Below are 57671 nucleotides of genomic sequence, written 5' to 3' on the forward strand. Positions count from 1 at the left end.
TTGGTTGGGTGTATTTCATATCTGTTGAAGGAAGAAATGGGGAATTATAAGAAAGTGCTTAGCATTTCTTCAGCATCTTGATTAATTATATATCCGGAATTTTGACACAGTCCTAGCAGAACTCATGCCTAAAAAGAAAAAAGGATGAATAAACAAGAAAAAAATAACACCGCTTATGGCTAAGTTTGGTTCACATATTAAATTTTAGACTACAATATGAATGAATTTAAACGTATTTTTAAATAATATTATTATATTTGCGTATTATTTATACATAGTTCTGCTAGGACTATGTTAGTTAAATAATGTATAATATTAGGCTTCAGGATATTAGATGTTTTTAAGATACGGGAGAGGATGATGATATGGAGCTTTGTTAACTTGTTCTCTGTATTAATATTAAGCAGATTTGATGGATAGAATCCGTTTGGCTATTTGGACTTTTATACTTCTCTTATTCTCTGTTACTATATGGGGAGACGAAATCTATTTCCGGTCTTTGGGAGTAAAAGACGGATTGTCTCAGCCTTCCTCTATAGCAATATGGCAGGATCGGCTGGGGAGAATATGGCTCGGTAATAATGCTGTAAATTGTTATGATGGCATTTCTACTAAAGTAATTCGTTTGTCTGAATATTTCCCGTCTCTCGAAGATGCTAATATTCATAATTTCTGTGGAAATGATTCTACACTATATCTTTTGGCGGAAAACAATATAATCTGTATCGATTTGCAGATGAGGCAACCTTTCATGCCGGAGATTACAGCAACGGCTATTTGTTATTCGGATGATCAGCTTTATGCTGTTGAAGGGCATTCACTTTATAGATGTAATGTCCGGTCGGGAGAAAAAGAGATTTTGTTTTCCGATGAAAGATATGTTTTTACTCTCATAACTCCGATTGGCGATAATCAGTTTTGGATAGGGACGACTACCGGTGTATTGAGAGTCGATCTGACAGAAAAACGGATTATAACCACCTGTTTTCAGGAAGAGAACATAACTACTCAGTTCCTGGACTCGGAATCCCATTTGTGGCTGTCGGCTAAATCTGGTTTAGCTGCTGTTGTTTCATTAAATGGCGAAGCTGTCGTTTTTAATGATCCGGGAGGTTCTTCCATACCCTATATCCATTGCTTTACTGAGGATACTCGGGGGATAATATGGGTGGGGACTTTGGCCGGTCTTTATCGGATAGAGATGAAAACAAATGGTGTTCCGGAAATAATAGGTAACCAGCCGTATATGGCGGAAACTTCGATTACTGCTTTGTTTGCTGACCGGCAAGGAAATTTATGGATTGGACCCTATTATGGTGATATCCGGTATGGAAATATAGATTTGGATGATTTCAAATGTTTTTATAGCGACGAAAAAGTTGAGGATCGTCTGCATGGAACTGTTATCGGTTCTATGGCCGAAGATAAAGAGGGTAATTTGTATGTCGCATCCGAGGGCAGTGGTATAAACGTCTTGAACAAGAACAGGGAAGTAATCCGGCACATCACCAAGGCTACCCACCGATTGCCGGATAATAAGATTCGTGCGCTGTGGTATGATGAGCAGACCGATAACTTGTTTGTCAGTGTCTATAAAAACGGGCTTTATGTATATGACAGGAAAACAGACCGTGTCAGGCAGATCGATTTCTCGTTTATCGATCCGGCCTCTCAGTTGATAATAGAAGAAATTGTGCCTTACCGGGATATGCTGGTGTTGGCCTCTATCCAGGGTATTTTTAAACTTGACAGGGAGAATCTGCATGCCTCTTATCTGTTGGATGATTCGTTGCTGCAACAAAAGTGTTCCGGGAATATCCGTACCGTATACATTGATGACAAGGACCGGTTATGGGTGTCTTCGCTGGAAGAAGGTTTGTTTTCAGTAGATCTGAAATCACAAAAGATACTGTCTGTCTATGGGGATGGCTTGCAAAAAGGGAGCCGTATTCCCAGTGCCGTTAATTCGATTTGTGGTGATTCAAAAAATGGTTTATTCATGTCAACTCTGAATTCAGGGCTTTTATTGTATAATGAGGAAAGGAATGATTTTTCATCTTATAGGGAGCATGACCATTTTTTGCTGAGTGACGTATGTTATAGCGTAACCCGTTCGTTTTATAGGAACCTGATCGTAACAACAGACAAAGGAGTTTCTATTTTGGATATGTCGGTAAAAAAGAAACCTCTTTCTGCCTTTCATATTCCTTTAAGTAATCTGCCTACCCCACTTTCTCTCAGTGGTGATTGTGGTATTTATGTCTCACCGATGGACCGGAATGTTTATGTGGGTACCATATGTGGATTATTTTCTTTTAATGAGCAGAATTTAAATCGTCCGGGTAGGAATTACTCTTTGTTTTTCTCTTCTATCTCAGTGAATAATCAGTTGCTGACACCTGCTGATTCGGAATTTCTTCAACAGGATATCACCTTTTCCTCCAAAATAGAGTTGCCTTATAACCTGAATACAATTAGTCTTACCTTTTCGACAAGTAACTATCTGCTATCAAATTACGGGCAATATGAATATAAGATGGAAGGTCTGGATGAATTGTGGATAACGACTTCCAACAGGACGATTACTTATTCTTCCCTGCGCCCGGGCAAGTATAATCTGATTGTCCGCGAGCTGGATAATCCTCAGAATGAAGTCCAGCTGGAAATTATAATTATGTATCCGTTCTGGCTTTCGTGGCCAATGATATTGCTGTATGTTTGTGTAACAATTTCTATTATAGCCTGGCTGGTTTGGTTCAATAAAACAAAGACTCGACTGATGCTTTCCCTGGAGATGAAAAAGAGGGAGGTGGAGCAAATGGATAAATTGAACCGGGATAATCAGCAATTCCTGACTAATATTTCCAATGAGTTCAGAAAACCTCTGACTGTAATTATTGCTATATTGAATAATATTGTTGCTGATGCGGCAGTTGTAGCCGGTAAAAACCGAATCGGGAAAGTATTGAAGCAGGTCGTTTATTTGCAAGGGTTAATTACCCGGTTACAGACGTTCAACAGAGAGGAGCAGGAAGACGTTGTATTTAGTTTCGGAAATCCTGTCTATGATGCGGAATCGCCTGTGGAAGAGGTATTTGAAACAAAAGATAACACTCTTTATACGATGTTGATAATAGACAGTGACAGCGAGATAAGGGCTTCGCTGAAAGAGACATTTTCGTTTGCCTATCGTTTGATTGAAGCGGAGGATGTAAAGGAGGGTTATTTGATCGCATTGAGAGAACTCCCGGATATTATTTTGAGTGAGATCGATATGGTGGACGGTTCTGGGATAGAATTGTGCCGGATGATTAAGTCGCATGTAGATACATTACATATTCCTGTTATTCTGATGACTTACCAGCCATCTCCGGAACAACAGATTCAAAGTATTCGTTCCGGTGCTGACGATTATGTGGTCAAGCCTTTTTTTATGGATTTACTTCAGCATAGATGTAATTCTTTGGTAAGAAACAGTAAACGTATTTTGTCAAGGTATATCAAGCAGAAAGAGGAGCAGGATTACGTGCCGCTATTGGCAACTAACGTACAGGAAAAAAGACTGTTGGATACGGCTACCCATGTTTTGGAGGAACATCTGGAAGATCCGGATTTCGATATAGCTCACTGGGCTAAATGTATGGGAATGGGGAGGACCAGTTTGTTCAACCAGATTAAGATGGTTACAGGAATGACTCCGAACGATTATATTGTTTCCTTCAAAATGGACCGGGCTAAACTTTTGTTATCGGATGAGTCTTGTTATCCCATAGCGGAAGTAGCCTATCGTGTCGGGTATTCTGACCCGATTTATTTCAGCCGCACCTTCAAGAAGCATGTAGGGGTATCCCCCTTGCAATACAGGAAAAATATGCTGGTGCCGCAGAAAGAGGAAGTATCCTAAAAAAACAGAGAGCCCGCCATATGGCCAGCTCTCCTCTCTCAACTCCCTATTACTCTTTTTCTATCTCAATGTAAGTATCTCGATAGTAAGATTCAGATCTTTTGTCTTGCGGTATATAATAAATGGGCGAAGAATAGTTGTTCTCTGCTTTTACTTTAGCAAAGTTCTCTGTATTGTTCAGTTCTTCGGAATCCGGATATTTTATACGTTCAACTTGTGGTTTGATATGCGTGTAATACGGCGGGAAGTTGATCGGCTCCAACTTCGGATGGCGGGTTCTACGCAATTCTGTCCAACATTCATTGGGTGCCATCAAATTCAGATGGATATACTTCTGTTGCATGATAAACTCCATTTGATCATCCAATGTAGTTGCTTTCTGATATTCTGCTTTCAGGAAATCACCGTATGTCTGAACCGCTTCGGCAGAAGGTTTTTCCGGGAAATAGCGTGGATAATCAGCAGGGCTTGATATGGACAGAGAGTTTACATAGTACCAAAATTCTGTTGAATAAGCCATAGCATCGCTGATATGTTCACCTGCGCTTTTCCCTGTGGAAGCATAGTTTTTAGCAACAACTTCCGCCAGGAGCAACTCTGTTTCGGCCAGCGAGAACATATAGACCGGGAAATTGGCATAGTAATAAGTGGCCGGGTTATACATGGATACGCAGTTGATATCATAGTAACTCAATGTTCCAGCGGCATCGCGGTATGCAGAGTTGTTATTGATATAGGATTTATGGCGTTCCCATGTTCCTTCATCGATGTAATCCGGGCGCATGTTTTCTTCGCTGCCGGCGGCAATAGAGTCGTAAGCCGGCTGGTGGTATAGGTTGTCCATACGGATACCACGATAATCGTTGTAACGTGTCGGAGCAGCTATGGCAGGCAGACGCGGGTCATCGATTCCCGGTTCATATTTCAATCTGTTATGGTTCATTCTTTCCAGGATGACATTTGGAATAAATATCGAAGTGAAACGTTCGAACCATCCGCGGTTGATGGTACCTCCTCCCGGTAAATCCTTTGCAGGATTGGTCGGTAAAAGCCAGGTCATGTCTTTGCTGGGAAGCCCGCCCTGTATCGCCGATGCGATCTGAGCTTTGGCATAAGCTTCGTCGGCAGCAGACATGCGGATCGCAAATTTCAGTCTCAATGCATTGATATACTGTTTCCATAATTGGATATCTCCTTTAAAGGCGAGATCTTGTTTGGCAAAGGTTGCTTTTGCATCCGCAGACATTTTATCGTAATTGGCAACTATGCTTTCCGAAATCTCTTTCAATTCGTCAAGAATTGTTTTAGTAACCTCCAAAGGATCATCATATTCAGCAAACAGAACCCCTTTGTTACCCTGGATGGCATTATAATAGGGGATGCTGTTGAAGAAATCGATGTTGCGGAGCATGGTAAAGTCTTTTATTACAGTCGTCAACTGGTAATATACATAGGCATTTGTTAATACATCACCTGTATATTCTTCTTCGATTAACTGTTTGAAAATAGACCATTTGCTCATCTTGGTATACATGTTATTGAAATAATTGCGTATACCGTTGTCTGCCGAGAATCCGTTACCGGTAGTTACATCTTCAAAATCTTGATAAACACCAGCATAATTACTTGTCATAGGCCGAACGCCGACTTGGGCATAGGCTGTAATACCCCAGCCACCTAATGACCACCACCATTCTCCGTAGTCCTGTACATACACTTGCCATTCGTAAAGTGTTTGTGTGAATAGGCCGGAAGCTAGTTTGTCATCTGGAGCCTGATAAACTTCAGGGTTGTAAAAGTCTTCTTCCAGTTTGTCCTGGCAACCGGAAAATAATAGAGACGTTGCCACCAAACCTGTTAATAATATATTTTTCATAATTCCTTGCATTTAATAGTATAATTAGAAACTAATTGAAGCACCGATACCAAAACTGCGAGTAGAAGGGAAGAATGAATATTCTTCGTAAGAGTTCGTGCCGAGTGTTGATTCTGCGTCAATATTCGGAATAGCCTTATAGAGGTAGAACAGGTTACGTGCAGTAGCTGTCAGAGTTACTTTCTGCAGTTTGACTTTTTCTACGATTCGCTTCGGAATGGTATAAGAAATACCGATTTCACGGAATTTGATATAGTCATTCTTATAAACATTATCAGGTTGTAGATCGGCAGACATATCATGAATATATGTAGAATAGTATTCGTATGCACTTAAGATGATATCGTTCTTACTGCCGTCTTCTTTTACGCCATTAAGTATAAGACCATCATGATATATTCGGTTGTCTTGGGCATTGGCCGGAGCTGTCGCATTGTGTGCGCAGGGCACTTTTACGTTCTGCTCATTGATGTAATAAGCCAGACCACCATGTTTTTCGTCACGATAAGGCAGAGATTCTTTAGACAAACCGTTACCGATCAGGTAATAGTTAGACATTGATAACAATGCTCCACCGAATTTATAGTCGAAACCTAAGTTGATGTTGAAGTTCTTATAGTAGAATGACGTGTTGAAACCGCCGATGAAAGCAGGGTTGACATTGGAGTTTTTCTTGAAACCTGCATCATAATCAAGTTGATAGAAACCATTCGAACTCACAATACGATTGCCATGTTCATCTTTCTTGTAGTCATAGGTAAGTAATTCACCCATTGGTTCACCCACTTCGGCTACCACTTTATATCCTGATCCGCCACCAATGATTTTCTGTGTAATACCCGGGTATAACTTCTTTACAGTTGAATATTGATTGGCTGCCGTGAATGATATGTCCCAACGGAAATCTTTACCTACTAGCGGAGCTCCTTTCAAGAAGATTTCATAACCATAGTTATGTACGTTACCGGCATTGATCCTGATTTCGCTGTATCCGGAAGTGGATGACAATGGAACGGCCATAATTTGGTCATAGACGTTATTGGTATAGTAAGAGAAGTCGAATTCCAGTCTGTTCTGATCGAAGAAGCGCAAGTCCATACCGATTTCATATTCTCTTTTACGTTCAGGTTTCAACTTACCGGAGAAGAGAGAACTAGGAGGTGATACGACGGAAGCTTCGGTTTCAGCAATCTGTCCTAAGCTGAACAGGTTGTTTGCAAAATAGCGGGAAGCAGGACGACCGGCATCGGCCCATGCCATACGTATCTTACCGAACTGCAATTGCGGGATTGGAAGCTGGTCTTTGAAGTTCCAGTTGAATGAGATACCCGGATAGAAGTAGGAGTTATTTCCTGCCGGCAAAGTCGAGGCCCAGTCATTTCTTCCGGTAATTTCAACATAGTAGCGTTCGTCCAAAGCAAGAGTCACACCACCGTACAGACTGTACAAGAAATCAGAGCCACGTGACATACCTCTAACCTTTCCTTTGTCGCCTGCTCCTGGCCATGACCCTTCATTATTCAATGAGTACCAATCCGGATAAAGCATGTCGCCGTAGGTTGATACATTGATGCTCTTATCTTCATTGCTGCGGTAACCTCCACCGAAGAAAGCAAGTACATTCAAACGATCTTTCATGAAATTCTTGTCGAAATTCAACATGGCATCATAATTCTGTACTACATAGCGTTCTTCTTTTCTGGAATATTTTCCACCGACTACATTGGGTTCAACTTGGGTAACCCTGGCTTGTTGGTTATATTCAACATCCGTATAGTCAATACCTCCCTGTAAAACAAGGAATACATTTTTATGGAAATCGAATTTCCCCTTTAATGATGTAATCATGTGGAACTTATCATCCACATTTTTGTTTTCATGTTGGTGCCATAACAAACTCATAATGTTAGAAGCATAACTACTCATCGTGTAATCTTCCAAGTTTCGTTTGTATCCGGATTCGTCTTTATATAGTCGTTCTAGCGTTGAAAATGGTTGATCTCTGTTGACACCAAATGAAACGAGGCTTCCGATATTGGGATAACGGTTTTGGGTGACAATATTATAAATGTTCGAATTGATCTCGAAAGACGCAAATTTTGATGCGTTCATTTTCCCGGAGAAGCTGAGGATATTCTTTTTCTGTTCAAAGTTATCCAAAATACCTTGATATTTGTAATTGGTATAGGAAACACGCATATTACCCATTTCATTACCACCGGCAATGGCAACGTTGACGTTGTCAGAATAACCTTTACGGAAGAAATCCATGAAGTTATCCGGTTGTGCTTCGTAGTTGATAATATTACCGTCTATGTCCATGATCGGTTTTCCGTCGAAAGCGGGTCCGAAGTTGAAGCGGGAAGTACCCAGTCTTCTCATAGAGGTCCCATCGGGTAATTTACCTGTCAATTCATCATATACACTTGTTCCTGTACCGAATTCATTCTGAAAATCAATATAGGAAACCGGTTGTTCAACCGTATATTGGAAAGAAGCCGTTACTCCTAAACCTCTGGTATTAGCCCCTTTTTTGGTTGTGATCAATACAACGCCGTTGGCACCTTCACTACCATATAGAACGGATGCTTTCGCACCTTTCAAGATTTCCATTGATTCGATATCTTCCGGGTTGATATCATTGATACCTGCACCATAATCAAAAGAGTTCAACGGATCATAACCACGGGTTGCCATAGATGATTCCTGGTCATGAATGGGCACACCGTCTACAACGAACAACGGGCGTGTTTTGGAGGATGATTCCAAACTGGCTGCTCCACGAATCTTTATATTTATACCTCCGGTTGGACCTGCTGCACTCGATTGGATACCAACACCGGCAGCTTTACCATATAGAGATGTTAAGGGGTTTGCTGCCTTACCGGCAAGTGTGAATTCATCTCCTTTGATGGTTGTTAATGCATAACCAAGGCTTTTATGAGAACGTTTCATTCCGAGGGCGGTAACAACGACTTCATCGATGGTTTGTGAGTCTTCCACCAATTTGATATCCAGACTTTCCTGTCCTTTATAGGCGATTTCCTGTGTCGTATAACCCAGAAATGAAATTTGTATTATTTCGCCTTTTTTGACTCCATTCAGGACGAATTTTCCATCGCTGTCCGTTATGGTTCCTTTAGAGGTGCCTTTTACCGAGACTGCTGCTCCGGCTATCGGTCCAAGATCGTCTGCGACGATACCTGTAACTTTCCCTGATTGCTGATTAACTTCAGAAGTTTCTCCTATTGTCCCTTCGGATGCGAAGGCATTCCAGGCAGATCCTAATGAGGCCACCAGCAATAATGCGCTGATAGGTCTGTAGATCTTAAACATAATGATTAATTTAATTAGACATATAATTAACAAACGTTTCTTAAAACGTTGCAATGTATGCCTACAATAGGGAATAGAGTTGTTACTAACTGATATTTAACTTGTAACAAAAATACATACGTATGATTTTACATGGAGTTTGTACTAAAATAACAGGTTTGTTGTTTGTTATATTTAAGTTTCCAGGATGGAGGTGGTGAAAAATAATGGAATTTTTTTATTCTGTTAAGAGAAGATATTGGACGAAGTTATTATTAGGTATGGTACAATGCATTTATTCTTATCGAAACATTTTTTCTATTTTTAGTGGGGTCATTTATTTTTTTCATGCGTTTGTATTAAAAGGATCTGTGTAATGTTGGTCATTAAACAGACGTTATGCGGATTATTATATTTAATATGTATGAAAAGCCTCCTAAAAATATATCTATTGTAATCCCTTGCTTTAATGAGGATGCATGTCTTAATGTGTTGTATGAGGAACTGTGTCCGGTAATGGATAAATTATCTTGCCCTTATGAATTAATCTTCGTGGATGATGGAAGTACAGATCATACCCTGGAAACAATATTGTTGTTGTCTGAACAGGATTTTCATGTCCGCTGGTTGAGTTTTTCCCGGAATTTCGGGCATCAGAAAGCATTGAAAGCAGGATTGGATTATTCACGGGGTGAAGTCGTTATTACTATGGATGCAGATATGCAACATCCATCAGCGCTAATTTTTGATATGTTAGCTTGCTGGGCGGATGGATATGATATCGTGGATACGATCCGGATAGATAGTAAACAGTCTAATTGCTTCAAAACAGTTAGCTCTCGTCTTTTTTACCGTTTGATGAATTTTTTATCTGATGTAACGGTAACAGAAGGTTGTGCAGATTTCCGCCTGCTCGACAGGAAAGTAATTGAGGTATTGCGTGGCTGTCGCGAAGAATACCTGTTCTTGCGTGGGATGGTTTCATGGGTCGGTTTTCACAGGATACAGATACCTTATCAGGCTCGGATGCGTTATGCGGGGACTACGAAGTATTCTTTAAAGAAAATGATTTTGTTTGCCGTTTGCGGGATCACCTCTTTCAGTATCCGCCCGCTACGATGGGCCATTCTTTTTGCTGCTTTTTTCGCTTTACTTTCCATCACGGAAATTATTTATGTGCTATATGCTGTTTTTATTTCGGGGCAGGCTGTGACAGGCTGGGCATCTCTGGCTATACTGATTTCTGTGTTGGGGGCAGTGATATTATTAATGCTCGGTATTATAGGAGAGTATTTGGGTAAAATGTTTATGCAGTGCAAGAACCGTCCTGAATATATTGTACGGTCGGAAAATTGTTCGTCCTCTTTTAATGTGTAACCCGCTAAATATAAATACTATGAATATGCCAACAAGGATAAAAAGGTATTGCCCTCTGTTTTTTATACTGGTGATGACGTGTATCGTTTATTATCCTTTGTCAGAAAATGATTTTCTGTATTATTGGGATGATCAATGGTGTGTGATTAATCCGTATACTTCCGGGGGACTTACCTGGGAGAATATTTACCGAATTTTCACAGAGACTCATGGTGGTCAGTATTCACCCCTGAATGAAATAGGCTATGTACTTATTTATTCATTATTCGGGTACTCTCCGGTGATATTTCATTTGGCCGGTTTGGGAGTACATCTGTTGAATGTCGTATTGCTTTATTTTTTTCTTTCCGGTCTATTAACTCAATCATCCCGGCTTGCGACGATGAATAACAAACAAATCGTTTTTCTGGCTACTTTGTTATGGGCAATCCATCCGGTCAACGTAGAGCCGGTTGCCTGGATAAGCGCATCCAAAGTCCTTGTTTATACATCATTTTATTTAACGGGACTTTTATGCTACTTAAAATTTATCCGTACGGAAAAGTTAAGTTATTATGTGGCAACCCTGGCTTTAACTCTTTGTTCCTGTTTAGGGAAAGAACAGGCTGTGGTATTCCCATTATGTTTATTACTGGTCGATTTTGTAACAGATAGAGGACTGCTTCGCCTGAAAATATGGGAAGAAAAACTGCCTTTCCTGTTGCTGTCTCTTTATATGGGAACTATCCCCATGCTAGCACAAGGATTCCGGCGGGAAGAGCTGGATTATCCATTGATCGACCGAGTTGTCTTTGCGGCTTATTCCTTAATCGAATATTTGACAAAATGCTTGATACCCATTAAATTGTCTTATTTGTATCCTTTTCCGATGTTACCGGGATACGCTATGCCTTTCCGCTTCTGGTTTTATCCGGTAGTCGTCATCTTTGTCGTTTATTGCATCTATTTATTGCGACAAAGGAGGATTATTCTTTTCACTTCCTTATTTTTCCTGATACATCTGTTATTTGTACTTCATATTATCCCTATATCACGATTTGCAATAGTGGCCGATCGATATCTCTATTTACCAGGCGTTGCCAGTTGTCTTCTTATGGCCTATCTGTTTGTAACAATCATGCATTTAAAAGAAAAACGAGTTCGGAGGATGATGATTGTGAGTTTGATTATCTATTCATGTTATTTGGGCTGTTACACGAATTATTATGTCAGGCAATGGAAAAATAGCGATAGTGTGAAAAAGGAACTTCGGGAGTTGATAAACGAGCGAGAGGATATAAAAAATATGCAGGAGTTACAGCAACTCATGCGTAATCAATAAGTAATAACAATTAAAGTTGGAGGTAAGCATGAAAAAGAAAAGCTTTCTGAAAATCGGTGGAGCAATGCTCCTTTTGGCAATTGTGTTAAACATCCAATACGCCTGGAGTGGCTATGGTGTTAAGGATCATCCGCTTCATTTAGAAGTGTTGGGGCAGAGTAATGATACCGGAACGAGTGGTGATATTGAGACACATTCTCTTTGGTCACGGCTAGCATCATCATGTACAATGGATGTTGAAGGGGAACCTGGTTCTGAGGTTTCTGTTTTTGGAATAAAAGTTAAAATTAGAGCTGATGGGATTGCTCCTATAATTGTTAGTGATGCTTCAGTAAAATGTCAACGTGGAGGTAATGCACAATGTACTCCTTTCTTTTGTGCGGACTTTTGGAAACAAATGACTGAAATGTATGGTACACCTGCTACGCAGTAACTTAGGAAAGATACTGCTCTGAAAGCAAATCGGTTTTATAGAACTGATCATTTTAGAGCAGTATTTATTGGTATAAATGCTAAATAGTAAAAGTATGAAGAAAAATATATTGTATGTATTGTTGATTTTTATATCTATTGCATGTGATTTAACAAAAGAAGATAAGAAAAATACTGTGAGAGGAGATATCGTTTCTATACCGATAACGGAAATGGAAACTGATTACGGTAAATTATCCGATTTTGCAGAGGATATAAAAATGATTCCTCTTGAATTTTCGGGTGATTGTATATTGGACAAAGTTGAAAAGATTGTGATGTCTGACAGTTGTATTTTCATAATGGAAAGATATAATCAAAAGGGTATTTACGTTTTCGATCATAGTGGAAAATATTTATATAGGGTTGGAAATTGTGGACAGGGACCTGACGAATTTGTTGATTTATCTGATTTTTCGTTGAATGAAGAGCAACAACTTATTTATTTGTATGACATAATGAGAAAGAAAGTTCTTATTTTTTCTTTTGAAGGAGATTTTATAAAGGATATACAGATGAATTATTACGCAGATAAGTTTGAGTATCAAGATAACTTATTTTACCTATATAGGGAAAGTCCGGTTATGGGTGATCCTGCTTATTCTTTGGTAATCAAAGATGATAAAGGAAAAACGATTAATAAGTATTATCCGCTTATTAATAAATCTCCATATATTCATGATTGCATTTTCCGAAAACTCGATAATGAAATTCTTTTTGCAGAATACATGCGTGATTCTGTTTTTAGTGTAAGAAGTGGAGAGTTAACTCCAAAATATTTTATTGATTATAAAGATAAATCAATGAGTAAGATAGATCGTGAAAGTATTTTGAAAGGAACTCGTATGGCTCTGACAGTTTTATTGGAATGTAAGAAAATGGCAGGTATTGAGGATATATTTGAAATAAACGATAAAGTATTTATTAACAATACCAATGTAGTTGTTCCTAAGTTTACGGTTTATGACAAGAAGACACAAGAAGTCAAAACATTTAGCTATATACTGAATGATTTTTTGTTTATCGGTTTTGATCATCCTATTGGTCAATATAAAGATAATTTGATATCAATTGTTGGACAAGAAGATTTTCAAACGGCGATAGATGATGGTTTTAAATATTGGCAGAAAAAAGGTATTCTGACTGCTGAAAGAGCTAAAGAATTAAGGGCGATGATTGAGGAACGTTTTCCGGATCGGAATAATCTGGGGGAGACTAACCCGGTACTCTTTTTGATGAAAGTAAAGAAGTGATGGTTAGATAGGGTTGATAATTTATTCGTGTTATTTGGGTAATTAAAAAATATGTAGGAGTTACAGCAACTCATGCGTAATCAATAAGTAATAACAATTAAAGTTGGAGGTAAGCATGAAAAAGAAAAGCTTTCTGAAAATCGGTGGAGCAATGCTCCTTTTGGCACTTGTGTTAAACATCCAGTACGCCTGGGGTGGCGATGGCGTTAAGGATCATCCGCTTCATTTAGAAGTGTTGGCACAGAGTAATGATTCTATTAGTACTGGTGGAGACGCAGGTAAGGGAGCTGGTACTGACACTGGCGTTCTTTGGACTGAAATATCAGAAGATTGTTTCGTAATTGTCACAGGTGCAGCTGACACTGTTACTGCTTTTGGATTACAATTCAAAGTTGAAGCTGATGGGTATGGAATCTTATCTGTCAGTAATGCTTCAACAAGATGTAAACCAGGAGGAGATAAGCAATGTTCTTCATCACCTTGTGGCGAATTCTGGATAGAATATGCAAAAGCCGATGGTGCAGCTGCATCAATAAAAGAAGAGCAAAAGAGAACAGAAATTGGTGATATGGTTTCTATACCGATAACAGATATGGAAACCGATTATGGTAAATTGTCTGACTTTGCAGAGGATATAAAAATGATTCCTTTAGAATTCAAAGATGAATGTATTTTAGGAGAAATCAGAAAGGTTGTGATGTCTGACAGTTATATTTTTATCATGGAAAGAAATAATCCAAAAGGCGTTTATGTGTTTGATCATATGGGGAAATATTTGTATAAGATCGGGAACCGTGGGCAGGAACCTGAAGAATTTGTTGATTTATCCGATTTTTCATTGAACGAAGAGGAACGAGTGGTCTATTTGTATGATTTAATGCGAACGAAAGTTCTTGCTTTTTCTTATGAAGGAGATTTTATAAAAGATATACCGATGAATTATTATGCTGATAATTTTGAGTATCAAAATGGATTGTTCTATTTGTATCGGGAAAATGTGGTTCATGGTGATCCTTTATATTCTTTAGTTATCAAGGATGATAAAGGGAAAACGGTGAATAAGTATTATCCGGTTATTGAAAAACTATCAAAAACTAATTATTGTGTTTTCCGAAAACTGGATAACGAAATTCTTTTTGCAGAAGATTTGCGTGATTCTATTTTTACTATAAGAGGAGATGAGTTAACTCCAAAATATTTTATTGATTATAAAGATAAATCAATGAGTAAGGTCGACCGTGAGAGTATTCTTAAAAGAACTCGTCTTCCTCTGACAGTTCTATTAGAGTGTAAGAAAATGGCAGGGATTAAGGATATATTTGAAATAAATGACAAGGTCTTTATTAAAAATAAGCATATAGTTATTCCCAAGTTTACGGTTTACGACAAAAAGACACAAAAAGTCAAAACCTTTAGCCATATATTGAATGATTTTTTGTTTATAGGTCTTTCTCATCCAATTGGCCAATATAAAGATTATTTGATATCGGTAGGTCCGCAAGAAAGGTTGCAGGCAGCTATTAATATAGGTTTTAAGGCTTGGCAGGAAGAAGGGCTTCTGACTGCTAAAAGAGCAAAAGAATTAACAGCGATGATTGAGGAACGTTTTCCGGATCGGAATAATATCGGGGAAACTAATCCGATGCTCTTTTTATTGAAAGTAAAGAAGTAACAACTATAAAATTGAATCTATATGAAAAGAATCTATTTGTATATTGCTATTCTGATTTCCGTGGTAGCGAATATATTTTTAAATTTTGCCATGAAAAAGAATGACAATAAAGTCGTTTCACAGAATGAAATAGTTTCCGACGAGTATTTGAATGAAGAGTTGGGGAAGGCCTATTCTTATTTAAAACTGAACGGGAAAAAGTTTGAGAATGTAACAGGGACATTGGGGTATCAGGATAAAATGATAGGACGCATGGGACTGGAAACATTGATAAGAGGCTATAATGTCGTTTTCTATTTTTCGGACTTATCATGCTCCTCTTGTATTATGGAACAGCTGAATTCATTGGAAAAACTGAAAAAAATAATCGGAGGGAGGATGCTGATCATATCGCATTTGCCACGAAAAGATGTGCAAAATGAACTGCTACGATTGAAATCGGAAATATCGGTATTTTATATGGATGACAAGTATGTATCTGTGTTGGAGGAGTTCAGCAAAAATCATCCGGCGGCGATAACATGGATGATTACAGATGATTTGTTTATAGTCAGCTCTTGTGTGACTGATAGCCATACCAAACATTTTAATTCGGAATTTTATGATGCGATCGTACGATTCTTTAAGTATAAGGTAATATACTGAAAAATAAGTGGTAAAGTCATATTTTGATGAAAAAGGTCATTGCTGTTATTTTATTCATACTTTTTTGTCTTTTTATCCGGATTGCAGTAGGAGAGTTATGTATAGTACCTTCCGGTAGTATGGAACCGACACTCCTTTGCGGTGACAGGGTTTGGATAGATAAGATTACGTATGGAGCACGTTTTCCTGCTAAATGGGCGGATATTCCGGTTATCAATGTTTTCACATGGATACGCCCGTTGCGGGAAATGGACAGGAATACTCATTGGAAATATAGGCGACTTCCTGGAATGGGTTATCCGGAAGTCGGTGATATAGTGGTTTTCAACAGTCCGGAAAATATGGACCAATTATTAGTAAAGCGAATTACTCGGATAAAGAAAGAAAATGATACTTTACATATCAGACGGGAGAATTATCTGTTCCTGAGAAAACTAATTGCAGAGGAGGGAAACGATGTGAGAATGAGAAACCGTGCTGTTTGTATAAATGGCATTTGTGATTCTATTTATAGGCTTAAACGTACTTATTATTATGTTGAGGGAGATAATTCTGCCGATTCAAGGGACAGCCGATATTTCGGATATATTCCGGAAACCTTAATTGTGGGTAAATTTAATTGCGTACTGTTTTCTGTTAACAATCTGGGTACTAAAGGTAAAAAGATTAGGCTTAGACGTTTTTTTCATAAAATAACCTGATAGGTATTGATTATTTTACCTTACATTATTGTAGTCAAAGAGTTTATTTATAATAAACAACGTAGTTCTTGTAGAACTATGGAATAATAAATACAAAAATAGGGTAAAAAAGTATTATATCCCTTTATAAAGGGATGATATTCTATGAAAAAAAGAGATTTGTTACAAAAATGCAGTCTCTTAGGCCTGATTTTTTGGTCTGAATCAATAATATCTCATGCATATTTGGTCAATTTCTAATAAAAATGCATTTGTTCTACAAGAACCATGGAATAATGGTCCATTGCATAATAAATTAGGAAAAATGTTGAGAACAAAACAATGTGACTATAAAAGACTATATGAAAAATATGTAGGTCAGATGTATTCATATGGTAAGGCACTCGGTGTTGATGATGATGCGTTGTATGATCTGATTCATGATGTATTCCTACATTTTTTTGAACATCAGAATGAGATTGTTGATAATGATAATGTAAAATATTATCTTTTCCGGTGTTTAAAAAATCGAATGATTTCTGAAAAGCGAAAGGAAGTTACTATGGAAGATATCGATGAATCAGATGATTATCTGTTTTCTATAGCTGTGTCTGGACTGGATTATATAGAAGAAGAGGAGGAGCGAAAGGAAATTGCGGAACAAATTGAAAATATGTTATGCAGTCTTACGGGACGACAAAGAGAAGCCATTTATTTACGCTATATGCAAGAGTTAGAGTATGATGAAATTGCTGTATTACTGAATCTTACGACTAAGGGAACACGTAAATTAATATATCGCGCAATCGAACGTATGCGTGAGCAATATGGTCCTGTTTTATTTTATTTTTTTCTTTCCAATCATTTTTTTTCATTTTAATGGGGTCATATTTCTTCTTTGTGCGTATTTATTTAAATGAATACTCATAAAAGTAAGGAATGAGCGATAAACAAATACCAGAAATAGTACATCGATTGTTACATGACCACAGTTTTGTCATGTGGTGTATGGTACCGACCCAAGAGTTGGATATTAAATGGCATGCTTGGATAAAAGAACATTCGGAAAACCAACGGGCTATTGACGAAGCACGTTTAATATTAAGATCTGTACAGTTGAACGAGTATTCTATTCCGGATGAAAAATCAGAACAAATTTGGCTGAGGTTGCAAAACGAAATGCAGCAAAAGCGTTTTAAAAAGCGTAATCTATTTATGAGATATGCAGCGGCTTGTGCTGTTTTTGTAACAGTTAGTCTGGCAGGATACTGGTTAATGGATAGAGGTCTGTTTTCAGGAAATAATCTGATGACAGGTATCGGTATGGCTATTGACACGGTTCATACAGAGGTTACATTGATAACAAAGGATCAGAAAATTATAAATGTGGAGGACAATGCCTTGATCTCTTTCAACTCTGATGTAACGATGAAAAACTCTCAGAATGAAGGACTCATTGTAAAAAAAATTGAGACTGAAGGGATTGAAAAGAATATTGATGAGACAGTGATGAATACGTTGGTCGTACCCAAAGGGCGCCGTTCTTCATTATTATTGGCTGATGGTTCTAAAATTTGGATAAACTCAGGGAGTGTGTTGCGTTTCCCTTCCCGGTTTGATGGTGACGATCGTACTATCGAAGCGGAGGGGGAGATTTATATCGAGGTCGTAAAAAGTGGCAAACCTTTTCATGTGAAAACGGCTAATTTTACAGTCAATGTGTTGGGGACTAAATTCAATCTTTCTGTTTATGGTGACGAGCAGGCACAATCAGTGGTTTTAGTAGAAGGTAGCGTGATGGTTAACACAAAGGAAAAAGAAAATATACAATTAACTCCAAATCATAAGTTGACCCTTCAACCTGATAAACACGAAATTAATGAGGTAGATGTTTTAGACTATATCTCCTGGAAAGATGGCATACTTATTTTTAAAGGAGAAACAATGGAAAATATCCTGATGCGTTTAAGTCGTTACTATAATGTGCAAATTGAATGTGCTCCTGGTATTGCCCGGCGGACAAGTTCCGGTAAACTCGTCTTGTTTGATAACATAGAGCAGGTCATGGAAACTTTTTCAATGCTTTATAATGTTCATTATCGCTTTGAATCAAATACATTACTAATAGAATAATAACCTAAAAAGAATTGCCTATGGAATATAGAATATGAAAAACGCTTGAAATTAAAAGTCCGAACGATGGGCAAGATCGTCCGGACTTGTCAGAGATTTAAATTTTCCAATTAAAAATGAAAAACCTAAAGACATACAAATGTATGAAAAAAATCAGACATATTATTGTATTACTGCTGAGTATGGGTATAACCTGTGCTTATGCAAATAATGAGTCGTTTATTTCGATAGAACAAATACTGGAACAAAAACAGTCCACTATGCTGGACGTTCTTAAATTCATAGAGACCGAGACCGGTTATGTGTTTTTCTATTCCGATGAGATCAAAAGCGAGTTGAATAGAAAAGCGCAAACAGGAGTAGTGAAAGGTTCTATACAAGAAATTCTTAATCCGCTGTTTGAGAAGACAGAACTAACTTATCAGATAAATGGAAATCAGGTCGTGGTAAAAAGAAAAGCGATTTCTGGTCCTGCTTCTTTGCCTTCGGTTTCGCAAAAGAAGAGTATAACGGTAACTGGGGTTGTCAGCGATGCGACCGGTGAACCTTTGATTGGGGCGAATATCTGGTTGAAGAACAGTTCTGTTGGGGCTGTTACTGATATTGATGGTAAATACACGATTAAAGTTGACGGAGTTGGCGGAGTGTTGACCTTCTCTTATATGGGGATGAGGAGTGTCGATATCGCTGTAAATAATCAATCGACTATTAATGTGACATTGGAGTCGGATGATGAAGTGCTTGACGAAGTTGTGGTAGTAGGCTATGGGCGTCAAAAGAAAGAAAGTGTTGTCGGGGCTATATCTACCGTTGATGTTGCGAACCTGAAAGTACCAGGCGCTTCAATATCCAATGTTTTGGCCGGACAGTTAGCAGGTGTCGTGGCAATGAGCCGTTCGGGTGAACCCGGCAAAAACAGTGCAGCCGATTTTTATATTCGTGGCGTATCTTCTTTTAAAGGAAATTCGACTCCTTTAGTGTTGGTTGACGGTATTGAACGTGAACTGGATTTGGTTGATACAGACGATATTGCATCTTTTTCTATCTTGAAAGATGCTTCTGCTTCAGCAGTATATGGGGTACGTGGGGCAAATGGAGTCATCCTGATCACGACTAAAAAAGGAAACGTAGGAAAGCCTGTTATCAACGTACGTACTGAAGCCGGCATTACCAGTCCGACCAAAATGCCTAAAATGGTTAATTCTGCTCAATGGGCTGACTTGTATAATGATATTCAACCAGGTTATTATACGCCGGAAACGATAGAAATGTACCGCAACGGATCTGATCTGGATCTTTATCCAAATGTGAACTGGATTGATGCATTGTATAACGATCTGGCATCGAACCAGCGAGTAAACCTAAGTATTACAGGTGGTACGGAAATAGTTAAATACTATATTTCAGGATCATTTTATAATGAAAGTTCAATTTTTAAGAGTGCAGGCGATATATACGATTATAATTCATCGATTAATTATAATAAGTTTAATTTCAGGGCGAATGTTGATTTGGCTTTGACAAAGAGTACAACTTTGAATTTAAACCTTGCGAATATTTATGAGAAGTCTTTTGGTCCGGGTTTTGGCGATAATGATGATACTATTTGGCAATATACCTATTTAGTTTCTCCTAATGCTTTTCCTGTTCAGTATTCAGATGGTACAATTGCTGCGCCTTCCAGTGATTCTGGTTATAATCCTTGGAATATGCTTGTACACTCGGGCTATCGTCAACAATTCTGGAACTCTTCACAGTCGCTTGTCGGATTGACTCAGGATTTTGGGGTACTTTGGGAACCTTTGAAGGGATTGACCGGAAATTTCAAATTTTCATGGGATGCATGGAATACAACTATTCAGCGCCGTAGTAAAGAACCGACCCAATATCATGCCACAGGAAGGGATGAAGAGGGTAATCTGATTTTCGGTACTCCAATCCGTACGGGTAGTGGAGAGTTATCGTACGCAATCGGTCGTGACGGAACAATGACCACTTATATGGAGGCCTCTCTTAATTATGAACGCTTATTTAATGAAAAACACCGTTTGGGAGCACTGTTTTTATACAATCATAAAATACACACTCGCACACAGGAAGGTGATAAATTTAAATCATTGCCTTATAAGAACCAAGGTATTGCGGGACGTATGACGTATGCATTCAATGATACTTATTTTGCAGAAGTGAATGTCGGTTATAACGGTTCCGAGAACTTTGCGCGTGGGCATAGGTTCGGATTCTTTCCTGCTGGTGCGATCGGATGGATGATTTCTAATGAAAAGTGGTTTCAACCGCTGACAAAAGTGGTCGATATGCTTAAGCTGAAAGGATCATATGGTATTGTCGGAAATGATGATATCGGAGGACAACGTCGCTGGGTCTATGAATCGACAATTCTTGTAGGCAATGATGCTGGTGCTGGAAATTGGAACTATGGTTCTGCCGGAGGAAATGGAGGCGGAGGTATCCGAGTTGGTGATGTTGAGAATTTGACAGCATCATGGGAAGAGGCTCATAAACTTAATGTCGGAGCTGAATTTTCTTTATTTAATAAACTGCGTATTCAAGCAGATTATTTTTCAGAAAAGCGTACCGGCATTTTTCTGCAGCGTGCTGGTTTGCCTGCTATTGCAGGTTTATCCGTAATTCCTTATACGAATATTGGTGAAACAAAAAATCAAGGTTTTGACGGAACAATGGAATACTCACAGAAAATCGGACAAGTATTTCTGACCGGACGGGCTAATTTTACATATAATAGAAATGAATTGCTTAATAATGATGAGCCTGACTGGGAGTATAAATACCAAAACAGAATAGGAAAACCTTTTGGATCGGGTGGTGCTATGCAACCATTCGGACTTGTTGCACTTGGACTTTTTGAAAGCCAGGAAGATATTGATAATAGTCCAAAACAAACATTTGGTGAATATCGGGTCGGTGATATTAAATATCAGGATGTAAATGGTGATGGTGTAATTAACTCACAGGATCAGATAGCGATGGGATATACCAATTTACCTGAAATGATTTATGGTTTTGGTGCAACTGCTCAATGGAAGAATTGGGATGTGAATGTGTTTTTCCAGGGTGTTAATCATGTAAACTTCTTTTTAAGCGGATCAACCATAAAGACTCCTTTCGGTTCCGGAAATATGGAACGTGCCGCAATTAATGAGGATGTTTATAATAATGTATGGAGACCAGGTAATACCCCGGAACAAAATGCTGGAGCGATTTATCCCCGCCTGAGTTGGAGTGGATCGTCAGGTTCATCCAATAATGCCCAGACTTCTGACTGGTGGATGCGGGATGGCAGTTTTCTTCGTTTGAAAAACTTCGAAGTAGGATATACGATGCCGAAGAGCCTGATGAGTAAAACTTTTATTAAATCGGTTCGCTTCTATTTATCAGGAAATAACTTGCTTACATTCAGTAAATTTAAGTTATGGGACCCTGAAAAGGGGAATGGAGACGGTTCCGGCTATCCTCCGAACAGAGTAGTAACAGTTGGTTTTAATGCTAATTTTTAATCCTCTAAATAATTATGAATATGAAAATATCAATCATACAATCTTTTCAAATCATTTGTCTTCTGGTCGGAACCTCTTTTTTCGTATCTTGTGATGATTTTCTGGACAGACAGGAAGATGAAAAACTAACATTTGATAAAATCTGGGAAGCCCGTAATAATACCAGAAGTTATTGGCTTAATTCGATGAGTTTTTTGCCGAATGATGCTGATGACTTTAATTATTCCCCTTGGTTAGGTGCATCTGATGAAGGATCGATTACTTATGACCGGGACACACGCTGGATCAATTTTGGCTCTTGGAATGCCAGTAGCGTTCCTTATTATAAAATGGATTTCTATTATAAAGGTATTCGTGAATGTAATATTTTTATGCAGAATGTCGACCGTTGTTCCGATCCTATTGTGACAAAGGAAGAACTGGCGCAATGGAAAGTACAAAGTCGATTCGCACGCGCTTATTATTATTTTATGATGATGCGTATTTATGGGCCGGTCTTCTTACTGGGGGATGAATTACTGGACTTTACAGCTTCAACTGAAGATCTTTACCGGCCACGTAATACATGGGATGAATGTGTGAATTATGTAGTGAGTGAAATGGAAGCCTGTATCAATGACCCGGCAATGGCTGAAAATTATTCGGATGCAGAAAAAGGATTGGCAACCAAAGGTGCTTGTCAGGCTCTTATCGCTCGTTTAAAACTTTATTCGGCGCGTGATCTGTTTAATGGAAATAAATTATATAGTTCCGTGATAAATCCGGTGACTGATAAATTCCCGGAATTATCAGGAGTACATTTATTTCCTCAGGAATACGATGCAAATAAATGGCTGGAAGCAGCTAAGGCTGCTAAAGTTTTGATTGATAATTCACTGTATAAATTATACCGTGCCGGCGACGGTTCTGACCCGTATGCAAATTATTATGGGATAACTCAGGAACATTGGAATTCTGAATTGATCTGGTCGACCGGTTATAAAGGCCGTTATACAATGGGCGTACATACAGTTCCGACCGGAATTTCCGGAACTGCTTATGGTGGCGTTGGCCCGACTCAGCAACAGGTGGATGCATATGCTATGTCTAACGGGCGTTATCCGATTTCCGGATATAGCGGAACAAATCCAGTTATTGATACACAATCCGGATATAGTGAAGATGAATTTGAAAAGACAACATGGGAATATCCGGCTTGGGGAGGTGCCGCAGCGTATGATTTGAATGCTCCGAACATGTATAAAGATCGTGAACCACGTTTCTATGTTTCTGTATTTTTCGGTGGAAATAAGTGGCACCATGGTAGTGGTATGACTTTGATTTCTTTTGCTAAAGGGGGGAATGGAAATAAATCGCATGATTATCCGAAATCCGGATATCTGATCAATCGTTTTTATGATCATACGCTTAACTCTGCCAGTGGTCAATGGGGAAATATAGTCTTTCCGACATTCCGTCTAGCCGAGATGTATCTCAACTTTATAGAATCGGTGCTCGAGTGTAAAAAACGAAATGTCGCTTTGCCTTCGGGGTATGAAACACAAGCGATGGAGCTTTGGGGTGATCTACGTGACCGTGCCGGTTTGGCTTCGATTACTGATGTTTATCCTAATGCAACTACAGAAGAGTTGATCGAACTTTGCCGTCGTGAGCGTCGTATTGAACTCGCTTTTGAGAATCATCGTTATTTCGATACTCGTACATGGATGATTTCCAAGGAGGTTGATGGAGGACCGATATATGGTATGAATACGCAATTCCCCGGAAGTGGAGATGAGACTCCCGATGGTTTTTGGGAAAGGGTTGCTTTTGAAACACGTGTGTTTGAAGATAACCATTATCTGTATCCTTTTTCACAAAGAGAGTTGGATAGAAATAAATTGTTAACTCAGAATTATGGTTGGTAATTCTGATAATCTTAAAAGACATTGTTTATGAAGAATATATTAATAATATCATTCCTGTTTTCTTTAGGTGTGGCATTTACAGCCTGTGAAGATAATAAAGGTGAGTTTCTGAGTGATTATAGTACGATACTTTATTTCAGGAATAATGGTGAAATACTGGTTTCACTTTATAAAACAGGTGAGGATGGTGATTATCAATTGGTAATTAATAAATCAGGTTCTGATTTAGGAAGTATTACTGAAGTCGAGATCGAAGTATCGGATGATGTGTTGGCAAATTATAATGCTCAAAATGGTACTGGATATGTAAAACTGCCTGATAATTGTTATCAGATTGCAGAGGATAGAGTTGAGTTTGGAGCGGACAATTTGTATAAGCATGTAAATGTAGCGTTCAAAACTGATATTATTTTCAGTTTACCGGCAGAAGTAAAATATGCATTGCCTGTTTCTTTGAAAAACTCCAAAGATTCAATTAATGCAGAAAAAAGTCAGATGATTCTGGTTCCAACTGTATCGATCCCTTCTGTGTATTTCAGCCAAACGGGATATGTATCTAATTCTTTTACGGATGAAGGTGCTCAACAGGCTAAATTCACTTTACCGGTTACAATGCCATTAACAAATAAATGGACATTCGATTGTAAGGTTGAAGTTGACCAGGCATTATTGGATGAGTATAATAAGAAAAATGATACGAATTATTCATTGCTACCGAAAGATGCTTATATGTTGAGCGGGGATGGTGTTGTCGGATTTACACCTGATTCAAGTCTGGTAAATCTGGAAATTACGGTAGACCGTACAACACTGGAGTACGGTAATTATGTTCTGCCATTGCGACTGGCTAATTGTACACAGGAATATTTTGTTATTGATCCGGGTAAAAACGCATGTCTTTATGGTATTTCATATGTACCGGACGAAAGCAAATTGAAAAAAGTGGAATTGACAGCCGATATGCTTTCTTCAAATGCCGTTGAGCCGTCGGAAGGTTCATTGGCAAATCTGTTGGATGGAGATGTGGAAACTTACTTCCATTCTGCCTGGAGCGTTGCTGTGGAAGGTTCTCATTACCTTCAGGTTGCATTACCGGCAGAGACTACTGCGTTTAATTTCTATTATACGACACGTTCGGCAAATGGCAGTGCCGCACCGGCAAAGATCATTATTGAAGGTAGTCTGGATGGTGTATCTTTTAATAAGATAAGCACGCTGACCGACGGACTGCCGACTGGTGGTAAAGAAACTTATAATTCGAAGATTATGGTAGGAAAGCCGTTTAAGATTATTCGTTTCTCTGTTCCGGAAAATGCGACAGGAGGTAATTTCTTCGTATGGAGTGAATTTGGAATGAAGGTTTTCTAGACTTTATTTCCCAGACATAAGTCTTTTGTTATCAAAGGCGGAAGTATGGTTCATTAGATTCCATATTTCCGCTTTCTTTGTAATTGTTTTATAAAATAATCGAATATTGTAACTTGAAAAAGACTTATCCTTTCTTCTGCTTTTTATACTCCCTCGGCGACATCCCCATCATTTTACTGAACAGACGGGAGAAATAATAGGTATCTTCTATTCCTATCTTATAACAGATCTGGTTTACTTTCTATCCGAATATTTATATATACCGAATATTCTTTTTATTTTTGCCCCAGGAGGAGATGTTATAAATATGCCTGTAACCACGTTATTCAATAGTATATATGCACAATATTATGCCAAATCGTTCCGGTTTGCAAATTTGTATGTCCGGAATGATCTGGCTGCGGAAGATATTGTGACGGAATCGTTGCTCAAATTATGGGAAACGATGAAAAAAGAATCTGTGGAAAAACCACAGGCATTGTTATTGACTATTTTGAAGCATAAATCATTGGATTATTTGAAGGCGCGTGCTCACGAACAAGAGGCATTCGATGCTATGCAGGAGTGGCGCAGTCGTGAACTGGCAATTCGTATCTCGACTTTGGAGGCGTGCGATCCGGATTATATTTTTTCAGACGAGATACGTTCGATCATGGCTGATACGTTAAAAAAGCTTCCGGAGCAGACCCGGAGAATCTTTATTATGAGCCGTTTTGAGAATAAGTCGGGTAAAGAAATAGCCGACATATTGGGTATTACTGTTAAAGGAGTGGATTATCATATGGGCAAAGCCTTAAAAGCCTTGAGAATTTCGTTGAAAGATTATTTACCTATCCTCTATTTTCTGTTTTATTGATTTCCTGTTTTATCCGAAAGGAGAAAAAAGTTTCATTCGGATGGAAATTTTTTTTTCATTCGGGACTAGTGAACTTTCTCCGGTTGTCGTCTTATATATGTAAAGAGATAAAATATGGACGATAAACTATTGCAATTATATTTTGAAGGACGTACAACAGAGGAGCAATCACGTCTGATTACGGAATGGTTGGATGCTGATGCGGCAAACATGAAGCATTATCAGCAACTGTGCCGCTTGTATGAAATTGGTTTTTGGCATGAAAAACCGGAAACTGTCACACTGCCGTTGAAAGGAAAGTTCAGGTGGCGGAGTATTATGCGGGAGGTGGTGAAGATCACTGCTGTTTTTATGTTGGGATTTGCATTGAACTATTGGCTCAATCCAGATACGGAAGAAAATATTGCCATGCAAACCATACATGTCCCGGCAGGCCAAAATGCACAGTTGACTCTGGCGGATGGTTCAAAAGTCTGGCTGAATGCCGGGAGTACACTGAATTTCCCGACTCGCTTCGTTGAAGGAAAACGGCAGGTAACTTTGGTTGGAGAAGGTTTTTTTGAAGTAAAGGCCAATAAGGAAAAGCCGTTTATTGTTTCGACATCTACTTATGATGTTAAAGCTTTAGGTACATCTTTTAATGTACATGCTTATAATCAGTCAAAAGAATTTGAGACAGCATTGTTAACAGGGAAAGTCGAAATTTCAGATCGCATGACCAATCATTCCATATCCCTGACCCCGAACAACCGGGCTGTGATTGGAGATGATGGATTGTCGGTTATACCTATCGAAAGTGCGGACTATTTTTTGTGGCGTGAAGGTATTCTTTATTTTGATGAACCATTGACAGAAGTTCTGGAAAAGCTGGAATTATATTTCGATGTAAATATCCATGTGAATAATAAATCCGTATTGGAAAACAAGCGACATTGTACGGGTAAGTTCCGGACAAGGGATGGTCTGGATCATATTCTGAGTGTGCTGCAATTGACCAATCATTTTACTTATAAGAAAGACGAGGAAAAGAATCTGATAACTATTAACTGATTTTGATGTGTAACTTTTAAATTCTAATAGCCTATGATACAAACGTAAAGATATGAGAAAACCGGCAAGCGCTGCAACGCTTACCGGTTGTGGGTCAGAACCCCGAATTGGGAGATTTATCGAAGTACTAACTAATTATTAATTACAAAATTATGAATTATATTTTGTACAGGCAATCTATACTTAAATTTAAACATATATTTCGAATTATGAGAATCACTGTTGTTGCCTTATTTACTTGTATTTATACGCTTTTTGCGGTTGAAGCCGATTCGCAAAATGCGAAAGTATCCATACAGGCGAATGGTTTTTCCATCCAGAAAGTGATGCGCGAGATAGAGAGACAGACCGATTATTTGTTTGTGTATGACAAGAATGAAGTCGATGTAAATAGAAAAGTTTCAGTTGATGTGAATAATGAATCGGTATCAGAAGTTCTTAACAGAGTTTTTGAAGGTACAGGTGTATCTTATAAGGTGGTAGGTAAGAATATCACTTTAGTGAAAGGTGCTGTTGCCCCAGAAAATATGGTGAAACAACAAACCGGAAAGAAAGTAACGGGAACTGTTTTGGACCAGAATGGTGAACCGGTTATCGGTGCCAACGTGGTTGAGAAAGGAACTACGAATGGGACGATAACGGATGTAGATGGGAAGTTTAGTTTGGAAGTTTCAAATAATGCAATTCTTCTTGTTTCTTATATCGGGTATAATCCGATAGAGATACAAACGGGGAAGGACTCTGTTTTAAGGGTCGTTATGAAAGAAGATACTCAGGCTCTGGATGAAGTTGTAGTTGTGGCCTATGGTACTCAGAAGAAAGTAAACTTGACTGCTGCCGTAGAATCGGTGGATAGTAAAGTTTTGGAGAATCGTCCGGTTAGGACTGCTACGGAAATGTTGGAAGGGGTTGTGCCTAACTTAAATATTTCGACAACTTCCGGTGCTCCCGATGCAAGTTCTTCTTTGAATATTCGAGGTTTTACGGGAATAAATACAAAAGGGGAGCCCCTTGTATTGGTAGATGGTGTAGAACAAGACATGGATTTTGTGAATCCCAACGATATAGAAACTATTTCCGTATTAAAAGATGCGGCAGCTTCTGCCATCTACGGTTCACGAGCTCCTTACGGTGTTGTTCTTATCACTACTAAAACAGGGGAAAAAGGCAAAAAAGCCTCTATACAATATTCCGGTACATATCAGATAAGCCAACCGTCTATGTTACCTAAATCTGCATCCTCTGTCGATTTTGCAAACATTCATAATCGTTCGTTCAGAAATAGTTTACAGGAAGGTCCCTATTCGGAAAATGTAATTCAGAAAATGCAGGATTACATCGATGGTAAACTGGCTACGTATAATGAGATTCAACCTAACGGCTGGTGGGGCGAACATTGGGATGCTTATGCTAATACGGATTATTACGATTATGCTTTTCGTGATGTAGCTCATAGTACGACGCACGATTTAAGTGTTTCAGGTGGAACAACCAAATCCTCTTATTATGCCGGTCTAGGGTATAACTACAAGCAAGGTATTTATAATTCGGATATAGATAAATACAAAAAATATTCAGCTATATTGAAGGTTGACACTGAAATAGCAGACTGGTTGTCGTTTAATATGAATACTCGTTATGTCCGTCAGGAAACGGTTCGTCCGAACTATAGAGGAGCCGATAGTTCTTCCAATTCTGATAGTAATTTCTTAAATAGCTTAGCTTATTTCCCCAATATACCAATTAAAAATCCGGATGGGTCATGGCATCGTCTCTCTGCTATGCCTGCTTTAACAGGAGCACAAGGACGTATGGATAAAACGATAGATGATTTTTGGTTATCTGGGGGATTGAAATTAACACCAGTCGAAGGACTGACGGTAAAAGGTGATTTTTCATGGAATATACAAAGTGCTTTGGATGACCGTTCCACACTGGTTGCTTATGTTGATGAACCAAATGGAGATAAAGTTCGTTCGGCACGTTCTTCTACGGTTGATAAATTGTGGAAAAAATCATACAGAAGTAATTATTACACAATGGATTTGACTGCCGACTATCATAAAGCGTTCGGAAAACATGATTTTAGCGTATTGGTAGGTTTACAAACGGAATACAAGCAAAATCATAATATGATAGGAACTCTCACCGGTTTATATACACAGAATATACCATCCTTTAATGTCTCATGGGGAGATAACATGAAGTTGACAGATGAAAAAAATCATTGGTCTACTATGGGTACATTCTTTAGGCTAAGTTATAATTATGACAGCCGCTATTTGTTGGATGTAAACGGACGTTATGACGCAGCTTCCAAATATCCTGCTGATACCCGTTGGGCTTTCTTCCCTTCCGTTTCTGCCGGTTGGAATATTGCTCGTGAAGCTTTTTGGCCAATCGAGCAAATATCAACGTTGAAAGTAACCGGTTCTTTCGGAAAACTGGGCGATCAAGCCGGGGGTAATTATTTATACATTCCGACTATGGGGACAGGTACTGTTGGTGGAATGGTGCTTGATGGCAATGCTCCCAAATATGTTTCTATGCCTGGAATTATTGCTAACCAGATAACATGGGCAAAACCACAAACATTAGGGTTCGGAGTGGAAGCTGCCGCTTTAGATAATAGACTGAGAGGTGAATATTATTGGTATCAGCGCACTGTTTACGACCAATTAGGACCGGTTAGTACTTTGCCGGAAGTTTTGGGAACCAATCCTCCGCAAACTAATAATGCCGTATCTGAAACAAGGGGGTGGGAAATGTCATTGTCATGGAGAGACCAAGCTTGTGTATTGGCCGGTTCTCCCTTGAATTATAACGTGCGGTTTATTTTATCTGATTATATAGGTTATGTTGTAAGTTATCCGAATAATGTAACAGGTTCGAGAAATTCATGGACTCCCGGACAAGTCTTCGGAAAATTGTATGGTTACCAATCTGCCGGAATTGCAACAGATAAAAACCAGTTACAGGGCAGTGTATTACCCGGTAATGGTTGGTATTATACCGGAGACTTGCTTTTTCAGGATTTGAACGGGGATGGACGTATTAATACCGGAACAGGGGGAACCTGGTATTCCATGGGCGATCTGAAAGAATTAGGATATACCTATCCCCGTATGAAGTATGCTATCAATCTCGGAATTGATTGGAAGAATATCTCTTTTTCCATGTTCCTTGACGGGGTGGGTAAAGAAGTCAGGTATATTAATAATTTCAATACATTCGGAGCGACGGGGAGTGCCTCTTCCCGAAGAATGTTCCAGCAGCATGTCGATTTAGCCTATTGGTCCGAATATTCAACAGGTGCATTTTTCCCCCGTGCATATACCGATAGCAAAAACTTTGCAAGTGCGAATAATCAATATATGATAGATTTGGCTCATTTGAGGATTAAAAATATCAGTCTGGGATATACGGTTCCGGCATCATTGATCAGCAAACTGAAGGTCAGCCGTCTGTCATTCAATTTAAGTGTTGAGAATTTAGGCTTTATCTACAATAAATCTTGGTTGGACTTGGATCCGCAAATGATTCGTCAGAGTGGTAACGGATATCCTATCCAAAGAACTTATTCTATAGGAGTTAAAGTCGATATTTAATAACATAAAACGAAAGAATATGGAAACAGTAAAATATTATATTATGGGGTTGATTGGACTTTGTAGTCTGGCCGGATGTTCGGACTTTCTGGATCGTTACCCGCAAGATGCCATGAGTGACCAATCATTTTTTACCAGTGAAACAGACTTGGAGTATTATATGAACGGTCTGTATAATGAGAATATTATTCGGAAACAAAATGCTTATCGTTGGAACAGCTTGAATAATGCAAATGACGATGTTGTTGGCGGTAGTCCGGCGGATGCCCTAATGAAGCATTCGACATCGGGAGTGGCTAGTGAAAAGAATGATACTTGGAATAACTCTTATGATTATATCCGCAAAGCCAATTATTTTTTAGCAAACGCACACAAGGTTGGCAACATGTCTGCTGTAGGTAAGCATTTTCTTGGAGAAGGCTTTTATTGTAGGGCTGCCAAATATTTCGATTTGTTACAAACATTTGGTGGGGTACCTTATATAGATAAAGTATTAAATACCGAAAGTGAAGAGTTATATAAGCCACGTGATAGTCGCCAATTTGTTGCGGAACGTATAATTGCAGATTTGGATTCTGCCGTTATGTATCTACAGTGGAAAGGCGAAGGCAAAGCGAAGGCCGGTCGTATAAACAAAGAAGCTGCATTGGTTTTGCAAACCCGTGTTGCTCTTTACGAAGGGTCGTGGGAATATTATCATGGACGGAAAGGAACGAAGTTTCAGGTAAGTGGCCAAGATGGGACAACTTTTTTAAAAAAAGCTGTAGAAGCCGGTGAAATGTTGATACAAAAACATGGAGGCAACCTATATAAGGGTAGCGAAGGAAATGAGTATTTCGAATACTTCAATCAAATGGATTATTCCAATATTCCCGGAGCTTTTTTGTACAAATGTTATTCACGCTCTTTGGCTGTCATACAAACATGGTGCCGTTCTTATGCAGAAGGTATGGGAAGTCTTACTAAAAGTGCAGTTGATTCCTATTTAATGAGAGACGGGAAACCGGTAGAAATATCCAGTGTCATTTTCGATCCCAAATTGATGAATAGTTTGGCCGAAAATAAAGATCCACGTCTGGCTCAAACAATTTGGGTACCCCAAAAAGGACGTTTTTACGATTATTTGCCGACTATTCCCAATGCGTATAAAACAAAATATCCGGGTTTGATTCAAAATCAACAACGTAATCCATGTTACTCAGGATACCGGATATGGAAAGGGGTCTCTTTCGATGCTGCCGAATTTGATAACGGGGAGGTGGACGACCTGATCATACGTTACGAAGAGGGATTACTCAATTTTGCAGAAGCAAAAGCCATCTTGGGGACAATCACACAGGAGGATCTCAATAAATCGGTTAACTATATCCGTGCCAGAGTCGGCATGCCGGGCATGAACCTGTCGGAAATAAACAGTTGGAATATAGCATACAAGAAGCAGGAAGGATATGACACCGGAGCACCCAATATTGTCAATGAAATCCGCCGTGAACGCCGTGTAGAACTTATGTTGGAAGGGTTCCGGTTGGCAGATATCAAACGTTGGGCCATGTTTGACGATGTATTCAACGGATGGAAACCTGTTGGAGCGCACGCTCAGGAATATCTTGATTACTGGAATGATGCAGAAAAAGTATTAGCCGACGGTTTTGACTGGAAAAAACCGGAAGAAGTTCTCCTTGCTCAAGGAAAAAACTTCGATGCAATTGACGGATGGATTAACCCTCTCTACAAAAACGCAGATTTTAAAGCGAATAGCGGAAGAGGGTATTACATCGATCCGGACAGGGACTATCTGAGTTCTATCCCGAGAAGTGAAATTTTATTATATGAAGAAAAAGCCGGGGTTACGCTTGAACAGAACCCGGGATGGTATTGATAACTAATAAAGATAACAGTATGAAAAAGATATTATTTGCTTGTATCATTACATGTTCTACATTCCTTTTCTCTTGCGAACCGCGTATTGAAATGGATATGAGCCAATGGGGTGACCATGCTTACATTGATAATGTAGAAATAATAAAGTTGGAAACAGACGATGAGGTTAAATTGCAGGAATATTATCAGAACGAAACCCCGTTGGCTGTCACTGGAGTCCGCAATATCACGATTTCCAATGGAACGGCCGTTATTGATTCTGTTGATTTCGTGGCGAAGGTGAAGTTAAAAGCTGGTGAAGATTTGAAATATGCTGGATTCCGCATTTATCACAAAGGAACTTTAGTCGAACCTATCAACGGTACACCTAAAGCTGGTATCGTAACAGATCTGTCAGCCAAAGAGTTTACTTATCGTATCTCTTCTGCAGACGGTTCGAAACATGATTGGAAAATAGTTATTGAGTAACTCGATTGGTTATAGTGCAGTAACTCGATTGATTACTTCCCCTTAATTAATCGAGTTACCGCTCCTTAACGAACCTCGTTATAGGGCTGTAACGAGGTTCGTTACAAAATACACATCAAACATTCAATTAAACATCGTTTTATTATGAACAAATGTTCCTTTATAACCACTTCCCTTCTCCTTGCCGGAAGTATAAGCATGGAAGCACAACAAAAACAACCCAATATCGTCCTTTTTTTAGTAGATGACATGGGATGGCAAGATACTTCGCTGCCTTTTTGGAAAGAACAAACCGAATTGAACCGCCGTTACCATACTCCTAATATGGAACGGCTGGCTAAACAAGGAATGAAGTTTACCTCGGCTTATGCTTGCAGTGTAAGTTCCCCTTCGCGGGTGAGTTTATTCACAGGTATGAATGCTGCCCGACATAGAGTAACTAATTGGACACTTTATAAGAATCAGGAGGTAGACAGTAAACATCATTTGTTGGGTTATCCGGATTGGAATGTAAATGGTCTTTCTCCAGTTAAAGAAACAGAAAGAACTTGTTATGCTTTATCACTTGCACAAGCATTAAAAGATGGTGGATACTATACCATTCATTGCGGAAAAGCTCATTTCGGGGCCATCGGTACACCTGCGGAGAATCCGCTTGCCATCGGATTTGATGTGAATATCGCCGGACATGCCTGCGGAGGTCCCGGTTCTTATCTCGCTGAAGAAAATTATGGGAACAAACTGGTTGATGGCAAGAAAAGCGTGTGGGGAGTTCCCGGCCTTGAAAAATATCATGGAACCGATGTTTTCTTGACAGAAGCTCTTACGCGTGAAGCTATCGATCAGTTGGATAAACGGGAACAGGAAAAACCATTTTTCCTGTACATGTCACACTATGCAGTGCATGTTCCGGTTGCAAAAGATAAACGTTTCTACCAGAAATACTTAGATCTGGGTCTTGATGAAAAAGAAGCTGCCTACGCAGCATTGGTGGAAGGTATGGATAAAAGTTTAGGTGATTTGATGGATTATTTGGAAAAGAATAATTTGGACGAAAATACCATCATTCTTTTTATGTCAGACAACGGAGGATTGAGTGCGACTAACGCCTTGGGAGGGAAATTACATACCCATAATCGCCCGCTCAACAGTGGCAAAGGTTCGGCCTATGAGGGGGGTATCCGTGAACCGATGATTGTTTCATGGCCGGGAGTTGTCAAACCTGGGACATGTTGCGACGATTATCTGATCATAGAAGACTTTTATCCTACTTTGTTGGAAATGGCACAACTTAAAACTCCCGATGTCCCGCAAACGATAGACGGAAGAAGTTTTGTTCCTTTGCTCACAAGAAAAGGGCCTAACCCTAGTATAGGTAGATCGCTTTATTGGAATTTTCCAAATAATTGGGGACCAACAGGACCAGGTATCGGGGCTACTTGTACCATACGTAAAGGCGACTGGAAACTGATTTATTATTATGAAGATGCTCGGAAAGAGCTGTTCAATATTAGGAAAGATATCGGTGAAAAATATAATTTGGCCGGACAAGAACCTGAATTGGTTGAAACGTTATCCAAAGAGTTAGGTACTTATTTACGCGAAGTGAATGCACAACGGCCTTATTTTAAAGAAACCGGACGAGAAGCTCTTTGGCCAGATGAAACGGTTAAAGCAGAAGTAACGCTATCTGACAAAACAACTCCTGTCAGCGAAGATAACATCTTCCGCGATCCTGATTATTATAACTGGTGCAGTTCTATTATAAAAGGGGACGATGGAAAGTATCATCTGTTTTATTCTCGTTGGGAACGTTCGAAAACATTTAATGCTTGGTTGACACATTCTAAAGTAGCCCATGCGATAGCCGACCGCCCGGAAGGACCTTACAAATATGTGAATACGGTTATCGATCTGGATAAAAAGCAATACAAAGCCGGAGATATGATAACCGCCCACAACCCTAAAATTAAATATTTTAATGGGAAATATTATCTCTATTTTTGTAGTACAAAAATGGAACGTGATGTAACAGACAAAGAAATGACAGAAACAGCCCGGACAGGATACTCTCATCCGAATTGGAAACCTTTACGTGTCAATCAACGTACATTCGTCGCTTCAGCTTCTTCTTTAAATGGAAAATGGATCATAAACAAAGAACCATTGTTGGAACCAAACGGTCCCATCGAAACGTTAGTTGTAAATCCGGCTATCACTCAAGGCCCTGATAAGCGTTATTATCTTATTATCAAAGGAGATAAGCCTGGTTCTACTAAATTTGAACGTAACCAGGCTGTTGCTGTCTCTGATTATCCGGACCGTGATTTTAAGATACAGCCAGAACCTGTTATCCAAGATTGGGATACCGAAGATGTGTCTATGTGGTACGACCAGTTTTCTGCACGTTTTTATGCCATTTTTCATGCGCACACTTATATAGGAATGATGACATCAATCAATGGAGTAAATTGGCAAAAGGCCATCGATTTTACAGTCATGAACAAACGTATCGCCCAAACCGGAGGAAATCCGGATATCCTTCCCGATAGGATGGAACGTCCTTTTGTTTTCAACGAAAATAACAAGCCTATAGCTTTATCGCTTGCCGTAAAAAAAGATAACGATGCTTATATAGTGATAGTTCCTTTAAAACAATAAAAACAAATTCATCTCTACCATGAAAAGAAAATATCTGATATTAACTATTTTAGCTTCTATGCTAAACATCTCGGCTTTTGCCCAATCAACCGACGACCTCAACCTGTCGGCCATGATACAACCTGCCGACCCAGCGTTGTTCGTGCATGATTCCACGTACTATAACTGGTGTAATTCTATCATCAAAGACGATGACGGAACTTACCATCTGTTCTATTCACGATGGCCTAAATCCATCGGTTTTTACTCTTGGTTGACACACTCTGAAATAGCACATGCTACAGCTTCCAAACCGGAGGGACCTTACAGAATGGGCAAAACCGTCCTGAAAGCCCGAAAAGGATATTGGGATAGTGTCACGGCCCATAATGTAAAAGTAAAGAAATTCGACGATAATTATTATATGTATTATACTTCCACCAATACCGGTAAAGAAAAGTTGTCGGAAAACGATCTGGTCGAAGCTGCTAAAACAGGATATTCACACAAATACTGGCCTTTGTTGCGTTCTAATCAACGGACTGGTGTCGCTATGGCACAATCGCTGGAAGGGCCTTGGGAAAGAATGGACAAACCTATGATAGAACCTCACGGTCCTATCGGAACCGTAACGGTCAATCCCGCAATATGTCGGGGAGAAGATAGTAAGTATTACCTGATTATTAAAGGTGACGATGTAAAATCCAGTAAACCTCGTTTAATACAGGCGATAGGAACTTCCGATAGTCCTACCGGTCCATTCCGATTGGAAGATAAACCGGCTTTTGCCGATATACCCACCGAAGATGTATCCATGTGGTACGACAAAAACAGGAAACGCTATTATGCCATTTTTCATGCGCATGGAGGTAATTTTATCGGATTGATAACTTCTGAAGACGGTGTCAACTGGCAAAAAGCTAAACATTACGAGGTCTGTAAAAAAGAAGTCCCGTTGAAAGATGGTACAGTCATGAAAGTGGACCGGATGGAACGTCCTTTTGTGTATGTGGAAAACGGAGTACCGACGTTGCTTAGTTTCGGTGTCAAGAAAGGAAATGATGCATTTATCGTATTCTTTAAATTAACGGAGCCAAAAGAGAAACAGAAGGTTTTGGCTGACCGATGGGAGTTTCGAGGGATAGCCATTGACGAACCCGGTTACCACGTATGGGGCTCATCGCCCATTAAAGGTGAAGACGGTAAGATACATCTGTTTGCTACCCGTTGGAAAATAGAGCACAAGTTCGATCCCGGGTGGCGTTCGCATAGCGAAATAGCTCATTACATAGCCGATAAACCGGAAGGTCCTTTTCGCTTTTTGAATGTCGTGCTTACCGGGACAGGGAAAAAAACTTGGGATAAATGCGGCATACATAACCCGGCCATCCATAAAGTGGGAGACAAATATGCTTTACTCTACATTTCTAACGATAATTACAAACAACCGCCTCATCCTAAAAATCAAAAGATAGGCATGTTGATAGCTGATAACTTGAACGGTCCGTGGAAGAAGGTTGGAAAAGATGGTTGTATCCTTTCTCCCTCTTCTAACCCGGATCATTGGACTAATAATGCCGGTAACGGTGTTGTCAATCCCGCCCTGCTGGTACACCCCAAAGGGGGATACTTGCTTTACTTCAAATCGAATAAAGCTAAAATGGGGGTCGCTTTTGCTGAACATATCGAAGGTCCCTATGTGATGTATCCCGAACCTGTCACCCGTAACAATTTAGCCATAGAAGACGGATATGCCTTTATCTGGAAAGACAAGATCTGTTTACTGACTACCGACAACCATGGTATACTGAATGAAGGAGGAGGTATCTTGTGGAGTTCGGATGACGGCATTACTTTTGACAGAAAAGAAGCCGGTTTTTATCCGTTCGAATATTATGTAGGGAAAGACCGATTGAAAAATGCGAAAGGTATTTATGGAAAAATGCCTAAATTTGAACGCCCGCAGGCGTTAATGGAAAATGGAGAACCTGCCTGGTTGTATGTCCCTTCCGGCTTCAACATGAATGGAGATGATCATACAATTGTACATGTGTTGAAATTGAAATAATTATGTTTATGAAAAATATCATTTGTATCTTTTTTTTAAATATCTTTTTGGGAATATCACTAAAAGCTCAAAATGAAATTCAACGGACTTATGAGCGGCATTGGGAACAAGGGTATGAAAAAATAAGGATTATTTCATACAATGTGTTTAATGGTTTTGATTGGAAAAAAGACAAAGACCGTCAGAACCGTTTTGTGGAATGGATCAGAAAACAAGATCCTGAGATATTAGCATTACAGGAATTGTGTGGCTTTACTCAAGAAAGTTTATTGGTAATGGCACAACAATGGGGACACCCTTATGCTGTTATATTGAAGGAGGATGGTTATCCGGTCGGGATTACTTCAAAAAAACCGATAAATCTTAAAGCAAAATTGCTAGAAAACTGTGGACATGGTTTATTGCATGTGGAAACTTATGGATATGATATTTTGGTTACTCATTTGAATCCGGGAGATACAGATAAACGTCGTGCAGAAGCTGGGTTTATTGTTCAATATATAAAAGAAAAGGCATTAGATAAATGCTTTTTGATGGGAGATATGAATGCACATTCTCCATTTGATGCAGATTATATGGAAGCGAATGCTATTGAGTTGTTAATGAAATACGGAGGAAAACAAAGTCATAATTTATTGGATGGAAATTTTGATTATTCTGTTATTTCAAGACTTTTGTCATTGCCATTCATTGATGTTTGCCGACGTTATGTTCCCGAAGATAAGCGAACAACATTTCCAACTGCTATATTGATGTATTTGTCTCGACATCAAGAAGTCCGAAAACGAGTAGGTGAACGGTTAGATTTTATACTTGCAACGCCTTTGATTGCCAAAGAGGTGACAGATGCGTTTATTTATAATGAAGAAGATACGGATTATTTGTCGGATCATTATCCGGTAGGTATAGATCTGATGTATAAAAGATAAACAAGATAAAATATGAAGAAAATTTGCACAAGATTGATGTTTTCGATGATGGGAGTTTCCCCTTTGATGGCTCAGGAGAAGCCTAATATCATCTTCTTTCTGGTAGATGATATGGGATGGCAGGAGACCTCTGTCGCCTTCCATACGGAAAGAACTTGGTTGAACAACCATTACAATACGCCCAATATGGAGCGTCTGGAGTTGCAGGGAGTAAAGTTTACCCAAGCGTATGCTTGTCCTCTGTCTTCACCTAGCCGCATAAGTTTGATGACCGGGCAGAATGCTGCCCGGCATAAAGTGACGAACTGGACATTGTTTAAGGATAAATCTCCCGACCGGCATACAAAGAATGAAGAGGTGGCCGTTTCGGAATGGAACGTAAACGGCATGTCCATGGAACCCGGCGTTAAACATACTTTATATGTGCGTGAAACACTGCCTTCCGTCTTAAAAAAGGCAGGTTATAAAACGATACATGTCGGGAAAGCCCATTGGGGGGCTATCGGGACACCGGGCGAAGAACCGTTGAACCTGGGATTCGATGTCAATATAGCAGGGCATGCAGCCGGAGGACCGGGCAGTTATCACGGGATGCGTAACTTCAGTGCCGCTTTCCGGAATGGGGGAGCTGAATGGAATGTGCCGGGACTGGAGAAGTATCACGGGAAAGATATCAATCTCACCGAAGCACTGACTTTGGAGGCTACCCGTGAAATGGAAAAGGCGGTAGATGAGAAAAAGCCGTTTTATCTTTATATGTCCCACTATGCTATTCATGCCCCGTGGGAAGAAGACAGCCGTTTTCTGGATAAATACAAGCAGATGGGTTTGACGGATTTCGAAGCTATTTATGCCTCTATGTTGGAAAGCATGGATAAGTCTTTGGGCGACCTGATGCAACATGTCCGCCGTTTGGGGATTGAAGACAATACGATAATCATATTTATGTCGGACAACGGGCAACCGCGCCAAGCTAAAAAATATCCCCCGCTCAGGGGACATAAGATAACGCCTTACGAAGGCGGTATCCGTGTGCCGATGTTGCTAAAGGTACCGGGTATGACGAAGGCGGGGTCGGTTTGTGACGCTCCGGTTATCATAGAAGATATTTATCCCACTATTTTATCTTTGGCTTCGGCAACGGAGTTGGCAGAGAATATGAAAACGGTAGACGGTCGTGATATCTCTCCTTTATTGAAAGGGAAGAAGTCTATGGACAAGAACCGGTCTTTCTTTTGGCATTATCCGCATATTTATGACATAAACGACCCGTATAGTGTCATCCGTAAAGGGAATTGGAAACTGATCTGGCATTATGCCGACCAACGGGCGGAGTTATTTAACCTGAAAGAGGATATAGGTGAAATGACCGATCTGATAGAAAAGGAACCGGCGAAAGCGGAGGCTTTGCGGAAAGAGTTGCGTGAATACCTGCAATCGGTGAATGCCTCCATCCCCTTGTCGAAGTCAACAAATGAACCTTTGGAGTTGCCTTGATTTTTATTGGATTTGTGTTACTAAAATAGATTAATCAAAGAAATGAAAAAAATCGGATTATTGTTCCTGCTGTTTGCCCTATTAATACCGGTGGGCGGGCAGGCAAAGAAAGAGAAAACAGTCCTTCCGTTGCCGACCCCGGCTCAGTTGGTATGGCAAGATGCGGAACTTGTGGCTGTTTTCCATTACGACCTGCATGTGTTTGACGGAGTTAGATATAATCAGGCTTACAACCGTATCACCCCGATTCCGGATATAAATATATTCAACCCGGAACAGTTGGATACGGATCAGTGGATTCGTTCGGTAAAGGCAATGGGTGCAAAGATTGCCATTCTTACGGCAACCCATGAAACCGGTTTTGCCCTTTACCAGTCGGATGTGAACCCGTATTGCATGAAAGCTTTGAAGTGGAAGGACGGCAAGGGGGATATTGTACGTGATTTCGTCAATTCTTGCCGGAAATATGGCGTTCGGCCGGGTATCTATATCGGTATCCGTTGGAACTCTTTTTTGGGGGTACATGATTTCATGATGCCTAAAGATGGGACTAAATTTCAGGAAAACCGGCAGGCCTTCTATAATAAAATGTGTGAAGGTATGACGGAAGAGTTGATGTCGCGTTATGGTGACTTGGCTATCGTTTGGTACGACGGTGGCGGTCATGGCCCAGAGTTGGGAGGTGCGGATATTCTGCCGATCGTAGAGAAATACCAGAAGAATATAATCTTCTATCACAACAGCCAGCGTGCAGATATCCGCTGGGGAGGTTCCGAATCGGGAATGGTTTCTTATCCTTGCTGGGGAACATTTCCATTTCCTTATTCTCATTCCAAAAGCCAGGATATAATCTTCAAGGATAATTTTAAGTTGTTGAAAACAGGTGATCCGGAAGGTAAATACTATATGCCTGCCATGTCGGATGCCCCGTTGAGAGGTTATAACGGACGGCATGAGTGGTTTTGGGAACCGGGAGACGACGCGCATGTCTTTCCGTTGGAGCATCTGATGAAGATGTACAATGGGTCGGTTGGTCGTAATTCGACATTGATTCTGGGAGTAACACCGGATGACAGGGGATTGCTTCCGGATGTGGATGTGGCTCGCCTGAAAGAGTTTGGTGAAGAAATACAACGTCGTTTCGGGAATCCCGTAGCCACAACCCAAGGAGAAGGGAAACGTTTGCAGTTGAAATTGCCTGCAACGACAAAGATCAATACCATTGTCCTTGCAGAAGACATCCGCCAAGGCGAACGTGTCCGTAGCTATAAGGTGGAAGGAAAAGTGAACGGGAAATGGAAAACATTGGCTACGGGAAGTTGTATCGGACATAAACGGATCGAAGAGATAGAGCCCGTAGAGGTTTCTGCTCTCAGGTTACAAATCGGAGAGTCGTTGGATCTTCCTGTCATTGCCGGTTTTTCCGTTTATTCATACTAACGTCTTATTTTGAAAAATATAATAAATGTCATGAAAAACAATTTATTCGTTTTGTGTTGTACAGGTGCCGGGCTTCTGTCGGCATCTGTTATGCAAGCCAAAGAGAAACCTCGTAATGTCTTGTTTATTCTTGTAGACGATTACGGTTGGAATGATACCTCCTGTGGGGGCAGTCGGTTTTACGAAACCCCGAATATCGACCGGATTGCCCGGCAGGGAGTGATGTTTACCCAGGGCTATGCTGCCTGCCAGGTGTCCAGCCCGTCACGTGCCAGTATCATGACCGGTAAATCGCCAGCCCGCCACGGTATCACCAACTGGATCGGAGAAGCTTCGGGAGAGGCATGGCGTAAAATGGGCCGCCATTCCAAACTGCTTCCGGCTGAGTATGCCTGGAAAATGTCCCAGGAAGAACAGACATTGCCGGAAACATTAAAACAACATGGTTATAAAACCTTTATGGCAGGTAAGTGGCATATCGGAGGAGAAGGATCTACTCCGGAAGATCATGGCTTTGAAATCAATATAGGTGGTTTCGAAGCCGGTAGCCCTGTCGGCGGTTACTTCTCTCCTTATAAGAATCCTAAATTGCCGGATGGCCCGAAAGGTGAAAATCTTTCCATGAGGTTGGCACAAGAGACTTCTAAATTTATAGGAGAACAAACGAAGAAAAACAAAAAGCAGCCTTTCTTCGCTTATTTGTCTTTTTATGCCGTGCACGGTCCTATCCAGACCACGGAAGAAAACTGGAATTACTTTCGGAATAAAGCCGACTCGATGGGGATAGCTCCGGAAGGTTTTAAGGTAGACCGCACATTACCGGTTCGGCAGAGACAGGATAATCCGATTTATGCCGGTTTGATCAAACAGATGGATGACGCGGTAGGCGTGGTATTGGATAAACTGGAAGAATTGGGACTGATGGAAAATACATTGATTATTTTCACAGGTGATAATGGAGGTGTATCTTCCGGTGATAATTATTCGACATCGTGTTTGCCGTTGCGTGGTGGAAAAGGCCGTCAATGGGAAGGGGGCTTGCGTGTTCCGTTTATTATCCAAGATCCGGACTGTCCGCTTCACGGAACAACGACCGATGTTCCTGTTATCGGTACAGACTTTTATCCAACTATCCTTGAGTATGCCGGTTTGCCGTTATTGCCGGAGCAACATGTTGATGGGCGGAGTCTGATACCTGTATTGGAAGGTTCAGAACTTCCATCGAGGGCACTGTATTGGCATTATCCTCATTACGGGAACCAAGGTGGTGAACCCTCTTCCGTAATTCGTGACGGCGATTGGAAACTGATTCATTATTATGAAGACGGGAGAAACGAACTGTATAATCTGAAGATAGATGAAACGGAATCGGAACCGTTGAATGCCCAATATCCGGATAAAGTGGAGTTTTTGAGTCAGAAGTTATCCGTATGGCTGACAGAAGCCGGAGCCAAATATCCGACACCTGACTCTCAATATGATCCGGTCAAAGAAGCCGCTTATAAAAAGAGAGTGCAGACCGATAACTTGTTGAGATTGGAAAAAGAACGCAAGCAGCAACTTTCTCCGGGCTTTGAACCGAATAAGACATGGTGGGATAGTAAAGTAATTGATTAATATGAGAGTTATGAGAAGGTTCGTTTTATTCTTTTTGTCTGTTTGGGTAGTGGTCTTGTCTCTTTCCGCCCAAGAGGTAGATGTTTTTTTAATCGGTGGGCAGTCGAATGCAACGGGGCAAGGATACGTCAGGAATATTCCGGCTATTTTTAAGGTGGATACAACGGTTTGGTTTTATTATTCCCGTTTTCTCAATCAGGGGGAAGGCGGTGGACAGTGGACGGCTTTGTGCCAGGCATCTGAAACAAGAGATAAGTTCGGGGTGGAGCTGAGTCTGGGTACAAAGTTGCAATCATTATATCCCGAACGTCGTATCGCATTGATAAAACATGCTTTGTCCGGCTCTAATCTGTATAAACAATGGAATCCGGGTAACCGTCCGGGGGATGTTCGGGGAGAGGAATATGTAAAGTTTGTCGAGACTGTAAAGAATGCACTTGTTGATCTGAAGAAGCAAGGATATCGTCCCATTATCAGGGCGATGGTCTGGCAACAGGGAGAAGCGGATGCCCGTGATATCGCCGGTATGGATCAATCCCGCCGGTATGGTCCGAATCTGAAGAATTTTATAGAACAAGTACGGAAAGAGTTTGGCTGTGAGGATATGTTGTTTGTTTATGGGACGGTTATGCCTTTGGCTGCTCCGCGTTTTACCGGTCGTGAGTTAGTGAAAGAGGCCCAGGCTGCAATAGACGAAGGTTCCGGCTCTGAACTGTCGATAAAGAATGCCTTGCTAATTCCTGCTGATGACTTACAAATGAGGTGTAACGATTATAAAACACCGATGCCCAAAGATGATGTACATTTAGGAACCTATGGTATTCTGACATTGGGTGAACGGTTTGCAGATGCTATTTATCAAAAGTTAAAATAAGAAGCAAAAAAAAATACAGGGGAGAATAGAATATATCTACCCTGTATTTTTGCATTGGTTAATATTTGATTTTATAATGGTTGAGATTTAAAGTATGCCTATTGGTACGGAGCTATTGGTTGTCCAATAATTTTTATCCGATAATTCTTTTAAAAGTATCTCCATTGAATAGGAGTTTATTTCGAGAGTATCCTTTTTTACCGTATTATTTCCCCAGATAAGCAGATGAGGATTATCGGATGTCTTCCCGATATTGATGAATTGATTACCGGTAATCTTATTTCGTTTTGGTAAGCTGTCGTTAGGAATGTAATCTTTCAGGTACGGATAGGCGGTAGAATAAGGTTCCTTTTGATAATTAACTTCTTTCAGTCGTTTTTCAAATAGTCCGTCATGGGTAATCAATGATTTACCCCAATTCTGTAACCGATTGTCAACGTGAATCCCGATTTGTCCGTTGATGAAAAGATTGTTTTTATAAGTATTATCGGATCCACCTCCTATCAGGGCTGCATATTTTCCAGCCAGGTAGAAAATATTATTTTCCACAGTTAATCCACCGGCTCCGTCATCGTGATAGACAGCACAGGTACTATAAGTGTCGGGGATATTGGCAAACAGGTTGTTTCGTATTATTGTCCCGCATTCGGAAGGATTACGACCATAATAAAAAGCACCTTGATCTTCTACTTCCAGACAAACATCGTGAATGTAATTATTTTCAATCAAATGGTTATTTCCATGCATCAGGATTGCCATACTCGGTGAATCATACATTTCACAATGTACGATTTGGTTTCCGACTCCTGTTATATGTACTGCAGGACGGTAAGATTTTGCAATACGGTTATTAGTATGAAAAAGACAATTGCTTACAATGTTGTTTCCGGCTTGCAATGTTTTCCTGTCACCTCCTCCCATAGATACTCCGCCAGCTCCCAGATTATAAAAAATGCAATGGTCTATTCGGTTGTTATGTCCACCTTGTCGGTTAAAAGTCTGATTGGTGTAAAGATGTTGTTGCAAGCTTCCGGCAGTGCCGCGTATTGGTTTCCCGTTACCTTCATGTAAATACTCTTTGAACGGACTGATTCCGTTTCCGATAATTACACCTAAATCTCCTGAGTTTCTGAAAGTACAGCCACTGATACAAACATTTTCTGTTTCGCAAAGAGAAAGGATTGTGCTCCTTGAATATTCAAAAGTAATATTCTTTATCTGTATGTTTTCGGCTTTCCAGATGTCAAAGAACGGTTCTTCCAAAATACTTAAATGTAATGAACCGATTTCAGAATCCGGTGAGATGAAATAAAGTTTTCCAGTAGTTCGTTCAAGAAAATACTCGCCTGGTTCATCTGTCTCCTCCTTTATATTAAAAGCAAACCATTTATTCCAGGGATAACCGGAGTAGAATCCGTATAAAGTAGGTCCGTCGGTGGAGATTGTCTTTTTTTCTTTATCCAGGCAGGCGATTCTCAATGCATCGTCGGCATATCCATATTTGAAATAACCACTAATCCACATATCGTCGGTAAACTCCCAGGATGATATTCGTAGGGAGTCATATTCCATAATTGCACCACGATTGCTGAAATCATTATTACGAGGAATGGCGCCTTCATCGATAATTTTGCCCATTCGGATCATTCCTTTGTTAGGCCATCTGGAGAGGTACATGGGTTTATTGTTTACAAATAATTCTCCCCACGAGTTGAAAAATGGTCTAGAAAAGCCGGTATTTTTAATTTTACCGTAGTCATGGATACCTGCTTTTTTTAAATCGATAACTTGTACTTCATTGTTTCCAATCCTGGATTGTCGGATAAGATTTACCGGTATCGGTTTTCCTCCCGAAAAAATAACACTTTCTTCTGGATAGGCCGTAATTACCAGGTTCGATAAGGAATCCTTTATCGAAAAAATATGTGCCTTTGCGGAAAATAATTTTAATTTGTTGCGTTCCGTCTTTTTCGCGTATTTTATGGACTGCGTTTAAGGCTGATTCAACGTCCCGAAAAGGAGACTCAATACTTCCGTTGGCATTGGATGTTGTTTTTGTTGACTGATCTACATATAAGATAGTTTCTTGTCGGCAAGAAAAGAGCAAGATCAACAAACAGCTTATAACTGAAAACATTTTAAGATTCATATTCATTACTTTTTTACGTTTTTATGCAAAAGTAATTTACTTTACCTGAAATGAGTAGTAAATTCTCGGTTGAACAGTAGTACAAATTTGTCTTATCCGTGTTTTTTATTGTGTTTATATTATTTTTGCAGCAATATCAAAAGGAGAAAGGGTATATCATTATGTTACAAAAGATACATCTGAAATTTGTAATTTGTTGTTTGTTCTTATTGTCGGACTGTTTACACGGGATTGCTTCTAACGGTGATTCTCGTCGGTTGATTTATAATCAGCAGGATGGATTGGCTTCGAATACAGTTGATTTTATCGGACAGGATGGCGAGGGATATCTTTATTTCTGTACGAATAGAGGTTTATCTATTTTTGATGGAAATATTTTTTCTAATTATAATACACAGAATACTCCAGGATTTTCTAATAATCTTACTGTCATTGTCGAACTGGACAACTATCATTTATTAATAGGTTCGCGCGATAAAGGGCTCTTTCTTTTCAATAAGTATAAAAGTAGTATTCGTTCTGTTAAAGGAAGTTGTGCTCAGATACAAAGTGTTAACACTATCCTGAAAACAGGGAAAGGGGAGATTTGGTTTGGAGGGGATGATGGTGCTTTATGGTATGTGGAAGATTATAGGACATTGCTGACTGATTCTGATGAAATTACATTTCATCGGGTCACTTATTCTTTTCCCTCGATTAATGCTTTAGCGGAAATAGATGATATATTATTTGTTGCAACTCAATCGAATCAGATGGTAACTGTACATCGCACTGAGGAAACCGTTGTTGTCGAAAAAACAGCAATGCTATTCAGTGCAGAATCCTCCCATTCTTTTCTTTTAAGAAATGGAAAAGAACTTTGGGTCGGGACAAACTCCGGAATTGTAGTTTTCCGAAAAAAAGGAAAACGTTGGGTGGGTGATCCGTTGTTTGCTGAAGAAATAGGTCTTGTCCGTTCTATGGAAATTTGTAGCGACAAAGTTTATATAGGCACGGAGGGAAATGGTCTCTTCGAGGTAGATTTCAATACGTTGTCTTATGCTCGGGTAGAGCAAACGAAATTACCTATTTCGGGAATAAATCAGAATTATGTTATTTCACTTAAAACGGATCATTCCGGTAATTTATGGGTTGGCACATGGTTGGGAGGAGTTGTTCGTTTTATGTTTACTTCTCCTCTTTTTTGCCAATTTCAAAATAAGGAAAATGTATCCAATTTATTTTCCAATGTGGTATGGACTGTTTGTAAAGATAAGTATCGGTCCGGTTTTTTTCTAGGAACGCATGGTAGCGGTCTTTGTTATTATGATATGCGGGAGATGACATTCCAAACGGTCGATCTTTCTTTTCGTTCCGTATGGACTTTATATACAGATTCAATAACTCCTTTTTTATATGTCGGTACATGGGGAGAAGGTCTTCGGTTGTATGATATGGAAACGCGTAAATATATGTCTGTTTTTCCTTCTGAGATAGAACATGAACGTATATATTCCATTTCCCGTTATAACGAACATGAATTATTTATAGGTACCAGTGCGAGTGGTGTCTGGTTATATAATGAAGATAGAAAGCAGGTTCGTTCTCTGGTATTTCCCGGTGATTCCCTATTACAATTGAATGTTCGTTGCATTCAAAAGGATAAAGAGGGTAAGGGGTATTGGATGGCTACGTTTAATGCCGGTTTGTTTCATTTTGATTTAGATCGGTCCGGATTTATTACAGATATGGAGCATTTCTCTTTTATTGGTGAAGAGCCCGTACAAGCGACTGCTTTATTTCAGGATGATAAACGTGTCTGGATTTGTATGACGAATGGATTGGCTTATTTGGAGAAAGAAAATCCGGAACGTAAAATTAAGCGTATCAGCCAACTAGACGGTTATTTTCTATCAGGCATAGTGGAAAGTTCGGATGGTAATTTTTGGATTTGTTCTCATGAAGGACTTTTATTTTTCAATCCGTTGAAACTTTATGTCAGTCGATATTTGACGGAATTTATTCATTATGGGATATATTCCGATAATACGGGGGGATTATTAGTTGGAACATCCGGAGGACTTTTTTCTTTTGATCCGGCTAAAGTAGAGGAAAGTCAGGGAGAAGGAAGAGCGTTGATCCGCTCTTTACAAATGAACGGACAGACTGTCGTTCCTGATGATCCGGAAGGGGAAGTACAGATAAACAAAGCGATTAATTATGCAGATACGTTGATATTACCTCCCGGTAATGTTAATATCGGTTTTTTGTTTTCTGCCTTTTCTCCTCATGTTTATGGAGAGCATGTTTTATTTTATCGTATGGAAGGGTTGGAAGATTATTGGAATAAAACCGATTTAAATACATTTTCCGCAATGTATGGAAATTTACCTTCCGGGAAATATACATTACATGTCAGATTAAATGACCCAGATAATTTTTCAGGAGAAAAAGAATTGGTTATCATTAAAAAAGAATTCTGGTGGAATACGATTTATGCGAGAGTTATTTATTGTGTATTGTTCTTATCAGTAGTAATTTGTCTTATATTTTATTTCCGTAAAAGGTATAAGTCGCGTTATCTTAGGAGATTACAGGATGTAGAGCAGCAAAAGGAAGAGGAAGTATATTTACAAAAGATTCGTTTCTTTACCAATATATCTCATGATTTGAAGACCCCTTTAACATTGTTGCTTACTCCGTTGAGCGATTTGTTAAAGCATCCAGAAATGCCTCATATATTCTTTCCCAGATTGCAATCAATGTATATGAACGGTGATTTGTTGCTAAAAAAGATCAATAAAATACTGAACTATCGGGATACGGAAGGAGAAGATACAGTACTCTCTGTTGAGGAGTATTCCGTACATCAGCTTCTTTATGAGATTATTGCTCCGTTTAAGGAGTATGCAGAACGGCAAGGTCTTTCTTTTTGTATTCATTCTCTTATTGAAAATAAAGAAACTTCAACTATATATACCGACAGGAATAAGTTAGAGTCTATTCTGGAAAATTTGATTTCGAATGCTGTTAAATACACACCTGAAGGAGGGAATGTGACTGTCAGTTATTCAATAGATAACAATAAACTGGAATTGGTTGTGGCTGATACGGGAGTAGGGATACAGGCAGCTGCTTTACCACATATATTTGATCGGTATTATCGTATTGCACCGGATAATCGGGGAACTGGAATTGGATTATTTTTGGTAAAACATTATGTGAATTTATTGGAGGGAGATATTTCAGTAATTAGTGAGTCGGGGAAAGGTAGTACTTTCCGTCTTTCTTTACCTGTTGTTGTTAATGATATGGGGAATAGTGCACAAGAGGGTGAAGACGATACTTTGCAGGAAAAGGAGAATATTATGCGTATATTGGTCGTAGATGATAATAAAGAGATGAGAGATTATTTGCGGCAGCTCTTTTCTCCTTTCTATCAGGTGTTGGAAGCCTCGGACGGAAAACATGCTATGGAGATTGTCAGGATGGAACTACCGGATATTATTTTATCGGATTTGATGATGTCGGAGATAGACGGACTTGTCTTATGCCGGAATATAAAAGGGGATATGTTGACATCTCACATACCTTTTATTATTCTTTCTGCGAAAAATACCGTCGAAACCCGTTTGGAATGTTGGGATGCCGGAGTCGATTTATTTGAAGAGAAACCTTTTAACAGTCAGTTGTTATTGACGAAAGTGGCGAATTTGTTACGTAGCAGGAAGCTTTTAAAATATAAATATCAGATAGCGGTTCCGGTTTCTGTATTGCATGATGAAAAGAGAGGAGGCACTGAGTCCTTGGAAGATCGTTTTTTGAAAGAGGTTAATGCTGCGATAGATAAACATAAAGATAAACCGGATTTGTCTGTTCGTGAACTTGGAGAAGAATTACATATGCGACATGACCAGTTATACAGAAAATTGAAAACGCTTACCAGCCTTTCTGTAAATCAATATATACGTACTTATCGATTAAATTGTGCAGCAGCCATGTTGAGGAGTAAAAAATATATGGTGACGGAAGTCCTTTATAGTGTAGGCTTCAACAATCCTTCTTATTTTACCAAATGCTTTAAGAAGGAATTCGGAGTATTACCTTCAGAGTATGTCGCTCAAATGGAGGATAAAGACGATTCTGTGTTATGAATAGTCGGAGTTTGTGTTATCTGCTTTTGGATTTGTAGCAGTCGGTTCGGTTCTTCAGTATTACTTTTGGGATAGAATTTAAATCTATTAGTATGATAAACAAAAGTATTTACTGTAGAATCGTGTTGGTGATTTTTTTATACTGGGGAGGAAAGGTAGCCTATGCCCAAGAAAATCAGGCGGAGAAAGACTTTTATACAGTTATTGCAGAACATGGGCAACAGATTCTTTCCGGGAGACCAATGGATACCATTTTGCCACAGGCTTTACCTGCCGATAAATTCTTGACTTGGGCAGGTAATAACTCGTGTCGTTTTTCGGCAGGAAATAAAATTATGACTTCAGGAGATTTAGAGAAATCGCTTGAAAAGTTGAGAAACCGGTATCGCCCTTTTTTGCAGGATTTGACTCCTGCTTTTCAGGATGAACGATTACGGCTTTCGGTCGATAGTATGCAGTTTCGTTATGAACAACCGGAAGATTGTGCTGATTTTAATCGACTTCTTGAAGGTAGAGGAAATTGGGAAAATGTAATGATCCCTTATTATCATGGCCCGCAGGGGATTTCTACTGCCTGGTACAGGGTCGAAGTGGATATTCCTGCTGATTTTTTTTCAAAACCAGTTCTAATGTTGCATTTCAATGGATCGGATTATTACACGGATGCATATGTTAACGGGCATCATGTCGGTTTCCATGAAGGAATGTTGGATGAATTTGAATTCAATATCAGAAAATATACGCGTCCGGGGAAAAATATTTTTTTAGTGAAGATTAGAAATGATTATTCCATGTTGGGAGGAGAGGGAAATCCGCGTTATTGGGGAAATAAATTGGCTGCCAGTAACAGTCCCGGTTGGGATGATCCTTCTTCTGGATGGACCTGTTGTCCAGCTGGTTCTGGAATATATCAGGATTTTTATATTGAAGCACGGAGCGAACCTTATATTGCAGATGTATTTTGCCGCCCTTTATTGGAGCAATCCGCTGTAGAATTATGGGTGGAAGTTGATTTGGATAATGGAGAAAAAGCTGACGACTTTCTGCTGGAATATAGCTTGTATGGACAGAATTTTGAATATTGTGTGGTTGAAAAACAAACGAAAGAAGTCCGGGTAGAAGGAGGACGGATTCTTAATCGTACTTTGATTCCTATTCCCAAAGATTTGTTGCGTTTATGGGAGCCAAACTCTCCCTGGCTATATCAGGCGCGGGTTTCCTTATATGATAAAAGGGGGCGTATTTTGTTGGATAACAGGAAACAACAGTTTGGGATGCGTGAGTTTCTTATAGCGGGAAATAGTTCTCCTAAAGGGAGGATGTATTTGAATGGGCAGGAAATACGGCTTCGCGGAACAAATACAATGGGGTTTTTGCAACAAGATGTTATGCGACATGATTGGGAACGATTGGTTGACGATTTGTTACTGGCTAAATTGACAAATATGAATTTTATCCGTACCACCCAGCGTATTGTACAGAAAGAGGTGTATGAATATGCTGACCGTTTAGGTATGATGATGCAAGCGGACCTACCTTTATTCGCTTATATTAACCAGAAACAATATACGGAAATATTAAAGCAGGCAGGTAACATAGAACGTGTATTGCGTAATCATCCATCTGTAATTTTGATGAGTTATCTAAATGAACCGATGGCGGAAGTAAAAGCTCATGCGATCAGTCGATATGCTTATGAACGCTTATTTGATGCGCTGGATATTGTCGTTCATAATGAAAATCCCGATCGGGCTGTGAAATATGTTGATGGAGATTATCAGGCTCCCAGCAATGGTTATCCGGATAATCATTGTTATAACATCTGGTATGACGGACACGGTATAGAATTACCCGATATGTGCCGAGGTGCCTGGATGCCGGTAAGTAAAGATTGGATGTATGGTTGTGGGGAGTTTGGTGCAGAAGGGCTTGATCCGGTAGACTTGATGAAGCGGAAATATCCGGTTGAATGGCTAAAAACCGAGCCTGATGGTTCATGGAGTCCCGTATATATGCGAAGCAAACATTCTGGAGAACAGACGTTCAAGATGCATTGGAATTGGTTTGAGACTCAAAAAACGATGGAGGGTTGGGTGAAAGAAAGCCAGCAACATCAGGAATGGGGAATACGAAAAGTCGTTCGTGCTTTCCGGCGTATGCCCCGAATGAATTCATTTGCAGTACATCTTTTTATTGATGCTTGGCCAAATGGCTGGATGAAAGCTATTATGGATTGTGAGCGTACCCCTAAACCTGCATGGTTTGTTTATCGGGATGCTTTGACCCCTTTATCAGTACAGATAGAATCGGAACGCAATGCCTTTTTTAGTGGAGAGAAACACCCTTTTCAAGTTTGGATTTGCAATGATACGCAAACAACTCCCGAATCGATATTGAAATATACGCTCGAATTAAATGGAAAAATGATTAATTCCGGTTGTGCTCCGGCTGTAGTTCCGCCAGTAAAAGAAGGTAGTTGTTTTCAAGGATTTCTGCCGGTAGTAATGCCTGAAGTGAATCGGCGTTCTTCATTGGTTGTCCGTGTAGGGCTTTTTGACAAACAAGGGAAGATGCTTCATGATGAAAAGATGGATTGTACTGTTTTCCCTTCTGTGAAGCCTAAAAACAGGACACGTGTATATCAGATTGGAGAAAGCAAAAATGCGGAAGCTATTATTCATTCTTTTGGCATAAAGGATGTGGTGAAAAAAGGAAAGATACACTCGGATGATATCGTTATCGTGGCTGATAGTCTATTATTTGTTTCAAAGAAAGAAGAGGTTGAAGAAGCGGTAAAAGCGGGATCATACGTGTTAGTATTAAAAGAGGCTGTTCCGGTGATAAACAAACTTATGAATGGAGTTTGTGTTGATTCTTCGGATAAGGACAGTTGGATTGTTTTTCGTAACGAACGTCATCGTTGGCTTACAGGAAGCTGTTCAACAGATTTGAAATATACTTATTCTTCTGTGCAAAAAGCTCCGGAACGGCATAGATTCCGTTTGTTTTCAGCTAACGATTTTACACCGGTACTAACGTATCGTGATCAGATGGTTATGGGAGAGAAAAAAGAAGGAAAGGGTAGTTGGATAATCTGTTCTTTAACATTGGATGGAAAATTAGATACGACTCCTGTACTTACGCAAATGATCGGACGTGTTTTGGAAAAGAATTGAGGACTAGGATGATATGAAGTGTTTGGTGAATTTGTGTTACAGGTTTTGTTATTTTGTTTTAATTGGAAAGTGATTTGTTTTAATAAAGGTACTTATGTGAACTATACATTTGTTTCCGGTAATTTTAAATTAAAAATTTAGTACTATGAACAGAGTTTTATTAATCTTGGCAATACTATTATGTGCACTAAGCGAAGGTGTTGCGCAAAATTTTCAGAAAGTAACCGGTACGGTTTCCGATCGGGAAGGAACGTTGCCTGGTGTAAATGTTTTTAATCTACGCAGTAAAAATGGAACTGTGACTGATGTCAATGGAGCTTACTCCATTGAAGCACATCGGGGAGATGTGCTTCAATTTTCCTATATAGGAATGGAGACTGTGGAGAAAAAAGTGGAGACGCAAACATTGAATATATCCATGTCGGAAAGTGCTTTAGCTTTGCAGGAAGTTGTTGCAATCGGTTACGGTACCTCAACTAAGAAAGACTTGACAGGAGCTGTGGCTTCTATCAAATTGGAGGATTCGCCGGTAATGATGTCACCTAACAACAATGTGCTTGAGTCGTTGAAAGGTTCTTTACCGGGTATGAATATTGGTATGGGTAGTTCGGCTGGCGCAACTCCTAGTTTCAGTATTCGTGGACAAAACTCCATAAAAGCGGGAACTAGTCCTTTATTGGTTGTCGATGGTATTATCGGGGGTGATTTTGCACAACTGAATCCGCAGGATATTGCCAGTATCGATGTATTGAAAGATGCGAGTTCTACCGCTGTATATGGATCGCGTGCCGCCAACGGTGTTATTATCGTTACGACTAAACGCGGAAAAACCGACAAACCTCAATTGAATTTCAGTATGAATTACGGTATTCAAAGTTGGACGCGCAAACCAGAGTTGATGAATGGGGAACAATATATCAAATTCAAACAGGATTATGCCCGTGCCGAAGGTGCGTCCGGAGTAGATTTGGAACCGGAATATTTACTTCGACCTAAAGAATATGATGCCTATAAGGCTGGTTCGGATATCAATTGGTTTGATGAGACAACTCAAACAGCTCCTACTCAGAATTATCAGCTAAGTGTTTCGGGTGCGAATGAAAAATTCAATTATTATGTATCGGCCAATTATTTGAATCAGGAAGGGCTAATGATAGGAGATAAGTTTGCCCGTACTTCTTTATTGGCTAAAATGGAGGCAAATTTGACCGATTGGATAAAAGCCGGTGTTAATTTAAGTGGAAATGAACGCGATTATTCCGGTGTATCCCCCGATATGTATACGGCCACTTACATTGGTCCGTGGGGATTTATGAATTCAACCTTTGCCGGTTTTGAAGATAAAATGGAACGTTATCCGGGTGGTAATACGACTTGGGGAAATCCGATGTGGGCAACAAATGGAATAGATGATAAAGATATTCGTTATGGCTTTAGCGCAAAAAGCTTCCTTGATATACGTTTGCCTTGGGTCGAAGGTTTGAGCTGGCGTATTAATGGGGCTTATAACGTAAACCAAACTCAGCAAGCTCGTTTTTATCACGAAGACCAGTATGTGAATACATTAAAAGAGAACGAATTGAGAGATCCTTCGCAATTTCTGAAAAATGCAAACGGTTACAATAAAAACAGTAACTCTAAAAGCTGGTTGATTAATCAGATATTGAATTATAACCGTGCTTTTGGGGAACACAAAATTGACCTGACTTTCATGTCTGAGCGTCAACGTTCGCACAGTGATGGTTCTGAAGCTAAAGCATCCGATTTTGAACAAGCCGGAACTACGGTGTTGGGATATGATGCGCTGGAGATGGGAGATCCGACGAAGCGAACAGTCGATACCTGGAAAGGTCAGACTTCTCAATTGGCTTATATGCTGCGTGCCAATTATGTATGGCGTAGCCGTTATCATGTATCGGCTAGTTTTCGTCGTGATGGATATTCGGCTTTTGCAGAAGGGCACAAATATGGTAACTTCAAATCAGTGGCTTTGGCCTGGACTATTTCTGAAGAAGACTTTCTGAAGAATGACCTGTTGAATTATTTGAAACTACGTCTTTCTTACGGTGAAAACGGGAATCCTTCCATAGATAGTTATTCAACTTTTCCAAAGGTCGGTTCAGGAGGATATATTTTTGGAACAGAATATCTAAAAACTCTTTATCAGAATTCGTTGGCAAATAAGAAATTAGGATGGGAACGTACGAATGCCTTCAATTTAGGTCTGGATTTTGGCTTTTTCAATGACCGTATGAGTGGAAATATTGAATATTATAACTCGAATACGAATGATCTACTTGTAGAACGTCGTTTGCCGACAACCAGTGGTTATAATAAGATTTTGGACAATATGGGAAAAGTATCTAACTGGGGTATTGAGGTAGGGCTTCATTCCCTTAACATTGAAACAAAAGATTTCCAGTGGAGCACTGATTTTTCTTTTTGGTTAAATCGCAATAAAATCAAATCTCTTTATGGTATTGATTCGGATGGAGACGGTATCGAGGATGATGACTTAAGCAACGGATGGTTCATCGGAAAATCTCTTGGGGCAGTTTACACATATACTACGGACGGAATTGTTCAGGAAAGTGATAAAGAGTATATGGATAAATACAATATGCAAGCGGGTGATGTGAAAATTGTAGATTTGGATAATAATGGAAAAATTGACTCAGATGATAAATCCATTATCGGATATACAAAGCCTAACTTCAATATGAATATGCGCAATACGTTTACGTATAAGAATTTTCAGTTATTTTTCAGTTTGGACTATATAGCCGGAGGAGGTAAGAATAATTATTATATATCTGATAACCGTAAAGGGTTTAATCCAAATCAGATGCCTGCTGCAAATTGGCTGAATGAGGAGTATTGGACCCCTGAGAATCCGTCGAATATCTCACCACGTGCAAACTATAACAATTCATATGGGTTAGGCTTTTACCAGTCTCGTTCATTTGTGCGTCTGCAAGATGTGACCTTCAGTTATACCTTTGACAAGCAATTATTGGATAAAACAAAATTTCTAACCAATGCACGTGTTTTTGTTACCGGGAAAAACCTATTGACATTCAGTGGATGGAGAGGCCTTGATCCGGAGGCAGGACAGCGTATTGGAGAAGGAAGCCCCAGTTTTAAAACTGTGAGCTTTGGTTTAAATGTTTCATTTTAATAATTAAAAGAAAGACATGGTTATGAAAAAAATAGCAATAGTAGTAGGCTTTTCTTGTCTGTTATTGACAGGTTGTAATGATAGTGCCTTCCTGCGTGAAAATCCGGATGGCTTTTTAACTGTAGATAATGCATTCTTGAATGTGAATCAGTTTAAAACAGGTATAAACCAGATGTATGCCCAAGTGCGTGCTCTTTATAATGCCAATGATGGTAGTGCGGACTGGATTTTGATGGGAGCAGGAACTGATGTTTTGATGATTCCTCGTGGAAATGGTTCAGATATGGCATATAATGATTGGGAACGTGTAGAATCTCAGGATGGAATAGCTAGTCGGTGGTGGAACTCTTGTTATGCTATCATAAAAAATAGTAATGAGTTATTAGTACAAACGGAGAACTTAAATGTAGTATGGACACAAGAGGGGCAAAAGGAAGAAATACAGGCCGAAATACGTTTCTTCAGGAGTTATGCTTATCGTTGTTTGGCCAATTTATTTGGGGGAGTACCTATTTTAGATACGCCTGTAACTGAACCAAAATTGGATTTTGTACGGGCTACACGTGCCGAAGTATATGATTTCGCTTGTAAGGATGCTGAATTTGCCGCAAAATATCTACCTATAAAGATTACTCAGGATGGGCGTGTT

The 57671-nt window shown here is 39.6% G+C and carries 32 protein-coding genes and 2 pseudogenes (1 of these 34 running past the window's edge); 29 read left to right on the plus strand and 5 right to left on the minus strand.

Annotated elements, in window-relative coordinates:
* The first annotated feature begins 412 nt into the window (after nucleotides 1-412).
* A complete protein-coding gene (locus tag NBH15_RS15150) occupies nucleotides 413-3904 on the plus strand; it encodes a helix-turn-helix domain-containing protein (protein ID WP_244050738.1) in 3492 nt (1163 codons plus the stop codon).
* Between the two features lie 49 nt (nucleotides 3905-3953).
* Here the strand turns inward: NBH15_RS15150 and NBH15_RS15155 are convergent, their stop codons facing one another.
* Both NBH15_RS15155 and NBH15_RS15160 read right to left on the minus strand, forming a co-directional pair.
* A complete protein-coding gene (locus tag NBH15_RS15155) occupies nucleotides 3954-5780 on the minus strand; it encodes a SusD/RagB family nutrient-binding outer membrane lipoprotein (protein WP_233567581.1) in 1827 nt (608 codons plus the stop codon).
* Nucleotides 5781-5804: 24 nt separating this feature from the next.
* The gene (locus tag NBH15_RS15160; RefSeq protein ID WP_128135636.1) at nucleotides 5805-9116 is read right to left on the minus strand and encodes a SusC/RagA family TonB-linked outer membrane protein; all 3312 of its coding nucleotides are present in this window, start codon (nucleotides 9114-9116) and stop codon (nucleotides 5805-5807) included.
* 399 nt (nucleotides 9117-9515) lie between these two features.
* On the opposite strand from NBH15_RS15160, the gene NBH15_RS15165 reads away from it, so the two are divergent.
* The 12 genes from NBH15_RS15165 (at nucleotide 9516) to NBH15_RS15220 (ending at nucleotide 25458) form a co-directional block, all read left to right on the plus strand.
* Nucleotides 9516-10472 (plus strand): glycosyltransferase family 2 protein, encoded by a 957-nt coding sequence (locus tag NBH15_RS15165; RefSeq protein ID WP_250823007.1) that lies wholly within the window; start codon nucleotides 9516-9518, stop codon nucleotides 10470-10472.
* Nucleotides 10473-10497: 25 nt separating this feature from the next.
* Nucleotides 10498-11793, plus strand: a complete 1296-nt coding sequence (locus NBH15_RS15170; protein WP_250822992.1) for a glycosyltransferase family protein — start codon at nucleotides 10498-10500, stop codon at nucleotides 11791-11793.
* 28 nt (nucleotides 11794-11821) lie between these two features.
* The gene (locus NBH15_RS15175) at nucleotides 11822-12226 is read left to right on the plus strand and encodes a hypothetical protein (protein ID WP_128135760.1); all 405 of its coding nucleotides are present in this window, start codon (nucleotides 11822-11824) and stop codon (nucleotides 12224-12226) included.
* 94 nt (nucleotides 12227-12320) lie between these two features.
* On the plus strand, nucleotides 12321-13517 hold the full coding sequence (locus tag NBH15_RS15180) for a DUF4934 domain-containing protein (protein WP_128135761.1): 1197 nt from the start codon (nucleotides 12321-12323) through the stop codon (nucleotides 13515-13517).
* 115 nt (nucleotides 13518-13632) lie between these two features.
* Entirely contained in the window at nucleotides 13633-15189 is a 1557-nt protein-coding gene (locus NBH15_RS15185) for a DUF4934 domain-containing protein (protein WP_199676437.1), read from the plus strand.
* Nucleotides 15190-15210: 21 nt separating this feature from the next.
* On the plus strand, nucleotides 15211-15834 hold the full coding sequence (locus tag NBH15_RS15190) for a hypothetical protein (RefSeq protein ID WP_128135762.1): 624 nt from the start codon (nucleotides 15211-15213) through the stop codon (nucleotides 15832-15834).
* Nucleotides 15835-15860: 26 nt separating this feature from the next.
* The gene (gene lepB / locus NBH15_RS15195; protein WP_128135763.1) at nucleotides 15861-16535 is read left to right on the plus strand and encodes a signal peptidase I; all 675 of its coding nucleotides are present in this window, start codon (nucleotides 15861-15863) and stop codon (nucleotides 16533-16535) included.
* A 304-nt stretch (nucleotides 16536-16839) separates the two neighbouring features.
* Nucleotides 16840-17394: an RNA polymerase sigma factor gene (locus NBH15_RS15200; RefSeq protein ID WP_128134130.1), complete on the plus strand. Its 555-nt coding sequence runs from the start codon at nucleotides 16840-16842 to the stop codon at nucleotides 17392-17394.
* A gap of 59 nt (nucleotides 17395-17453) precedes the next feature.
* Complete coding sequence (locus NBH15_RS15205) at nucleotides 17454-18647, plus strand: FecR family protein (protein ID WP_128134111.1); 1194 nt, start codon at nucleotides 17454-17456, stop codon at nucleotides 18645-18647.
* 143 nt (nucleotides 18648-18790) lie between these two features.
* Nucleotides 18791-22183, plus strand: coding sequence for a SusC/RagA family TonB-linked outer membrane protein (locus NBH15_RS15210; protein WP_128134112.1), 3393 nt, complete (start codon nucleotides 18791-18793; stop codon nucleotides 22181-22183).
* Between the two features lie 20 nt (nucleotides 22184-22203).
* Nucleotides 22204-24090 carry a RagB/SusD family nutrient uptake outer membrane protein gene (locus NBH15_RS15215; protein ID WP_250822993.1) on the plus strand — a complete coding sequence of 629 codons (1887 nt, stop codon included), beginning with the start codon at nucleotides 22204-22206 and terminating at the stop codon, nucleotides 24088-24090.
* A gap of 27 nt (nucleotides 24091-24117) precedes the next feature.
* Nucleotides 24118-25458 carry a BT_3987 domain-containing protein gene (locus tag NBH15_RS15220; protein WP_128134113.1) on the plus strand — a complete coding sequence of 447 codons (1341 nt, stop codon included), beginning with the start codon at nucleotides 24118-24120 and terminating at the stop codon, nucleotides 25456-25458.
* A 124-nt stretch (nucleotides 25459-25582) separates the two neighbouring features.
* Here NBH15_RS15220 and NBH15_RS15225 read toward each other — a convergent pair.
* Nucleotides 25583-25699: pseudogene (locus NBH15_RS15225) on the minus strand (helix-turn-helix domain-containing protein); the annotation flags it as partial.
* A 66-nt stretch (nucleotides 25700-25765) separates the two neighbouring features.
* Here NBH15_RS15225 and NBH15_RS15230 point away from each other — a divergent pair.
* The 12 genes and pseudogenes from NBH15_RS15230 to NBH15_RS15285 all read left to right on the plus strand — a co-directional run bounded on the left by NBH15_RS15230 (nucleotide 25766) and on the right by NBH15_RS15285 (nucleotide 44386).
* Entirely contained in the window at nucleotides 25766-26314 is a 549-nt protein-coding gene (locus NBH15_RS15230) for an RNA polymerase sigma-70 factor (protein ID WP_122326698.1), read from the plus strand.
* A 114-nt stretch (nucleotides 26315-26428) separates the two neighbouring features.
* Nucleotides 26429-27364 carry a FecR family protein gene (locus NBH15_RS15235; RefSeq protein ID WP_128134114.1) on the plus strand — a complete coding sequence of 312 codons (936 nt, stop codon included), beginning with the start codon at nucleotides 26429-26431 and terminating at the stop codon, nucleotides 27362-27364.
* 209 nt (nucleotides 27365-27573) lie between these two features.
* Nucleotides 27574-30972: a TonB-dependent receptor gene (locus NBH15_RS15240; RefSeq protein ID WP_250822994.1), complete on the plus strand. Its 3399-nt coding sequence runs from the start codon at nucleotides 27574-27576 to the stop codon at nucleotides 30970-30972.
* 19 nt (nucleotides 30973-30991) lie between these two features.
* Nucleotides 30992-32851, plus strand: a complete 1860-nt coding sequence (locus tag NBH15_RS15245) for a RagB/SusD family nutrient uptake outer membrane protein (protein ID WP_128134117.1) — start codon at nucleotides 30992-30994, stop codon at nucleotides 32849-32851.
* A gap of 20 nt (nucleotides 32852-32871) precedes the next feature.
* Nucleotides 32872-33321 (plus strand): DUF5018-related domain-containing protein, encoded by a 450-nt coding sequence (locus NBH15_RS15250; RefSeq protein ID WP_128134118.1) that lies wholly within the window; start codon nucleotides 32872-32874, stop codon nucleotides 33319-33321.
* Between the two features lie 144 nt (nucleotides 33322-33465).
* Nucleotides 33466-34986, plus strand: a pseudogene (locus NBH15_RS15255) (sulfatase); the annotation flags it as partial.
* A 1015-nt stretch (nucleotides 34987-36001) separates the two neighbouring features.
* Nucleotides 36002-38029, plus strand: a complete 2028-nt coding sequence (locus NBH15_RS15260) for a glycoside hydrolase family protein (protein ID WP_122326703.1) — start codon at nucleotides 36002-36004, stop codon at nucleotides 38027-38029.
* Between the two features lie 8 nt (nucleotides 38030-38037).
* Nucleotides 38038-38958 (plus strand): endonuclease/exonuclease/phosphatase family protein, encoded by a 921-nt coding sequence (locus NBH15_RS15265; protein ID WP_158579654.1) that lies wholly within the window; start codon nucleotides 38038-38040, stop codon nucleotides 38956-38958.
* Nucleotides 38959-38970: 12 nt separating this feature from the next.
* Nucleotides 38971-40455 carry a sulfatase gene (locus tag NBH15_RS15270; protein ID WP_250822995.1) on the plus strand — a complete coding sequence of 495 codons (1485 nt, stop codon included), beginning with the start codon at nucleotides 38971-38973 and terminating at the stop codon, nucleotides 40453-40455.
* 42 nt (nucleotides 40456-40497) lie between these two features.
* The gene (locus NBH15_RS15275) at nucleotides 40498-41895 is read left to right on the plus strand and encodes an alpha-L-fucosidase (RefSeq protein ID WP_250822996.1); all 1398 of its coding nucleotides are present in this window, start codon (nucleotides 40498-40500) and stop codon (nucleotides 41893-41895) included.
* Between the two features lie 30 nt (nucleotides 41896-41925).
* A complete protein-coding gene (locus NBH15_RS15280) occupies nucleotides 41926-43512 on the plus strand; it encodes a sulfatase (protein WP_250822997.1) in 1587 nt (528 codons plus the stop codon).
* Between the two features lie 10 nt (nucleotides 43513-43522).
* Nucleotides 43523-44386 (plus strand): sialate O-acetylesterase, encoded by an 864-nt coding sequence (locus NBH15_RS15285; protein WP_250822998.1) that lies wholly within the window; start codon nucleotides 43523-43525, stop codon nucleotides 44384-44386.
* Nucleotides 44387-44473: 87 nt separating this feature from the next.
* Here the strand turns inward: NBH15_RS15285 and NBH15_RS15290 are convergent, their stop codons facing one another.
* Both NBH15_RS15290 and NBH15_RS15295 read right to left on the minus strand, forming a co-directional pair.
* Nucleotides 44474-46024 carry a right-handed parallel beta-helix repeat-containing protein gene (locus NBH15_RS15290; protein ID WP_250822999.1) on the minus strand — a complete coding sequence of 517 codons (1551 nt, stop codon included), beginning with the start codon at nucleotides 46022-46024 and terminating at the stop codon, nucleotides 44474-44476.
* Between the two features lie 157 nt (nucleotides 46025-46181).
* Nucleotides 46182-46541: a hypothetical protein gene (locus NBH15_RS15295; protein ID WP_250823000.1), complete on the minus strand. Its 360-nt coding sequence runs from the start codon at nucleotides 46539-46541 to the stop codon at nucleotides 46182-46184.
* 155 nt (nucleotides 46542-46696) lie between these two features.
* Here NBH15_RS15295 and NBH15_RS15300 point away from each other — a divergent pair, with 155 nt between their 5' ends.
* The 4 genes from NBH15_RS15300 to NBH15_RS15315 all read left to right on the plus strand — a co-directional run.
* Nucleotides 46697-50668: an ATP-binding protein gene (locus tag NBH15_RS15300; protein WP_250823001.1), complete on the plus strand. Its 3972-nt coding sequence runs from the start codon at nucleotides 46697-46699 to the stop codon at nucleotides 50666-50668.
* Nucleotides 50669-50760: 92 nt separating this feature from the next.
* Nucleotides 50761-53844 carry a glycoside hydrolase family 2 protein gene (locus NBH15_RS15305; RefSeq protein WP_250823002.1) on the plus strand — a complete coding sequence of 1028 codons (3084 nt, stop codon included), beginning with the start codon at nucleotides 50761-50763 and terminating at the stop codon, nucleotides 53842-53844.
* Between the two features lie 145 nt (nucleotides 53845-53989).
* A complete protein-coding gene (locus NBH15_RS15310) occupies nucleotides 53990-57022 on the plus strand; it encodes a SusC/RagA family TonB-linked outer membrane protein (protein ID WP_250823003.1) in 3033 nt (1010 codons plus the stop codon).
* Between the two features lie 22 nt (nucleotides 57023-57044).
* A protein-coding gene (locus NBH15_RS15315; RefSeq protein WP_250823004.1) for a RagB/SusD family nutrient uptake outer membrane protein crosses the window boundary here: on the plus strand, nucleotides 57045-57671 show its 5' portion. The gene runs 1089 nt beyond the window's last position; only the first 627 of its 1716 coding nucleotides appear in the window; the start codon lies at nucleotides 57045-57047; the stop codon falls past the right edge of the window.

Origin of the sequence: Parabacteroides caeci, from assembly GCF_023656795.1 — a bacterium.
Taxonomy (GTDB): Bacteria; Bacteroidota; Bacteroidia; order Bacteroidales; family Tannerellaceae; genus Parabacteroides; species Parabacteroides segnis.

Bases quoted from the DNA above. Each gene is read 5' to 3' on its own strand.
- NBH15_RS15185 (WP_199676437.1), top strand. From the start codon at position 13,633: ATGAAAAAGAAAAGCTTTCTGAAAATCGGTGGAGCAATGCTCCTTTTG.
- NBH15_RS15275 (WP_250822996.1), top strand. From the start codon at position 40,498: ATGAAAAAAATCGGATTATTGTTCCTGCTGTTTGCCCTATTAATACCG.
- NBH15_RS15205 (WP_128134111.1), top strand. From the start codon at position 17,454: ATGAGCGATAAACAAATACCAGAAATAGTACATCGATTGTTACATGAC.
- NBH15_RS15165 (WP_250823007.1), top strand. From the start codon at position 9,516: ATGTATGAAAAGCCTCCTAAAAATATATCTATTGTAATCCCTTGCTTT.
- NBH15_RS15295 (WP_250823000.1), bottom strand. From the start codon at position 46,541: ATGAATATGAATCTTAAAATGTTTTCAGTTATAAGCTGTTTGTTGATC.
- NBH15_RS15150 (WP_244050738.1), top strand. From the start codon at position 413: ATGGATAGAATCCGTTTGGCTATTTGGACTTTTATACTTCTCTTATTC.
- NBH15_RS15170 (WP_250822992.1), top strand. From the start codon at position 10,498: ATGCCAACAAGGATAAAAAGGTATTGCCCTCTGTTTTTTATACTGGTG.
- NBH15_RS15220 (WP_128134113.1), top strand. From the start codon at position 24,118: ATGAAGAATATATTAATAATATCATTCCTGTTTTCTTTAGGTGTGGCA.
- NBH15_RS15300 (WP_250823001.1), top strand. From the start codon at position 46,697: ATGTTACAAAAGATACATCTGAAATTTGTAATTTGTTGTTTGTTCTTA.
- NBH15_RS15310 (WP_250823003.1), top strand. From the start codon at position 53,990: ATGAACAGAGTTTTATTAATCTTGGCAATACTATTATGTGCACTAAGC.
- NBH15_RS15200 (WP_128134130.1), top strand. From the start codon at position 16,840: ATGTTGAGAACAAAACAATGTGACTATAAAAGACTATATGAAAAATAT.
- NBH15_RS15240 (WP_250822994.1), top strand. From the start codon at position 27,574: ATGAGAATCACTGTTGTTGCCTTATTTACTTGTATTTATACGCTTTTT.
- NBH15_RS15175 (WP_128135760.1), top strand. From the start codon at position 11,822: ATGAAAAAGAAAAGCTTTCTGAAAATCGGTGGAGCAATGCTCCTTTTG.
- NBH15_RS15245 (WP_128134117.1), top strand. From the start codon at position 30,992: ATGGAAACAGTAAAATATTATATTATGGGGTTGATTGGACTTTGTAGT.
- lepB (WP_128135763.1), top strand. From the start codon at position 15,861: ATGAAAAAGGTCATTGCTGTTATTTTATTCATACTTTTTTGTCTTTTT.
- NBH15_RS15265 (WP_158579654.1), top strand. From the start codon at position 38,038: ATGAAAAATATCATTTGTATCTTTTTTTTAAATATCTTTTTGGGAATA.
- NBH15_RS15190 (WP_128135762.1), top strand. From the start codon at position 15,211: ATGAAAAGAATCTATTTGTATATTGCTATTCTGATTTCCGTGGTAGCG.
- NBH15_RS15230 (WP_122326698.1), top strand. From the start codon at position 25,766: ATGCCTGTAACCACGTTATTCAATAGTATATATGCACAATATTATGCC.
- NBH15_RS15250 (WP_128134118.1), top strand. From the start codon at position 32,872: ATGAAAAAGATATTATTTGCTTGTATCATTACATGTTCTACATTCCTT.
- NBH15_RS15260 (WP_122326703.1), top strand. From the start codon at position 36,002: ATGAAAAGAAAATATCTGATATTAACTATTTTAGCTTCTATGCTAAAC.
- NBH15_RS15305 (WP_250823002.1), top strand. From the start codon at position 50,761: ATGATAAACAAAAGTATTTACTGTAGAATCGTGTTGGTGATTTTTTTA.
- NBH15_RS15155 (WP_233567581.1), bottom strand. From the start codon at position 5,780: ATGAAAAATATATTATTAACAGGTTTGGTGGCAACGTCTCTATTATTT.
- NBH15_RS15285 (WP_250822998.1), top strand. From the start codon at position 43,523: ATGAGAAGGTTCGTTTTATTCTTTTTGTCTGTTTGGGTAGTGGTCTTG.
- NBH15_RS15235 (WP_128134114.1), top strand. From the start codon at position 26,429: ATGGACGATAAACTATTGCAATTATATTTTGAAGGACGTACAACAGAG.
- NBH15_RS15210 (WP_128134112.1), top strand. From the start codon at position 18,791: ATGAAAAAAATCAGACATATTATTGTATTACTGCTGAGTATGGGTATA.
- NBH15_RS15160 (WP_128135636.1), bottom strand. From the start codon at position 9,116: ATGTTTAAGATCTACAGACCTATCAGCGCATTATTGCTGGTGGCCTCA.
- NBH15_RS15270 (WP_250822995.1), top strand. From the start codon at position 38,971: ATGAAGAAAATTTGCACAAGATTGATGTTTTCGATGATGGGAGTTTCC.
- NBH15_RS15215 (WP_250822993.1), top strand. From the start codon at position 22,204: ATGAAAATATCAATCATACAATCTTTTCAAATCATTTGTCTTCTGGTC.
- NBH15_RS15290 (WP_250822999.1), bottom strand. From the start codon at position 46,024: ATGGGCAAAATTATCGATGAAGGCGCCATTCCTCGTAATAATGATTTC.
- NBH15_RS15180 (WP_128135761.1), top strand. From the start codon at position 12,321: ATGAAGAAAAATATATTGTATGTATTGTTGATTTTTATATCTATTGCA.
- NBH15_RS15280 (WP_250822997.1), top strand. From the start codon at position 41,926: ATGAAAAACAATTTATTCGTTTTGTGTTGTACAGGTGCCGGGCTTCTG.